This is a genomic window from Sphingobium sp. MP9-4, assembly GCF_005281675.1.
GTDB lineage: Bacteria > Pseudomonadota > Alphaproteobacteria > Sphingomonadales > Sphingomonadaceae > Sphingobium > Sphingobium yanoikuyae.
Genome location: NZ_LUFI01000093.1, coordinates 56,516 through 113,730, shown reverse-complemented (window position 1 = coordinate 113,730; position 57,215 = coordinate 56,516). Strand labels below are relative to the sequence as shown.

Sequence of the window (57,215 nt, the reverse complement as noted above, 5' to 3'; positions counted from 1 at the left end):
CTCGGCCAGGGGCGATCCAGTCTGCCGCCGAAGCCTTGTGCGAGAAGCGTAAAATAAGTCCACCAAGCAAACGGGCAGTCCGCACGAGACTCAATCTGCCCATGGAAGTGACCGATATCGCGTCCTACACCGGCATGAATACCGACTACGCCATCGATATGTCGCCACTCGATGTGGCGGTCGATGGCCCCGATAACATCCCCTATCACGCTGTCCTCACCGCGTTCATCGACGTCAGCCGTGGTATCGCTCTTGCCCATGTGGTGACTGCAGATCGGCCAACTGCCGACGACATCCTCCAGTTGGTCACCGAGGCAGCTGAGAAGACGAGTTCCGCATCACCCGCACGCGCATCTTTGGTAACCTATCGCAGCGCTCCCATCGATGACCCACGCACGAAAGCCCAGTTACGCTCACTCGGCATCGCCCAGTCAGACGTTCAGGTAGATTCTCGTCGGCCAGGATTGGCCCTCACTGCTATGTTCGGCACCAAGCTCGGCCGCGTGCCTCTCAATCCCCGCCGCAATCCTTCCATCCCATTCGCGATTCGCGAAACTCTGCCTCTGCCTGTCGTGCGTCCAGCCGTTGCTCTGCTTCTGGAGCGCTATCACGCTGGCCTGCAGATCAATCGCGAGGCCGAGCCCGCCGTACCAGCCGCGGCAGCGATCCAAGCGATTACCAAGGGGCCAGTGAAATCAACGCCAATTGAATTCGCCTATGCCCGACCTCTGTCCCCGACCAGGTAGCACTTTAGCGGCAGGTGAGATTGTCGCAGCGCGCTGACTGAATGGGATCCCAACGATCATTCCCCCTTCCGCCTGATTGATCTTCGAACATCCACCTTGCGTTAACTTTTGCGCGTCACATGCAAGCACATGTTCTTGCAGTATAAATTTCCGATCGAGCCAAGCAGGGCGCAACATGCGCGCTTGGCCTCGATCCTGCAGCTGCAGCGAAATTTATACAACGACGCACTACAGAACCGGCGCACAGCCTTCCAGCGCGGCGTTCATCTCACATACGAAGACGATACGAAGTCTCTCCCTGCCTATCGAATGGCCAACCGCCAGCATACTGCTCTGCCTTGGGGTATTAACAACTGGACCTTGCGCTGCGTCGATACCGCGATGGCGAAGTATCGCGACCGCCTGAGAGCTAACCCCAACGCCGGGTTCCCACGCTTTCGCTCCGAAGATCGCTGGCGCAGTTTTGGCGTCCATGGCGTCCGAGGATGTGTTATTGCCGACGGCTACCTAACGGTCGATGGCATCGTCGGGAAATTGCGCATGCGCATGCATCGCCCTTTGCCGGCTGACGCTCGCCTCACCAGACTCACCTTCACCCGCAGAGCCCGCCAATGGCATGTTGCCATCCTGGTTGATTGCAAAGTCGGCGATCAAGAGCATAAGAAACCCGGTAGCGCATGCGGCCTCGGTCTCGGCATAGAGCAACTAGCATCGCTGTCAGATGGCTCTCTCTTCGACGACACACCCCGTAAGACCACTCAGAGTTCCGCGTTGCGTCGGGCCTACCGGGCACTGGCAAGATGCCAGAAAGACTCCCGCCGACGTAAAAAGCTGCGCGAACGCCAAGACCGCGCCAGTCAACGCGTGATAAACCTCCGTTCCACGCGGCTGCATCAGATCTCGGCGGCGATCACTAATCGATTTGAGACGATCGTGGTCGAAGATCTCGCGCTCAAACAATTTCCCCGACCAACACGCACACGACGCCCATCAGACGGCGCTGGCGCAATCGCGACACGAGAAAACGGTCAGGTGTTGGCCGAGCCAAGACCAAAGCGCCTTCTTGAGATGATCCGCTACAAAGCTGAAAAGGCTGGTGGCAAAGTCGTCGTTGTCGATCCGAGACACATTACGCAAACGTGCAATGCATGCGGATCACCAACCTCTGAAAGTAACGATGCTGACCGGCACATCTGTGCCTGCGGCGCCGATGTCCCACGAGGCACCAACAACGCAATCAACATCCTTGCGCGCGGTCTCTCCGCGCATGCGGCCGCTTTGGGTCGCAGGGTGGGCAAGGTTTTGTCCAACGCCAGCGTCTAGCTGCGCGTCCACCCGGAAATGCAGCGCGTTTGCATAGCAACTGCCTGTCCAAAGCCAGTTTGGTTTTTTTCAAACCCGCTTTAGCCATACATATTCGCACTGGAACCCTGATGATCACCTTACGCCCCTCCCGCGACTTCGGCAGCTTCCGTTTGGATCATTTCCAAAGCCTTCAGCATTTCGGGCCTGAGAGCTGCGGCGGACATCCGATGCAGTGGGGCGATATGATCATGTGGAACCACGAGACGATCTCTCCCCGCGCTGCCCTGCCGCAAACTCCGCATACCGATACCGAGATACTGACCTACGTCTCCAGTGGGTTCCTCTATCACGAAGATAGCTTGGGCAATGTCGGCATGCTCCAGTCGGGCAATTGCCAGATCATGTCCGCTGGAACCGGTGTCTCTATCCGGCGGGGCAATCCAGACGAAAGCGACCCCGTCGAATTCGTCCAGATCTGGCTTATGCCCCACCAGCCTAGTGGCGAGCCCTTTTCCGTCACGAAAGGGTTCGCTGATGATGGTGAACCGGGGCAGTTCATTACATTGGCCAGCGGGTTCGACAATGAAGGCAATTCACTGCCCATGCGAGCCAATGCCCGTCTATCGCGAATTGTGCTGGCCGACGGCGGCATTGCGGATTACCGCTTTGAGGCAGGCAATTTTGGCTATCTCGTGCCGCTCTCCGGAGCAGTCCAGGTCGGTGATGTTGTTGCCAACCGCAACGACGGCATTCTCATCAATAACGTTGAGAGACTAACTCTCACGGGAGTTGACGAAGCTGAAGCGCTGCTCATCGAAATCGGACAAGGATAGAACGGCCTATATTTTCGACCCTATGCTGAAGTAGGCCGGACAACCGCGGCGCTATCGTGCTCACGGAAACGGCGTTGCAATTGGAACGTGATCGCGGTCCAATTGCGCGTCAGGGAAAGAGGCATGAATGCGGATTCGGCTCGATAAGATCGTCATCAGCCACTTCAAACGGATTGAGGTGCTCACTATCGACCTGAAGCCGGTTACTGCTCTCGTTGGTGGCAACACCAGCGGCAAAAGCAGCGCGCTTCAAGCCGCGCAGCTCGGCGTCTCTATACTCCAAGCCGCCCTACGCAATGTGAAGGCCGACGGAACCCCGGACTTTGCCGGGACTGTGTCAAACGACAATGTCCTATTTCGTCCAACCGAACACCTGCTCGATCTGAGACGAGGCGACCCCGCCACTCAGAAACTCGGATATTCGATCACTTACAGCGGGGTGGACTTGGACACGAACGTCGCCAAGGAGCTGACGATCGAGGTCCGGCGCGGCAAGAACGCCAACATCGCTATCAACCGGATTGGCGACGACGACTTGGCCGCAGTGCTGGCCAATCCCGATCAACCGTTCTCGATCCTGACGCCTGGCCTCTCCGGCATACCGATGCGCGAAGAATGGCGGACCAAGGGCGCAATGGACGCCGCTGTGATGCACGGCGATGCGAACCTTTATCTGCGCACTGTGCTCGATCACCTGTTTACTCGTGATCTCGACGAGATGGCTATGGCCGCATGGAGCCATAACCGCGACATCGGCGTGCTGCCCGAAAGCAGGTGGAAGACCTTCTGCACCCTGCTCGACCGCTGCTATCCGGGCACCCGGGTCGTCGTGGCCCACGATCCAAAACGCGACCGCTATGTGCGAGTAGATGTCGAGGCGACCGATTCCTGTGTCACACTCGACATGGCGTCGACCGGCATGTTGCAGGTGATCCAGATCATCGCCTACGCATGCTTCTACGCTCCCCCGCTCCTCCTTCTCGACGAGCCAGATGCCCATCTGCACGCAGATAGCCAATCGAGGCTCTATGAGGCGCTGCGCGGCGTTGCCGCCGAGACGCAAACCCGCATTCTGTTCGCCAGCCACTCTCCGCAGTTGATCCAGCGGCTTATGTACGACTCGGACGCCGCCGTTGTATGGATGAGCGACGGTGCCAAGGTGCCTGTCGACGAAGCCCAAAGGCCGGCGATCCCCATCCTCATGACCTTGGGAGCGCTCTCCGCGGGCGCAGATGCCTTCGATCCCGCTCGCCCCGTAATCCTTATGACCGAGGATAAGAAGACAAAGCCCGTCACCGCGCTGGCACGTGCCAACGGGGCGCCGCAGAACCTCGCCGTGATCTCCTATAACGGGTGCGGGAACCTGCCCGCCGCCCGCCTGCTCGCCAGCATGATCACCGACATGCGGCCGGATGCTCGAATCATTCTGCACAGGGACCGCGACTTCAGGACGCAGGCCGAGATGGACTTTGAAATTGCGACCGCCGCAGCAGAGCGCCAGCGCAATGGTGTCACCCGTGTCACCGAGGTTTTCACCCCCTTCAATGATGTAGAGCACTCCTTTGCCCAAGCCCAGCACCTCAAGGCAAACTTCCCGCATATCGCGCCCGAGGTAGTCGACGCCGCGATCACTGATGTCACAGCCTTCAGGCGCGACCAGCTCGTCGCCGCGGCCCATACTGCGCGGGGCCAGATCAAGACGACGGTTTACGACAGCCAGCGCAAGCGAGGAAAACCTGAGTGGGCGTTGTGTGGCATGCCGGCAGACCCGCCTGCTAACGCCGGATTCGTACCCGCAAACGGGTTGATCCCCGTCGCCTTCGAGCATAGCCATGGCAAGTTGCTGATGGACGGATTACGCCCGCGCATACATCAGCAAGTTGGTGGTGCGACCCAAGACTGCGAGAACAGGATATATTCTGCTTCAAATCACCTTCTCGCACCTAACTGGATAAATGCGTTCACTGCGCCATAACTAGAAATACGCACCGTTAATATAAAACATATCCGAAATAACATTTGACTCTAACGTCCTTTTTTGGTAAAGTTATTCATCAGTTAGCGAAATACCTCGCAAGATGCCGGTTCGAGTCCGGTCGGATCCACCATTGGGGGTCTGTAGCTCAATTGGGAGAGCGGCGAATTGTTAGCAGGCGGGGTGCTCCCTTCGGGTCGAGCGCCCCGTTTTCGTTTGTAGCCTCGAGATCACGCTGAGGTCTTCGCCTGCCTTCCGGTACGGGCACGCAATATCTATATTGCAGCCATGAGCGACACCACCGACAAATTAGAGGGAACGAAACGCGACGCACACATAGTCAACTCGGCTATCAAGCGCTTCCTCGCCTATTACGTCGACCCCGCCCATCCTCTCGACTACGCAGTGCTGGTCAGTGGTCCATGGGGCTCGGGCAAGACCCACCTTATCAAAAACTTCCTCACAGGCACAAGCGCGAAGCCTCTCTACGTCAGCCTCTATGGCATGACGTCAGTCACGCAGATCGAGGACGAGTTCTACCGCCAACTCCATCCCGTCCTCTCACATCCCGGCATGAAGCTGGCGGGCGCCGTCTCCAAGGGGTTGCTGAAGGCTGCCTTCAAGATTGACCTGAACAGCGACGGCAAGGACGACGGCACCATCAGCCCTTCGTTACCTGAACTTGACCTGCGCACCGGCCTCGACGATCCGCGCGGCCGCCTGCTGGTATTCGACGACCTGGAGCGCTGCCGCATCCCCGTGAGCGAAGTGCTTGGCTTCGTTAATGCCTATGTTGAGCACGAGAAGCTCAAGGCGATCATCGTCGCGAACGAGACGAAGGTGATGGAGGGCGACGAGACCTACCTAGAAATCAAAGAGAAGCTGATCGGGCAGACTCTGGAAGTTCTGCCAGAGACGCAAGCAGCGTTCGCTTCCTTTCTGACTCTGATTAGCGACCAGCGAACCCGCGACTTTCTCGAAGAGCATGCTGACGTCGTTCTCGCCGTACATGCCGAAGGCGGTCGCGGCAATTTGCGTACGCTGAAACACGCCATGTGGGACTTCGAAAAGCTGTCCCGGCACTTCGAGAAACGGCACTGGGATAAGTCGCCCAGCATGACAAAGGCGCTCAGGGGCGTGCTGGCCACCTCAATGGAGAGGCGTGCCGGAAAAATGGTCGAAGCCGACTTGGAGCGCCTCGTCGGCAACACCTTCTCCCGGATCTTCCACAAAGAGGCTAGCGCAAAGACGACTGCGGCTGATGAGATCGATGACCGCTACAAGCAGATAGACTTCGACGACATCGTTATATCGGTCGGCGTCCTCGCGGGCATGCTCTTCCGCGGCGATGTAGATGGCGACGCGATCCGCGCCAGCCTCGATGCGAGCAGCGACTTTCTCCAGCCAGAAGAACAGCCGCTCTGGCATCGCGCGCACCATACCTTCTACGGTGACGACGACGAGGCCGACATCGTAGCCGCCCAGGTGGAACATGCATTCGCCTCCGGATCCGTCAAGGCCCGGGGCCAGCTGATGCACCTTTTCGGTATCCGGCTCTGGTTCTCCACCCTCGGCCTGATCGACCGCAACCGACAGCAGGTTGTCGACGAGGGACTAGCTTACATAGCGAAACTGGAAGACGCGGGCGAGATCGCCGAGATCGATCGGAGCTCATTCGACCGCGACAACTCATTTTTCCAGACCCGCGTGATTGACGAGACGACACCGGAATACCGCACACTGGCCGACGCCTATTCAGAGGCGTCAAACCGCGTGCTCCGTTCCAAATACCTCACAATAGCGCACGAGCTGATACGCCGGCTTCCTTGCGAGCCTGACGAGGTCCTGCTCGACATGGTCGTCAACAACGTTCGCTCGGCCCCCTATTTTGATCAGCCGATTCTCGCCGCCCTACCTCCAGAATATTTCGTCAAATGCGTCCTTGGATGGCCGCCGAAGATTCAGTCGCAAGCACTCAATATCCTGCACGGACGACACGAACTGCGTCATGGCGACATGCTCACCAGTGAGCGCGCATGGGTGACGAGAGTTGACGATCTTCTGACTGCAGCCCTTCCGGCGCAACGCCCCATGAGCCGCGAGCGGTTGCGCGCCGCGATCGCGCGCAAACTGACGCCACTCCGCCCGACGTCAGATACATCAGCTGTGGGGCCATAGGAAGGAGAACAAAAACCCCGCATTGGCCCAAATAAAATGACATACTAGATCGCCAACGGCTCTATGGGCCAATCTAACTCGCTGTCGCTGATCAAAATTCTGGCCGCATCACCACATCACGGAACAGGGCAGTGATCGCGCTCGCCCGCTCTTCACGCATACGTTGAGACTTCTCGACCGTCGGCTCCGCCCGCTGCCACTGGCTTTCGTTCCAGCGCATCGCCTCCACGAGCAGCGCCCGCTCGAGAACCTCTTGCTCAATCCCCTCGCTGATCGAGTTGCTGAAAGGAGCCCCCTCCTCCGTAAATCGCGGCTTGAACTGATATGGCCCCAGCGTATCGCCCAAGTAACGGACCAGCTGCGTACCGTGACGCCATTTCCCACCTGCATGAATGTCAAACGACACTCGGCGGTTGAAGACCCGAAAGCGCTTCTGCAACTGCTTGCTCTGCCGCGTCCCGCCTGGAGGCGCGATAAAGTCGATCGACTCCACGCGATCGAAATGCACCTGCGTGTGCTGCACGAGATGGCGCATGAGGTCGTCATCCATATTGCGGGTAGCGCGCATAAGCCCGTCTTCCGGAATCAGCGGATCGCCCACCCCCAATCCAAGGATCATCCTAGAGCTGGTATCGACAATGAACGTAGCCGTAGCCAATTCCACCCGGCCGCTGATCTGAACCATCACATCGACTGCGGTCTGGTCCACCAGGATCTGAAGACCAGCAGCCCCAGCCGCCGGCTCTGCGACACCTTCCCGGCGGAGTACCTTTATGCGTCGCTGGATCGAGGATGCGGACGGAGGCGCCTCGCCCGCGTCCGCGCAGGATTCAAATATCCAGCGTATGATCGACGCGGGCGAAGCCGCGGGCTCATGCTGCAGTTTCCAGCGCAGCGCACGCTCGGCAACGGGTGCGAAGCCTTTCTGTGCTGGTGCCGCGACAGCCTTCACCCGGAAGCTCGGTGACAGACCTCGTGTTGGGCCCAGATCCTTCAGCTTCTTCAGCAGTCGGTAAAAATTGCGCTGCTCCATATCGAGCGCGCTGCACGCGTCGCCCACGGGCATGGGGTCATCGTCGCGAAGATAGAGGTCCATCGTCCTCAGTCTGGCAATCACCGCCTCCCGCTTAGAATCATCCAGAGACAGGAACAGGGCGTACTCTGATTCGCCAGAAAAGCCTGAAGCGGCATGCCGTTTGACCAACTCCTCGTCAGTTTCGAGGGCCGACCGGTCCGAACCAACGTCGCGCGTGCCGTTTTTCTTACTGTTCATCCATGACTTATTAGAACAGTAAGGCACTCATCGTCAAGTGAGTTGGTCACGATACTGTGCAGTTGAAACCACATTCCTGTTGCCATCACGGTCATTTTAGCGTTCCTAAATGCACAGTATCGTGACCAACATGGAGACAGTGCGATGACGACCAAACCGCGAAGTGCAGATCGAAACAACCTCGTTTCAATCGTTTATACAGAGTATCTGATCGAGATCATCCGACATTTTGAACGACAGCAGCGCGTTAAGACGTGGAGTCGCTCTCGCTCCAAGTGGCCCAACAGCAACCGTCGCGGCTGGACGTTCTGGAATGACTGACGCATATGAAGAACTGGCTGAGATCGACGTTCGCGCCGCTATCAACCTCATGCTGCGCAACCCGTCATACGAACCCTCCGCTGGCCGGTTGCGCGCCGAAACCTTGCTCAGGAAGCACAACAGCCTGGTCAACACCATGGCTCGCATCGTGGTCGCCAACGACAATGGATCGCTCCGAACAGTCTCTGGCGGAACGCACCATGCGAGCGGCTGGTACCCTTCCGTGAAGGTCGGCCGCACACAGCATTATGAGAGCCTGCATCAGCTTGCACTGATCGAGCGGTGCGAGACGGACCCCAATGTCGTCCACTACCAATCAGAGGCTCGCCGCTTCGAATTCATCCTGCGGAGGAAGGAGCGGTACACCAGTGACGTCGACATATTGGACGCCGATGGTCGCCTGGCGGTCGTCGAAGTCAAAGGCGACGATGCGGACCTCCGAGATCCAGAATATCGGCTGAAACTCGCCGGCGTCGCCGAGATTTGCCGCCGGGTGGGCCATGAGTTCCGTATCACCTTCGGTTCCGAAATTTTCGAGAATAGCCGCCACCGCTTCAACGTACGCCTCGCCAGCTCAATGCGCCGCACGGCCATCTCATCGTCGCAGAAGCGGCTCGTCGAAAGCCTCCGCAGCAAAGGCGATGACATGCGGTTGGGCGAATTCGCTGAGCTGATGGCGCCCGGAAATTTTGTCCAAGGGCGGGCAATCACTTTCGCCATGCTGGTGAGGCGCATCGTGTCGCTCGATCTCACGCAGCCTCTCATCGATGAGATGCCTGTCAGCTTCATCTGATCATAGATCAAATACCCTAGGAAGGATTCAACCATGACCTAGAGTGAAATCATAACTGCCTGACGAACCCGCAGGCACCCATCACAACAGAAGCAATGCCATTCGCAGCGTAGAAATATCTACTGCTGATGGATGTTGCGCGCCCTCAGAATACCCAAATCTCGGGAGAGATACGTGAATTACTTCCCCTATAAGCTCAAACGCAATCAGCTATACAGTATCGAAGGTCAACCCTGTGTTTTTACATCACATGGATATGGCACACGCCTGAACTTCGAACATGCTGCCACAGGCAAGCCCGTCGAATATCTCGATGACGCCGGCGTCGTCCGTCCAATGGACCAGGATCGCTTCCGGACGCTGCTTCAGAACGGTCAATTCTTCCAGATGGCAGAGCGTGGGCAGTCCCCGGCCAAGAACAAGATCGCTGAATCACATCTCACGCCCGCCGAATGTGAGGAACTCGATCCCGAAAGCGCACTTCGGCTGGCAACGTTACGGCTGCTCGACCGGAACGGCGTAATGACCGGCGTGAAGGCAATCTCTGCGGGATTTGCCGAGCACTGGACACCCGAGCTGCACGCCAAATATGGCGAGGCACCCAATCCGCACACCGTGAAACGCTGGATGCGGGAGCGCGGTAAAGTTGGCGATCGCGATGCTCGTGAGGCCACAAGCGCCCAGGGGCACCATTGCTATGATGAAGATGGCATCCGCATGGAAATCCGCCAGCGCCTGGCTTTGACCTACTATGTGTCGAAGAAGAGCGTCACCGATATCAATGTGCTGACCAACGCCGAGATTAGCCGCGTTAACGATGGCACTTCGCTCGAATACGAGATGCCTACGGAGCCGCTCCTCCCGGTGAGCATGAGCACCACATATCGCGATATCAAAAAGCTGGAGTGCGAACAGACGGTTGCGGCCCGCCACGGCAAACAGGCGGCCTACTCTCGGTGGCGTGGCGCAGGGAAAGGCCATGAGGCGGAGCGTCCTCTGGAATTCGGGCTTATGGATCACACACCCATACCCGCTCTCCTCGTCATCGACGTGGAACGCGCCATCATCCTGGGCCGCCCCACTTTCTCCGCACTTGTTGATGGGTTCAGCAGGGTCGTGCTCTCGCACATGCTGTCCTTCAATGCTCCATCATACGCCACCGTGTCGGAGTTGCTTCGCCGGTCTGTTCTGCCCAAGATCGTGCCGCCGATCATCAAGAACAAGCACCCTGAAGCCCAGGACGTCTGCGGCCTATGCAGCACATATCACGTGGATGGCGGTATGGAATTCCGCAGCCACGATATGGAGAGCATGAGCAAGGCGACCGGTGCAACGATCCGCATCAGTGGTCGGAAAAAGCCGCGCGAACGAGCCCTTGTTGAGCGCATCTTCCTCACCATCCACAATTACGTGTCATCGAAGGTGGCCGGCGCCCATCTGCCGATCGCCCTCTCCCGCGAGTATGATTACGACCCCGCCGTGGATGCCGTGCTGACGCTCGACGAACTCGAGGCACTCATCATGTTCGCCATCGCGGTCTATCACACGACCCCGCATGGCGGCCTGAACGAGAAACAGCCTCTGCTCTGTTGGAAACAGGGCACCGCCCAGTACGGGATCGTTCTACCGCGTGACCCTCGCATCTTCGAGAAGGCCCTCCTCCCCAAGATCAATTCGCACCGGCTGACCCACGCTGGCATCGAGTGGAATGGCCTGCGCTTCGGCGATTATAAAGCCGTGCCTGACCTGCTCGCCGATCTTGTCCCTTTGGAAGGCAAGCGTCAGCGCCTGAAGAATGCCACTGCAACGGTGTCGTTCCGCTATGACCCGTACGATCTGCGCAAGATTTGGGTGATCAACCGCAAAACCAATCAGGACGTCGAGCTGTACTGCCAGACGGCCGGCTATACCGACGAGCCGATCAGCCTGTGGATGCACGAGCAGATCCGTGAGAAGGCCAAGGCGGAAGCCGCCGACTTCAACTCACGGGAATGGCGTGACGCCTGCCGCGCCGAGCTTCTCGACGCCATCGACCAGCTGACGCCCGAAGCCAAGGAGCGTGAACGCAAGCTTCTGGCCAAGCTGTACGAAAACAAGCGCATCCGCAGCATCACCGGTGAACTCGCCAGCCTGCAGCGCGAGCGCCCCGAACCGGTCGATATCCCGATCATCTATGCAGACGTGATCGAGCACGAGATGCACGATGCCGACACCCTGTCTCGTCGCCCCGCTCCACAGAAAGCTGCCCCTACCGCATCTAAACGGCGGAGCAACCGGCAGAAGGCGAAAGCTGCCAATGCCCGAGAGGCGACGCCAGAGGACATGCCAGAGCGCGACCGGCGTGCTCCTGCGCCGCCACCCACCCCGGACGCGTCGACCACCGACCCCGAACCACGCCGTGAACGCAAAAAGCGCTCGAACGACAGCAGCTACTTCTAACCCCTACCCGAAAGGCAACACATGACTACCACCACATCAAACCCGCCCATTGTACGGCCGAATGAAGCCGCTGCCCGGTCTCAGCGCGTGGCAGATGCCCGCAGCGCGTTCCGCCAGATCAAGATTGTTCATCCTCGCCAAGAGGCCATCATTGCGGGGCTGGATGAGGTCCGGCGCTCTGGCATCGCCACCCGTGGCGAGCGGCAATATGGCATCACCCTCCTGGCTGAAAGCGGTTCCGGCAAAACGACAGCAGCCGAACATTTCCGGGACGGCATCGAACGCCTGGGCGAACTTCCAGAAGGCAGCCGGCCCGTCCTGATCGTTAAGCTCATGAGCACTGGCACCGCCAGGTCGCTATTCTCTTCCATCCTGCAGGCCCTGGACGACCCCTTTTATGACCGCGGCACCGAACCCAACCTGCACAAGCGCGCCGTGCAAGCCATCAAACGGGATAACGTGCAGTTGCTCGTCATCGATGAAATCCAACATCTGTCGCGCCGGTCATCGGCCGCAAACCATGTCACGGATAGCCTGAAGACGTTCCTTGATTCTGGCCTTGTTCCTATCGCCTTTTTCGGCACCCACGACGCGGACAAGCTGTTCCAGTCCAGCCACGAGTTGAACGGCCGGCTCTTCCCTCCCCTCACGCTTCCTCCCCTTGATTGGTGGGCGGATGACGATCGAGACCTATTCCTGGACTTCGTCGAAGACCTCGATGCCGCCATGGTCGACAAGCAGATCATGAAGGTCGCCAGCGGCCTGGTCGAAGAGGACATCGCTCGCCCCCTTTGCCTCGCAAGCAGCGGAATCATCGGCCGCACCTGCCGCATCGTGGAAACGGCGGCGATAAATGTCGTGCGTGGAGGTCGGCATGCGATTACCCGCAACGATCTCGCCATGGCAGTGAACAGCTGGGCCATTGCCCATAGCTTCATCGACTATAATCCGTTCGTGGAGATCGAAGCTTGAGCCAAGTGAAATACCCGCTCGCGCCAATCGCTGGCGAAAGTCTCATGGGCCTTGTCGCCCGTGTGACTGCCGAGAACGGGTATCCACGGACAGGAACGCTGTTGTCTGAGGCTGGCTGGGTTTACGACAACAAGCCGACGGCGGCCACAACCAACGCCGAACAGCTACCGGCGCTGGCTGACATTCTGGTGGTGCCGTACCCCCAATTACTGCACCATGCCCACGGTCCAGAAGAAGGCAGCGCGATCATACATTGGTTTGGTGGACGCGCGTGGCAGAGCGAACTGAGAACCACCATCCGCCGATATGCACCGGCCAGCCTTGCCCTATCGGCTCATCATCGTGCGATTTGGCAGTTGGCCTCCGTCCCATTCTGCCCGGAAACCTTTCAGGTCTTGCGCAGTGAGTGTCACGAATGCGGCGTTACCCAGCGGTGGCGCTACGCCAACGGCATTGCCACCTGCGACCAAGATGTCTGCAGCGCGGATCTCCGAGAGGGACAAGCCGAGTTCATCCCTCACGAGATGCGCGGCAATTTGGGCATCTATGCTGGCCTCTTCAGCCATGATCCCGATGTACGGGCCGCTTCACGATCACAGCTTCCAGACCCGATTGCGAGTTTGGAGCCGCACGACATTGCCGACTTGGCCTTGAAGCTCTCCCCCTGGCTAAACGACCAACTGCGCGGAAAATGGCTGACCAATCCTGACCTTACAATGGCGGTCGTCAGCGCGCTTCATGACGCTGTAACGCTGCTGCGCCAATGGCCCATCGTTCCAGCCCAGCTACTTCCAACTCCAGGCGAAGGGGACAACTGGTCGAACAAGCTGGGGCACGCCGTCAAGCAAGCCCGGATCGGCCGCTCCTCGCCCCGAGTCAAAGCCCTGTTCGCGATGTTTCTACATGGCCTGCAGCAAGAGCAACCCGATCTCAGTCAAAGCCCTGATCTGTCCGACCTCCCGTCGGCCGACGAGGGGAATGACATAATTGGACTGATCTCCGCCAAATCAGCCGTGCGCGTGCTGCGCGAGACGGATACCATCATCGCAAAGCTGCGAGCCGCCGGCGTCTTCAAGCTAACCGACGTGCGAGTTCATGGCGTAGTTAGACCATTCCATGATCCCGAAGAAATCGAGGAACTGGCGCGCACCAAGCCTGACCGTCTGCCTTTGACCGCTGTGTCGCAGTCAACTCAGTTGCCCCGCTATGCCATAGCGCAGCTGATGCAATCTGGATTGGTCGCTCCCCTGACCCACCCTTATTGGGAGGCGCGATATGGCGTCCGCAATACCACCACGCAGGCCTGGGCGGCATTCGAGGCAAAGATCCAAGCCAAAGCCGATCCCGCTGTCGTTGACGGCGTTCCGCTACAAATCGCAGCTAGGGCTATTGGCGGTCGCGCCAAGCCATGGGCCGACATCTTCACCTGGCTCCTGGGGCCGGATGGTCGATTCGGTTTGCCCCCCAAGGCGACGGACCTGTCCCACCAGATACTAATCCCGGCCGAACTCATCGACACTTTGCGGATGTTGGAAAACCCGTTGTCCGGTGCCCATGTCGAGGATGAGCTATCAGGCGCCGATGCCAGCGAGATACTCAACCTGGCCACCAATCAGTTTCTCAAATTCGTCGCCACCGGCCGCATACGTCGCCACGGTAAAGCATATCTCGCAGCGGATGTTCTTCAGGCTGCAGCAGAGATCATAGGATCGGTCGAGATCGGCTACAGGATGGGATTGCCTCCCCAGTCAGCACAAAAATGGGCGCGGAAGGTCGGTTTGCCGACGATACATGATGCGGGCTACTGCCGCATGAGCTTCGCCAAGATCATGAAACAAGGCGCTTGGTCAGCCTAGACGACGCCCGCGTCGCGTGAGCGCTCCTCGATCCGGGCCAACATAGCACGCTTGCGCGCTGTTCGGCGCGATCCGCTATTGCGCATGGCATCGGTACGCTCTGGGGTATCGATGATACCCAAGGCAGCCTTGCGCTCTCGGATTCCCGCTAAAAGGTCAGAGAGGGTGATAATCATGCCGCTCCATCCCTTCCGTGGATCCCGGTCCATTTTAGAAATGTTCAGCCCGCCTGCGACGTTCCTGCGTCGGTGCCGATAATATCCCATGCAGGGTGCATGTGACAGCTGCGTCCACCGCCCAGGTGCGATGCCTGACCGCCGCAAATCCGAACCCGCGGTCCTGTTGCAAACCAGTGCAAAAGCTCAACGAGGGTCTCGCCGGGAAATCCGACGATTACTATCGTATAGTCGATAGCGATTGAGGAAAGCATGCCCGGGAATATTCCCCCCGACAAGAAAGCCGCGTTCGAACGTCTGGCAAACCATCTGGATGAGGAATATCCCTATCCCGGGTGTCGCGACGATCTCAGGGATGTGGCCAGCGGCAGCTCCGCCATAATTGAACGCGCATACTGGCGCGATCCCGTGCAAGTCATGACCGGCCTCGCATGGATGCTCGTCGGCCTGATGATCGGAGTGCTGCTGTGAGGGCCGATCGCATTGAGCGCGAATGGTTTTGCAAGCGCTGCGGCAATTCCGTCCACAAGCTGCAAGGATCATGGGCCCACATACGCAATCAACATAGCCCAAAGTCGTGCGGTCGAAAGCTGACCGACAACGACGTCTATCGGTTGCCGCTGAGCCGAACGAGGGAACGCACCCGTACACGGAATAAACAACAGGAAGCGCAAGATCGCCTGCTCATCGCTAAGCGGCGCTGGGATGAAGCCCGCTGTGAATGGGAGGCAGCCCAAGACGAACTCTATCTTGCCTCGGAAGCGCTGAAGTCCATCAAGAATAGTCCCCCATTGGACTAGCCTGGTCATCCCATCGGTTCAATCCAACGCCGCCGATAACTGCGGCGCATAAGCCGCTTTCCGGAGGATTCGAAGCGGCCTGTTCCATATCCAATGCAACCTGTGCTGAAGGGGGTCTGGAATTTGCCCAATCGGTCTGAGACAATTACTCCCGGTCTTGCAGGGAAGCATTACAATGGACTTCAGAGTAATTGAGGAATGGCTGTCTGATGCGCCTGAACGGCACGCGATGCCGAAGGAACAACAGAATGCCACGACGGCTGCCATAGGCGCTGCGGCGAAGACAGCCGCGGCTTCCGGCGTTGAAGCGTTCGATTTGGCGCGGCTGGAGATGGCCACCGGCCCTCAGGCGGAAGAGTATCGCCCTTTCCGGACTTTGACGCTTGCTGAGTTGGTCCGCGCCGCCGCTGAAATTCGGACCGTTCAGGACAAGCTTCGCTACCGCGACGATACGATCGCTGTTGATCCAGCCCTTGAACGCGCGGTCCTGACCCTTGGCGATGCCGGGATGCCTCTCAACGAGCACCGGTTTGCGGCGACCGAACGCGCCTTTGTCCGTGCGGAAATCTACGAGGCGGCGAATGGGGCCCTCTCGCCAAATGAAAAAGCCCGGATGATCCTCTACGACGTCGCCACTCAGGAAGAGGCGCGTGGCCTCGAACTGATCGGCCGAGGCGGAGTCCTAAGCGTCAGCCGAGGCATGGCGATCGCCAAGCCCGCTCAGGAGCTCGTATCCAGCATGGGCATCCGAACACTGGAAAAGGACGGCCTGGGTCAAAAGGACATCACGATGGCAGCCGTCGGCCGTTATGAGCGAGTGTCAGAATTCCATCGAGCCGGGATCGATTTAGGGGCTACTTTAGCGCGAGCCGGTGGCCCTGGCGCCGCAGCATTAGATGCGCGGTTGGAACGCCTTGCTTCTCAAGCGCCAGAGCCGGTGCCCAATGGCCTCGATCGGGAATCTGAAATCACCGGGGGCGATGCGGAGGGAACCTACCTATCTGAGGCAGTTACTCGCGGGATCGCTTCGCAGGCGAGCGACATCAAGTTCGAATTAGCCATCAAGCCGAAAGGCCGCACAGATCCAGATGCAAGCGAACAGCACAGCTTTGCTATGCCTCGCGGTCGAGGCCGCGATTAAAGGCGCAATGGCGCGCGACCAGATGATCATTGAGGCCCCGCGCGCCGACGTCGTCATGCTTGGAAACACACTTCGCTAATGTTCGCGTAATGAAATGAGGATTCGAAATGCCCGATGAAACCATGATCTTCGGCGTCAGCGAAGAGGGCCCGAATGGCGATGCACTGGGCTTCATCGATCTAACCAAGCTGCATGTCGGAAATAAGGCTCATGACGCCTACCGCGCAGCCGTTCTCGAAGCCGCGCAACAGCGACGGGAGAAGGGATTTGGCTGCGCCTATCTTCCACATGAGGGCATGCTGCTACTCATGCATGAGGTTCCAGGTGAGGCGAAGGTGCCTGACGCCGCCATGCCATTCACGATCCACGGCTTCGCGTCTCTCCTTTCCGACGACTGACAGGAATAGGCACGTCCTCAGCGTAACCTGTCGCCGCACCGGGATGAGGGACCGCCCCCCCTTTCGGCTAGTCCAAGCCCATCCATCAACTTCGTTAGCCGAAGAACAGGCTCTTGCTATGTTCTCTTTTTGTTCGCATATTGCCGGACATGACACAGCCCGATTCTCTCTGGCTCGCGCAGAGCCTTCTGAACGCCCCTGGGTGGGCACGAGTGGCACTGACGGCGCCGAACGAACGGTTGCGGGAGCAAGCCGCTGTAGAACTGGCCCAAACAATTATCGTGGCCATGGAACGTCAGCCGCCTCACTTTGATCGCAGGCAGATGACCCTTCCCCTCTGACGTGGGGGCGAACGTCCCCCTGCGGAACCTCGGCGATTATGCCCACCGAAACGTCAATCTTTTCATCATCTGCAGATGCGGCCACTCAGGAGTAATCGATGCTGACAAACTCAACCGCTGGTTCCTCGCGCATTGCTGGAACACCGCTATGGAAACCGTCGGATCGCACCTGCGCTGCACGCTCTGTCGGGGACAGCCTGAACGATTTGCTCCAACGCCTCGACAACCGGACCGGCCTAACTGGATGAACAGTGAAGCAAGCTGGAAACGGCTGGTTCGGCGCCTGCGCGATTAGTGGCGAAATTCGCAAGTGCCTGGCAGCAGATCAAGCTGCAGGGGATTCTGTTTTGTCGTCCAATGCGTTGTCATGCGCACTATGTAGCGCTGTGTATGACGCGTCTCGCTCACTGGGATTTACCCGTCCTTCAAAACAGGCGATTTCCCGGTGTGTTTCGCCGAACACGTCCTGAAAATCTGCCACAACCTTTATCGTGATCGCGATAAAGGTAGCCTTCTCGAGCAGGGCCGCAACGCCATCCTGAGAACGCAATCCAAGCGGAGATGATGTCCAGGAATCCGCCGAAGGTATGTCCTGCCGCCAGTGAGATCTTTCCAGGTCTGGTTCATCGCCAAGCATCATGCCGCGCTGAGTGTTATCGCCATAAACAGCGACAATATGTGCGTTGTATAGCCAGCGTAACCGGCGCGCAGGCGATGCGCCAGAATTCTGGAAAGTTACCTTGGCAGTCAGATCGCCCAGCTCACTAAGCTTTGCCTCCACCGACTGAACCACGACATATGCGCGGGCCTGCGCCCGCCCATATTCCATAGCTATGCGGTTCGCATCGGTGGCTATCCCGATCGTGCGCTGCCCTTGTTTGAAGGCGCTGATCAATCCCAACAGCGCCGCGCTGCTAGCGCAAAGCGAGCCAACCGCGATCAGCAGACTCCATTGCGCTGTCAATGTCGCCTGCTCAGTAGCAACTGCTGAACGCAGAGCGATACAATCCGCCATCGGTCCTTTCTTTGGCAAATTTCGACAGATCTCCGACATATCGTCAGAAGCCGACGGGATATAATGACCCGCCAGAAAACCAATCCCGATGGCAAGCGTTAGCGCGAATGTCATAACCAGGATTGAAACAATCCATTCGCGTTGAAACGACTTAGTCTGTCTCATTCGGCATAATTTCCCTAGCGATGAGCGTGCGCAATAAGAGAGATATGGACATGCCGTCCGCTGAAATCGATCTCTAAAAGGTGCCGCCGATGGTCGCAGGGCTCCAACGGTTCAATTCCGGGCTTGATCAGAAGATCCGACTTCCTGCTGGATACCGTTGCCGTCGGATTTTCATGACGACAGAAATATGGGCGCGGCCAATCGACCGCGCCCATCACTTCTCACTTCAGCTTATGGTTCGCCGAAACGAAGGTGCCGTCCGGCTTCAACGCAACGTACAACAGCTTGCGAGCTTCCGGTTCAGCGTCGTTGCGGAAGATCACCACATCCTGACGGGCGCCCTGAACGGTACGCGACTTCGTTTCTACGAACTTCGCCTTTGACCAGCTCGCCGGCAATGTGCCCTTGGTGATGAGCTTGATGACATTGTCCTTCGCCACCTGCTGAACAGGACGATCCTGCTCTTCTTCATCATGATTGCCATGCGCCATCACCGGGGACACGGGAGCGAGAACAACGGCAGCTGCGATAATGAATTTACGCATCAGATTTTCCTTCTCTCATTATGAGTTGGGTCAGGGCTTGGCTGCGAAGGCGGAAAAGCCACCGGTCGCAGATGCAGTGATGGTGACAGGCTCGCTGGTCTTGTTCTTCCAGTACCAGCCATGCGTACCGTCGAAGGGGGCTGTGAAAGATCCGCTTTCACCGGCCGACGTGCCCTTCTCGTAGCTGGTGTATTCGCCTTCAGCCGCGTTGAATTCCTCGCCATGCAATTCGTAGCGGATCTTCGCGCCATCGGTTTTCCAAGCGTAGCGCATCGCGCTGCCGGCGGTCATTACTGCCTTAATCTCGCGCCCTTCGTTGGGCTTGAGCGTAATGACGACCTGGACCGGTTCACCCGGGGCAGCCACGGCCGGCTTGGACGCCATTGGCGTAGCCTGTGCGGACGACGCCACTGGCGCGGCATCATGCTCAGCCTGCTTCATCTCGCCCATCGGAGTGAGACCGAGAGCGCCGCCGACGCCTGTCGGATCGACGCCATATTCCGCAGGCAGCACGGTCGTCACCAGGATCACCGCAGCAGCGCCAAAGGCGATGAGTGTAGCCCGATTCAGTTGGCCAAGGGTGGGCAGTTCGCCCGGCATGGGCGAGTGGGGTCGGGTCATGAGGGATCTCCAAGGTACAGGCCGGCGAGTTGATAGCCGGTGAGAACGAAGCCGGCGGTCATCAGCACGACGTTCGCGGTGAAGGCATGTTTGGCGAAGCTGCGCGTGCGCCGCCAATATCCCATGATGATGAGGATGGCCGACAGAGCCAGGATCTGGCCCATCTCGACGCCGACGTTGAAAGCGATGAGATTGGTGATCAGGCCATCAGACGATAGCGCGAAGTCCTGCAGCTTCGTCGCCAGGCCGAAGCCATGAAAGAAGCCAAAGATCAGCACGGCCGCCTTCGTATTCGGCTGGAACCCGAACCAACGCTGAAACGCACCGAGATTGTCGAGCGCCTTGTAAACGACCGACAAGCCGATGATCGCATCGACAAGATAGGCGCTAACATTCGTTCCCAGCAGCACCCCTGCGATCAGGGTCGTGCTGTGACCGATAGCGAACAGCGTGACATAGGATGCCACTTCGCGCATCCGGTAGAGGAAGAAGATGACGCCGAACAGGAACAGCAAATGGTCGTATCCGGTGACCATGTGCTTGGCGCCTAGATAGAGAAACGCCCCTATCTGAGGGCCGGTCGTTTCTTCGATATAGCCTTTGTCGCCTTCCGCGACGCCGTGAGCCAAGGCCACATCGACGACGAAAAACGCCAAGGCTGTAAAGACCGCAGCATAACATGCCCACGGTCGAGCCAGTCTGAGTTTCATATAGATATCCGTATGGTCGCCAGCGCCTCGACGCCGGCAGATCAGCACCAAGTGCGAGACCAACGCCTCGCACTGCCATGCTTCAGGATATCGATGGCGGCTCGAGTAACGGAGCCATGATGAACGGCGCCATGAAAGGCTGGCGATGCGCGCCGCTATGGATAGCCTTCCCAGTCGGGACAGGTTTCAGCCCATGGTCATCTGGCACGCGATCACCGACTAGATGAACGTGACCGCCTCCTGTAGCGCTGCCCGGCTCCTCATGGTTTTCTGAAAAATGTTGATGCTCTGTAGTAGCCTCAACGGATGGTCGGTCGCTTTTGTGGAAATGCTGTGACACGGTCAGCAGCGAGCCGTGTGAGATCATCATAGCGATTACAAGCAGGACAGAGAGGAATGGATAAGTTCGCATTCGTCACTCCTTCCTTCTCTCATTCATCCAAACGGCCATTCAACGGGCGGCAAACCGCACACACGATAGATTATCGCGAATGATTCTCAACAAAATTGCGAGCGTCAGATGACCTATTCTCGTCACGAACCAAGTCGTCGGCTAGTTCTACAGGGCTAAGGCCCAACGGCTTGCCCGAGGTGCAGGTGCGCTCCGGCCGGTCTGTTTCGCTGATGCGCAGGACGCGATTGGTGATCGTAGCTGTGATGCCTTCCCCGACATAGGTCAGCCCTTGAGCCGGAGCAGTCAGGCGGATCGGCTGCGGTTGCGCGGGTCCACTCAGGATCATCACCAGTCCCTCATCGCGGTACGCCGCGTGGAGAAGGGAGCCATCATTGCACTGAAATTCATGATGAGCTTCGCGATCGCTGAGCAGCGCCTGGTCGTCGGCGCTGAGTTGGCCATTGCCATCGCCAGATGAGCAAGCCCCGGCCGCCAGCGCCGCCATCATTACGATAGCCAGCTGGCCTGAGCGGACAGAAAATCGAGAACGTTCGTCAAGGAACATGGCACTTTCCAATCCTCGAGGGTCTGGCGTTGAGCAAATCATAGATGAAGCAGGCGGCAGCTCCGCCGCCGCCTGCCTTTCGATTAAGCAGTTGCCGGTTCGGAATTACCCGACGACTCTTGCGCCTGTTTCTTCTTGAGGCGCCCCATGAATGCCGTGATCGCCGGCAACACGAGCAACGTCAGCGCCGTCGACGTGATGAGGCCACCAATGACCACCGTGGCAAGCGGTCGCTGCACTTCAGCCCCTGTCCCCGTAGCGAGGGCCATCGGCACGAAGCCGAGACTTGCCACGAGCGCAGTCATCAGCACCGGCCGCACGCGCTCCATCGCGCCGCCGATGATCGCCTGATCCTCCTCTGCCCCATCCTCTCGATATTTGCGGATGGCGCTCATCATGACGAGGCCATTCAACACCGCGACACCGGAGAGAGCAATGAAGCCCACCGCAGCCGTGATGGAGAACGGAATTCCGCGCAGCAGCAGAGCGAAAACACCGCCCGCGAGAGCCATGGGCACCGCACTAAACACGATCGCTGCTGGGATAGCGCCACCCAATGCCATGTAGAGAAGTGCGAAGATCGCGGCGAAGCAGATCGGCACCACGATCAGCAGACGCAGACGCGCCGACTGAAGGCTTTCGAACGTGCCGCCCCAATCGGTGTACATGCCAGCAGGCAGTTGGAGTTCGCCAACCTTCTGCTGCGCCTCTGTGACGAAGCCGCCCAGATCTCGGCCACGCACGTTGATTTGCACGATCACCATACGCTTGCCATTCTCGCGGCTGATCTGGTTCAGCCCTGATGTGAAGCTGAACCGTGCCACCTCGCGGAGCGGGATGGACCTTGCCACCTGACCTTCTGGGGTAGGCAACATCACCGGGATGGACCCCAGCGTTTCCAGATCATCGCGCTGCGCATCGGGTAGACGGACCACGACCGAGAAGCGACGGTCACCTTCGAACAGCAGCCCGGCTTCCCGGCCACCAAGAGCAGCCGCCACGGTATTGGCAACCTCTTCGACCGAAAGGCCGTAACGCGCGACCGCCAGTCGGTCGATCTGCACGTCAAACGTCGGCGCGCCGGATGTCTGCTCGGCACTGACATCGCCGGCACCGGGGATCTTCCGAACCACCGCAGCAATGCGCTGCGCCTGCTGGCTCATCTGATCGAGGTCATCGCCATAGAGCTTGATGGCCACGTCAGCCCGAACGCCCGCGATAAGCTCGTTGAAGCGCATCTGGATCGGCTGCTGGATCTCCGTCCGATTGCCGATCAGCGGCTTCATCCTCGCTTCGATCCGCTTGAGGATATCGTCCTTGCTCTTCACATCGGATGGCCACTCACTCTCGGGCTTGGGGATGACATAGGTGTCCGAGGCATTTGGCGGCATGGGATCGGTGCCCAGGTCCGCGTTACCGTTCTTGGAGAATACGAGAGCCACTTCCGGCAGCGTCTTTAGCGTATTCTCGATCCGCAGCTGCATCTCTGTCGACTGGTCGATCGAGGCCGACGGCACACGGAAGTTCGTGACCGTGATGTCCTTCTCGTCAAGCTGGGGCATGAATTCTTCGCCCAGCAGGCCGAAGCACAGGACGGCTGCCAGGAACATGCCACCGCCGGCCGCAATGAACGGCAAGGGACGCGCCACGGCTTTCTTCAGGAGCGGCTCGTACTTTTCCTTGAACCAACGGATCGGTTTCACTTCCGTCTCGCTCACCTTCCCCTTGATCACGATGGCGATCATCGCAGGGATAAAGGTAATCGAGAGGATGAAGGCCGAGGCCAGAGCAATCATGAGCGTGACCGCCATCGGCGAGAAGGTCTTGCCCTCGACACCCTGGAAGGTCAGTAACGGCACAAACACGAGGAAGATGATGAGCTGCCCGTAGACGGTCGGTCGAACCATCTCGACCGCAGCCTCCGTCGTCTCGCCCAGCCGCTCCGACAACGTCAGCAGACGCCCTTCATGCTCCTGCCGTTCAGCGAGCCGTCGCAGCGCATTCTCAACGATGATAACCGCGCCGTCGACGATCAGACCGAAGTCGAGCGCACCAAGGCTCATGAGGTTGCCGGATTCCCGAATGGCGTTCATGCCGCTGGCCGTCATCAACATGGTCACCGGAATGACCGCCGCCGTGATCAGCGCCGCGCGGATGTTGCCCAGCAGCAGGAAAAGCACCACGATGACGAGAAGCGCGCCTTCGGTCAGGTTCTTCTCGACCGTCGAAATGGTCGCATTCACCAGCTTCGAGCGGTTATAGACCGGCTCGGCAAAGACGTCTGGCGGCAGACCCTTGTTGATCTGCGTGAGCTTCTCCGCCGCGCTCATCGCCACGATGCGGCTGTTGTCGCCCACCAGCATCAGGACGGTCGAGATCACAGCTTCGGATCCCATGCGGCTGCCGGAGCCGGTGCGGACCGCGCCACCGATAACCACTTCACCGACATCACGCACGCGCACCGGCACGCCGGCACGGGTCGCAACGACCGCCTCCTCGATTTCCTCAATCGACTTCAGGCGCGCATCGGCGCGAACCAGGAAGCTCTCCCCGGCCCGCTTGATGTAGTTGGAGCCTGCCGACAGGTTCGCCCGCTGCAAAGCATCAGCCAGTTCCGTCACCGACAGGCCATAGGTGGCCAGCGCGTTGAGATTGGGCTGCACCAGATACTGCTTCACGAAGCCGCCGTTGGAATCGACGCCGGCCACGCCTTTGACATTGCGCATTTGCGGACGGATGATCCAGTCCTGCACGGTGCGCAGATAGGCCGCCTTCGCCAGTTCGGTGGTTAGTCGCTCGCCTTCAGGCGTGAGGTAGCTGCCGTCCGACTGCCAGCCAGGCTGGCCATTGACGATCTTGACGTTCTTCCCATCGGGATGACGAAATGCCACCGAGTAGAAGAAGATTTCGCCAAGGCCGGTGCTGAGCGGCGCCAGATTGGGCTGAACGCCGGAAGGCAGACTATCCTTTGCCTGCGCAAGACGTTCGGTGACCTGCTGACGAGCAAAGAAGATGTCCGTGCTGTCCGTGAAGATCGCCGTCACCTGGCTGAACCCGTTACGCGTGAGCGACCGGGTCATGGTGAGACCTGGAATGCCGGCAAGGGCCGTCTCGACCGGATAAGTCACCTGCTTTTCCATGTCGACCGGGCCGAGCGTGGGATTGAAGGTGTTGACCTGCACCTGACGGTTGGTGATGTCCGGCACGGCGTCGATCGGCAGCTTGGTGATCTGCCAGCCGCCAAATCCGACAATGGCGAGTGTCAGGAACAACACCGCCCATCTCATCCTGACGGATAGACTGAGGATGCGCGCAATCATTCTGCCGACTCCTTCTCAAGCTCAGCCTTGAGGAGGAAGGCGTTGGTCGTCGCGATCTGCTGCCCCGCCTTCAGGCCAACCGCAATCGCAACCATGCCGCCACTGCGACTGGCGACCTGAACGGTCTGTGCCTTGAAGCCCTTGGGTGTGCGGACAAAAACCACTGTCCGTTCGCCGACTGTCTGGACTGCATCCTGCGGCACCGTAACACCGCTGGCACCCTGGCCACCGCTGGCGAAGATACGTGCCTGCACAAGCTGTCCCGGAGCGATCGCGCTGCCACCACCGCTCGGGGTGATGACGACTGTGGCTTGCCGGGTCTGCGCGTCGACAACACCGGTCGCCGAGCGCACACGCCCTTCCACCTTCTGGCCGTCGGACGTCGTGAGTTCCACCCGATCGCCAGCCTTTACCCGGCCAGCGTCAGCCACAGGAACCGCGGCCTCGATCTGGATGCTGCGCGGATCTGCAACCCGGAACAGTTCTGTCTCCGCCTGGACGAACGAACCCAGACTTGCTGTTGCCGATGTGATCCGACCAGAGACCGAGCTCACGACAGATACGGACCGACCATCGCCAGCAACCCGTGCTGCACGCGCAGCCGCGTCCGCCTGGCGCGCTTCGGCCCGAGCTACCGCCAGATTGGCTTCGGCCGTTTCATAGTCCGCCCGCGCCGATACACCTTGCGCGAGCAGGCTCTTCTCGCGGGCTAATTGCCGCGCAGCGAGTGTCGCGCGCGCCGCCGCGGTCCCCCGATCAGCCGCGATTGCCGAGGCATCACGACTTTCCACCAGCGCGATCGCCTCACCGGCCTGAACCGTATCACCGATACGCTTGAAGATGCGCGTCACCGTGCCTGGCGCTCGCGCGGTTAGAACAGCCTCGGCATCAGGCGTAGCTTCAACCGTGGCGCTCGCCATGACGATCCCCGAGAGACTGGAGCCGGAGACAGCTTCAACCGAGATTGCCGAGGTCTTGATGCCGTCCGCAGTGATTTCCAAGGTATCGGCAGGCTGGGCCTCTGCTTCCGCAGCGCTTTCCTCAGCCACCGGTGCGCTGGGCGCTGTCATGCGTGCAACGCCGAAGCCGGCCAGTGCCGCCAGAATGAGGCCGACCGCAGCGCCGGCATAGAGTGTGTTGTCGGACTTCATTGGACGGGTTCTCCGGTGATGGTGCGGCCCTCAAGCCGTGCAAGGCTGGCGCGGGCATCGAACTGGGCAGCGCGGGCATCGAGCACCACGCCGCGAGCAGCTCCCAGGCCATGGCGGGCAGCTAGCAATTCGATCAGCGGGGACTTCCCCGCTTCATAGGCGATGCGTGCAAGCCGGTAACTTTCTTCGGCCGTGGACAGCGTTCTATCCGCAGCCGCTGCTCTGGCGTCTGCCGCTTCGTTTAGGGCAAGCGAAGCCTGGATTGCAGCCTCGGCCTCCAACCGGGTTGCCGCCTCCCGTGCCTGCGCGCCGCGCAGTTCGGCCTGCGCAGCGTCGATGTTGCCGCGGTTCCTGTCGAAGAGCGGGAATGGCACGCTCACAGCTGCCAGCAGAGCATTCGCGTTATCGACCTCAAGCCGTCTAACGCCGACGGACACCGTCACATCAGGAATGGCCTGCCGCTTGGCGGACGTCACCCGCCGCGCGGCGGCTTCTGCGTCAGCTTTCGCTGCCAGATACGGCGCCGTCTGCGTCGGGTCGATGGGCCCCTGCCCCTTCATCGGCGCCAACCGGTCCAACATGGGTTCGGCAAGCGTCGAATAAGACACCGACTGACCACTGAGCGCAGTCAGGCGGGAATAGGCGCCAACCCGCTCTGCTTTGGCCGTATCGACGACAGCCCTTAGCGAATTCACTTCGGTTTCAGCCTGAAGGCCGCGAAGCCGGGCTTCCTTGCCCGCTTCAACCAGAGCGCGGGCGGCCTTAAGATCCGCTTCTGCTTCTTCCAGTTCATCTTCAGCCAGCCCGATCCTGCGATCGGCGACTTCAGCGCCAGCATAGGCACGCGCCAGTTCATATGCATAGGACAGCCGGCCGTCACGCGTACGCGCCTGAGCAGCGACCACGCCTGCTTCGCCTGCCGCAATGCGAGCGGAGCGCTTTCCGAAAAGCTCAAGCGGCTGGTTTACCTGGAGCGTGTTTTCCGCACGACCGAAGCGGTTGTAAGGGCGTTGCCCCCCCACATTCTCCGTCATGACGCTCACGGTCGGATTGGGATATGCGCGTGCCTGCCGTGCCAATCCTTCGGCTCGATCTACTTCGGCTTCGAGCTCCAATTGACGTGGCGCTTCGCTGGTTTGCCGAAAAAGCTCGGCAAATGGTGGCGCGACTTGCGCGCTTGCAGCCGTGCCACCCGCCATAAGGCAGGTCGCAACGACCGCGCCGGATACCGCAATACGCGGCAGCCGGCCTCGAAAGGCTTGCATTGTGTAATTCCCTCGTAGGTCTGATCAAAAGATGCGCGCAGATGCGCGCCAGGGATCAGACCTCGGGTGGTCTCAAGAGAGAGGCTGGCCCCGTGGAACCCAACGCGGCAGCGTGGAACAGCTCCCAACGCCCAGCGACCGGCGCAACATCTGCAACTATGACGGGCTGCGACGGGAGATCTGTCGACTGATGCGCGGCATGTGCAGCAATGTGCATCATGTCTGCCAGGTCAGGCTGGTCCTTCGACTCATGCCGGTCATGGTGATGATCGTGATCGGCGACGCTGGACGCGACCTGCTGGGCCGCATGCGCCTGAGGTAGGGTGTCATGCCAAGTGGTCAGCAGGGTCACACCCAACAAAGCGAGCAGGCCGCACAGCGTCGACACGCGCCGACGCCATATAAGCGCCGTGCTGTTACGCCGGGATGAGTGCAATGCTCGCATGGCGCGCACGCTATCTTCGTCACATGCGCTCGGCAAGCCGGATCGACCGAAAGAACGAGTCATGATCTTGGCCAATGCTGATGAAGATCGTCGATCACATAGGCGTGGCCAGCGCTTTGGCCATGCTTGTCCCGAAGGTGGGGATGGTCTGCATCAAGATCGACGTGATCATGCGGAAGTTCGTCAGGATCCGCGCTCGGCCACAGCAAATAAGCAGCGATCACACCAAAATGCGCGATGATCGACATGGCAATGAACGTCATTACCTGATTTTCTCTCGCGCCAAGCTGGCCAGCAAGCGGATAGCAGATCAACCAGCTTCCGTGGCTCAGGGCGAACTGCGCCGCAAAGAGTGCAGGCCGATCTTCCGCATTGGCCGACCTTTTCAGTAGCCGCCCCGACGGGGTGACACTCATCGAATAGGCCATACCCAGGACAAACCAACCCGCGAGCAGTATGGACCAATAGTTGGAAGAACTGCCGAACCAGTGCGTGAGGGCACCCATGATCGCAAGCCCCCAAGCCAGCACTGCTGCGGCAGTGATCATGATCGAGCGGTCGGATATGCGGTCGAGAATACGGGGCAACCCCAGCGCAGCGAGGATAGAGCCTCCACCAAAGGCTGCCAGCGTGAAGGCAACGTCCCGCTGGCCAAGGCCAAGCTGGTCCCGCACAATGACAACAGTGTTGACGATCACCATCGAACTCGCCGCCGCCGAAGCAAAGGTCAAAGCGAGAAGGCCGCGCAGCCGTGGCGTCTTGAGGTAAATCCGCATGCCCCTGGTGGTCTTGGCATAAATGCCAGTGCGCACCTCCTTACGGTTGAGCGCTCGAGGCAAGGTGGTCGACAGGACCAGAATGGCCGAACCGACGAAACCGACCGCCGTGCCCGAGAATAACCAGTGGAAGTTGATGACAGTCAGCAAGGCAGCCGCGAGCATCGGGCTCGTCAGGCTTTCCATATCATAAGCCAGCCGCGACAGGGCGAGCGCCTTGGTATAGTCGCGCTCTTCCGGCAGGACATCGGGAATGGTCGCCTGAAAAGTGGGCGTGAACGCTGCCGATGCAGACTGAAGCACGAAGATCAGGACGTAGATCTGCCAGATCTCGCTGACGAACGGCAGGCAGATCGCGACGGCGGCGCGCAGCACATCCATCGTGACGAGAAAGGCGCGACGCGGCAGCCTGTCGGCAAAGGCGCCTACGACGGGAGCCACACCAATATAGGCGATCATCTTGATGGCCAGCGCGGTCCCCAGCACTGCGCCTGCCGATCCGCCGGCAATGTCATAGGCGAGCAGCCCCAGCGCGACCGTAGCCAGCCCGGTTCCGACCAAAGCCACCACCTGCGCCAGGAACAGGTGACGGTATGTCCGATTGCTCAACACCGAAAGCATTGCATGACCTCATCACGAATCATCCTCCCCGGGGGGATATGAATGAGGCTTGCAGTATCCCCCCGGGGAGGATACTGCAAGCCTCATTCTTGGAGTCGATTCTGCATGGCCGATCATCAGCACGAGACGCATCCTGCGATCATAAAGCGATTGAACCGTGCTGGCGGCCACCTGCGCAGCATCGTAACAATGATCGAAGAAGGACGTCCCTGCGTCGAGATCGCCCAGCAGTTGCAAGCGGTCGAAAGTGCGATCGTCAACGCCAAGAAGACCCTGATCAACGATCATATCGATCATTGTCTCAGCCATAGCCAAGACAGCGGCGGCGTCTCCAAGGCCGTTGAAGAATTCCGGGCAATCTCACGATATCTGTAACGCCATTTCTGTTATAGGCCTCCGAGCGCAACCCGAACTGAGCATGTGAGCCAAGGCGACATGACACAGCTGATCCGCTGCATAATGCTGACAGTTCTGGCGATCCTCGCTCAAGGAGCGGCTGGAGCCGCCCTGCCGCACGCGCCGCTTCAGGGACATCATTACGAATATACCCATACCGATCCAGTAGGTAAGGCGCACACTGAGCCGGCGGATCTGGTTGATGGGCAGACGGACGAACTTCCTGACGGTTCTCACCGTCACACCGGTCATCACACGCACGGATCAGCAGACGACGTCAGGATAGCTGGTGTAGGCGACCGGCACCGCCGTATTCTCAAGCGTCAGTTCCGTCGGTCTGATGACCAACAGCTGACGATCGTCCCCTCCCCTCCGCTGCTAGAGCCGCCCTCCGCCTGATGCCGCAGCGCCCTTTTCGCAGGGCGCCCGACCTTCCGATTGGTCTGACCTGCCAGTCTGACAGCGGCTGTGATGCTTTACGTCCGCCGCTGCCTTCGGCACGTTCGAAAGGCATCTTCTGTGGTAACACCGCATTCTGGCGGGCGTCCTTTGCGTCCGCACCCACCTGCTATCGTGCTCGGGCTCGATAGCGCGATCAATCTCAGCATCATCCGTGAACTCGGCCAAAAGGACGTGCCGGTCATCGGCGTCGGTACGGCCGCAACCTCAATGGCTGCAGCCTCACGACATTGCTCGCAAGCCATCATCCGTCCGGCCGGGCCAATCATGTCCTGGATGCCCGACATCGTACGTCGCACGGGCGCGATGGCACTATTTGCTGTGTCCGAAACCGATTTGCTGCAACTGGCGTCAGGACCAAAGTACATCGGCAAGTGCCAGGTTCTGACGCCCCGCTTGGAGCAATTGCAGCGGGCGCTCAGCAAGAGCGACACACTGAGCGCAGCCAGAAAGCTCGGGTTCGACGTGCCGCAGACATGGCAACCTCGAGCCGGCGAAGATTTCGCCGCGCGGATCGCTGAGCAGACCTTCCCCGCTATCGCCAAGTGGGACAACCCAAATGACATCCTCCCCCTTCTCGAAGAGGCTGGCCTCAAATGGGAGAAGGCAGAGTTCGTCAGCAATGCCGGCCAACTCGACCGCTTGCTTGATCGCTTCCAAACAATAGGCCGCTGGCCCCTGATCCAGTCCTATTGCGATGGCGTGGGGCTTGGCCAAATGCTCTACATGAGGCGTGATCGCGCGACCCTGCGCTTTCAGCATGTGCGCCTTCATGAATGGCCGCCAGAAGGCGGGGTGTCGACGCTCTGCTACAACGAGCCACTCCATCAGCATCAAGCCCAGATGAAATTGTCGGAGCGCCTGCTTCAGGAATTGGAGTGGGAGGGCCCCGCCATGGTCGAGTATCGCTATGACGCGGCACGGAAGCGCTATTGGCTCATGGAAGTAAACGGCCGCTATTGGGGCAGCCTCCCGCTCACTCGCCATTGTGACACCCTCTTCGCCTGGGAAGCCTATCGACGTTCGGTCCTGGGCCAGGTCGTTGACGCGCCGGTGGGCCGGCAAGACATAATTCAGGCACGCTATATGATTCCGGAAACCAAGCGGCTCATGCGCCTGCTCATCAGGCGCTCTCGCGTTAATGAGCGCGTCGCTGAATATAGCCGCCTGCAGGAGCTGCGATCCTACCTCGCGGACTTCGTGCGCCCGAACATGCGCTACTACGTCTTTGACAAGGACGATACCGGCCCATTCTATCAAGACATCCGCAACATGGTCGGGAAGATTTTCAAGGGGGGCCGTCATGACCCTCGTTGAAAAACAGAAGGTCAACGTGCGTCCTGATCGGCTTGAACAGCAACCGGTCAGCGGCCCGTTCAGAAACAGGCTGAAGGAACTCGACGCCCTGCGCGGGATCGCGGCGATCAGCGTGATGCTGTTCCACTACACCTCGATCTATCCCGACTTCTTTCCCGAGCGCCGCAGCATCGGCGTGAGGTTCGATGCCGGAGGCTATGGCGTCTTCCTGTTCTTCGGCATCTCCGGTTTCGTGATCAGTCGCACGCTGGAAAACACCGTGGGCATCGCCGACTTCACCATCAAGCGTGTTGCCCGGCTCTTCCCAGCCTATTGGGCGGCGGTGCTGATCACGACGCTGGTCGTGCAATGGAGCGGGACCGAACGGCTACAGGCGGAATTCGAAACGGTCATGATCAACCTAACCATGTTGCAAGGCTTCTTCTTCGTCCCGTCTGTAGATGGCGTGTACTGGACGCTGACCGTCGAGCTCGCCTTCTACATATGCGCGGCCCTCGCATGGATGGCGCGCAAGCGGGTGCGCATCGAGTACCTGCTTGCTGGTTGGATGGCAGTTGGCGCGATCGCCTCCGTCTCCGAGATAGCGCCGTATCGGGTACAGATGCTCCTGGTGAACCAATACAGCCCGTTCTTCGCCATTGGTGTGCTCACCTACAGAGCGTGGTCAGCACAACGGCGCTATCTCGACCAACTTCCCTATTTCGCGATGGCGCTGGCGATACTGGGCTTCAATGGCGGCGCCGCCTTCCTGATCGCCGGGGTCGGAATTCAGGTGATGCTCTGGCTGGCCATCAACGGCCGCCTGTCCGCGATCACTCATCCTATTCTGCTGTATCTCGGCGCTCTCAGCTACCCGCTGTATCTCATCCACCATCACGCCGGCTTCGTGCTGCTCCGGGCAATCGACCGCGCACAGATAGGCCCCTTCGCGGGGGTCATCGTCACGTCGGCAACGATGCTTGGTCTGGCAGCCCTCCTGCACCACAGCATCGAGGCACCTGCGGAGCGGGCCATCCGAACATGGTGGCTCAGGCGCCTTAGCCCCCAGCCAGTCTGATCGAGCTTCCTCTTCGGTCGCCATCCGCGCGGCCATCTGCACATCATGAAAGACCCAATATGCTCTTTGGCAACACCGTGGCCCTCGGCCCCATTTTCCCTGTCGATCTCGAGCGCCTGTTCCGCTGGATGGACAATGCCGACGACGCTCGCCTGAATGAACCCTACCGACCGCTTAACTGGCAGCATCAGGAAGCATTCTGGCTAAATGCCGATCAGGACGCCTCACGCGTCTTCTTCGCTATTCGCGTGCAGGACGCTCCGCACATTGTGGGATTCATCCAAATCCACAAAATCCACGCCATCCATCGATCGGCCCTTATCGGCATCCGCATCGGTGAGGTCGAAGACCGCGGCAAAGGCTTGGCAGCAGACGCGATGGCAGTCGCCATTGAATATTGCTGGCGTGATCTCAACCTGAGCAGGCTCGAACTGAACGTCTTCGCCCATAACGAACCCGCACGGCGGCTGTACCATCGGCTGGGTTTTGTCGAAGAGGGCACCTCACGCAACGCGCTCTTCATGGGCGGGAACTGGATCGATGTGGTGAACATGGCGCTGATGCGACCAGATCGCGTCGCCCCTGAGGGTTAGGCATTCATGCCCGGTTAGGGCGGATTTGTTAGGAACAGCAATCCCGCAAGAAATTGAGACCATGAAACCGACGATCTTACTGACCGCCTTGGCCCTATGCTTGTCCGCATGCGGTCCCGTCCATCCCAGATGGAAGAACGAAAGCTCCCATGACATCCGGGTGACCTATTTCAAAGGCACGGCGCACTACGGGGTACTCATCAAGCAGGGTCGGGAAAATGTGCCGGTCGCACCTTTCGACTTCCAATCGGTTGAACGGATCGAAATCGAAGATAGTGGCCAGATACAGCGGCTAACGAAAGCCGCTGTATCGCAGATGCACACCGAGTGCGGCCATGGCTATTCCTGCCGCATTCGATACGGAGACGATCACCAGTTGAAGGTCGCGCCTGGCTAACAGCTTCCGCTTGCCACCCATCGCACCGACGACATCAGCCGAAAGGCTGGTCAGTCGTCGGTGCGATCATTCGTCAGGCCCTTTGCGCGCAGCTTGGACAGGCGCTGCGGTAAATCCGCAGCAACCTTACGCGCCTCGCCCGGGCGCAGATTGCGCCAACGACGCACTTCCTCACGAGAACGGCCGCAACCGCGGCACCAGCCGGACGAGGCGTCGAAACCACAAAGGTCAATGCAAGGCGAGCGCACAAATCATTCCACTGAATTTGATTGAATACCATACCCCCCTACCCTATAGAGCATCATCCTACCAGCAGCAATTTGCTGCATGACACTGAGGCTACCGAGGGAAAAATGGCCCACATCAATGAAAACCGAGACGCGCTACTCGGGCGAATCAAGCGCATCGCGGGCCAGGTTGGCGCAGTAGAGCGCGCGCTTGGCGGCAATGCGAATTGCACCGAAGTCCTCCATCTGGTCGCAGCCGTTCGCGGCGCCGTGAATGGCCTTCTCGATGAGATCATCGTCGAACATCTGGAGGCCCATGTCGCACGCGACGGTCTGTCGCCCGAAGAACGCCAGCAAGGCGCAGAGGACCTCGTCACGATCATCCGGAGGTACAGCAAGTGAGTACCAAGACCGCCGTGCTGGCCGACACCGGCCACCTGACGCACGAACATATGTTCCTGGCCGCCAGCCATGACGACAATGCCCGCCGGACACTCTGGGTCGTGGTGCTCACCGCCCTCATGATGGTGGCAGAGATTGTCGCTGGTTACACTACTGGATCGATGGCCCTACTGGCTGACGGCTTCCATATGGCCACCCATGCCGGAGCGCTTGGTGTTGCAGCCGCGGCTTATGCCTACGCGAAACGCAATGCTCATAACGGCGACTTCAGCTTCGGCACCGGGAAAGTCGGGGATCTCGCCGGCTTCGCATCGGCCCTCGTCCTGGGCATCATCGCCCTCGCTATCGGCGTTGAGTCCGTCATGCGGCTGTTTGAGCCTATCAACGTCGCCTTCGCGGAAGCCACATGGATCGCAATCCTCGGACTGCTCGTGAACATAGCGTCGGCCTTCCTTCTATCTGGTGGTCATGGGCACGACCATGGTCATCACCATGATCACGGGCATCACCATGGTCACAGCCATGGTGGCGACAACAATCTGCGTTCTGCCTACATGCATGTTCTGGCCGATGCCCTGACATCGGTGTTGGCGATCGCCGCACTTCTGGCCGGTCGCTATCTGGGCTGGGTATGGATGGATCCCATCATGGGCATTGTCGGTGCCGTTGTGATTGCACGCTGGTCATGGTCACTGATGCGCGACACGGCCGCCATTCTCCTGGATCGCACCGATCGCCACGTGGCCGATGAAGTCCGCGAGTTGGTCGAGACGACTGGCGATGCCCGGATCACGGATCTGCACGTGTGGAAGATCGGCCCTGAAGCACACTCCGCGATCGTCGGCGTGTCTGCCCATCCGGGTGTAGATGCGACGGAAATCCGGCGGCGCCTGGTGCCCGTTCACGAGCTCCAGCACCTTACCGTCGAAGTCGCGACAGTGGCATAACCGACAGGAATATCGCGATTTATCCCACATTTTCTCGAATCGTGGAAATGTGGGATAAATTTTTAGGAACACGCGATCGGAATATCCATAACCACGGGCCCAGACAGAAAGCCTTCACAAGAGTCGCGGTTCACTCTGACTGTTCCAAATGGCTTGGGTCGGCAGGAGAGGAAGAGATAAAAAGAACGTAGGAACTTTGTGCGCGCTCCACGGCGACAAAGGAAATTCATCCATTGGACGCCTCGCCACAATAGATCTGTCCATGGTTCAAAATGCTGAAACATCCCTTCGCTCTTGTGAAATCAACCGGCAAGGTCGTTCACATCGATGACGCTTCTAAAACCCAAGCGCCATTTATCTGCGCCGGCTGCCAATCCGAAATGCGCCACGTTGCAGAAACCGTCCCGCATACCCGTAAGGGTAGCGACAAAATCATAACTCGGCGCGGTCACTTTGCACATGTTTCGCATGACGAATGCACATCCGGCCTCGAAACAAGCCTTCACCTGTGGTCGAAGATGGTAATCGAAGAGGCCCGTACTGTCGGACTTCCTCTGCACCATGTCGAATATCTGGACATAGCACGCGACTTTGAGACGGAGTGGAAATACCATGCCGTTACGTTGGAAGAGTGGCAGGACGGCATCAGGCCTGACATCGTATTATATCATCCCGATGGACGCCTGAATGTCGAGATCAAGGTTTACCACGCGGTTGACGAAGCCAAGGCAGAGCTTCTCCGCCAGCGTATCCAGTCATGCATCGAGATCGACGTCGCTGACTATGATTTCGAGACAACTTCGGGCCAAGATCTGCGACAGGCGATCCTTTCCGATGCCCCCCGCGTCTGGATCGCGCATCAGTTGGAGCCCGAACGCATTGCCCTTCTCAAGGAAGAAAGAAGGCAAATCATCACCAACGAAGGCAATCGACTGCGCGACCTGATAGAAAACATTCCCCATCGGATAAAAAGTGAGACCCGCAAGCAGCACGAAGCTGAAATTACGTACTACGGAACTGGAGCTTTTGTCGGCAGAACGATACCCGGTGAGCACTGGTTCTCTGCGCCTGCCCGAAATTGGCAGCACGTAACCCTTCGCGATTTTCTCCGGTCCAAACCGGATGAAAATGGCGATATCCTATACGACAGACCACCCAACATTTACCTCTCCCGTACCCGGGCAGACCAACCACAAAATTCAGTTCCTCCCGTACGCCACCCATTTTTGAATGCTGAGCTTCCAAGCCCATATGAAGTTGACCCGGATGTGCTTGAAGCTGCCGGCATCAGCCGTAAAGAATATGGGACACCTAATCAGGCAGTCGCAACCTACATGCGAATGCTATGCGACGAGCCAGATATAGAAGACGCACATCCGATCGCCAGGCGCATAATTTGCCACGGATCCAAACCAAATACCTTTCGTATCAATCCAGAAAGAGCGGCCTACATTAAGCGTCGAAAAAAGCTTCAACGAGAATACATAGCCGCAGGACGTCGCCGCAAGCTATCTGGATTCGAATTTCGCGATTGGTATGTCGAGCCGCTCTCGCACAACGGCATAACCCCGCGACAAATCTGTATTGAAGGCGGAGTGGCCTACGCCCGTCTCGTCGCAGAGATGCTGGCCATAGTGAACATGCTGGACGGTGGATGGCCCGTCCGACACCTACTAGGCATCGAGGAAGAGTGGCTTCGAAGAAGGCAAGCACGGCAATACAACAAGCCCGATGCAGAGGGCGGCGGCCCGCACCCGTTTCTCGAAAACACTCATCGTCGATGCGCGTCTTACACCATGATGCGCAAAGGTCTATCCTACATCGAAATTCTCGTCGCAATGTGCGATCGCGTTTTTGACACGACAGAGGCAGCCGGAGCTTTCCTCTCCACCCCAAACCATCGAATCGCAAACACCACACCAATGCATTTCGTGCGAGACATTCCCACTCTTCAACGATGCATTGACCTAATGCCTGCAGATCCCAAGCTCACCGATCTTAACGGGAAAACCTACAAAAGGATCTGGTAGCTGACATACGGCATCTGAAATGATTGACCTGTCACGCTGCTCTTTGATCGAACACAGAGAAAAGGCCAGGCTCCCGAGACACCTTGATCTCGTCATCCCAAGCGAACGTCTTCACTGACCGTCGCAACGCTCCATCCTTGCCAGTGATAATCACATCCTGCGCCTTGCGTAGTTCGACCAGCGCTGCATCCACGATCTCACCGATTACCGGCGCCTCGTTGCAATGGGATGCGAACAGTTCTTTCTTGGTCAGCGGCCCCTTCCCGGCTGCCGCCCGTGCGTGAAGCATCCTGGCGAGTTGGTCGACAACGGCGTTCTCCGACCTGGTTCGCGCGTTGTCGTTGAAGCCAAAGTCCAACATATCCTTCCGCACATCCTCGCTTGGATTAAAACCAAGCGAGTTAAAGCCCGCTCGACCGAAATGCTCGAATGTGTTTTCCATTCCCCAGTGGATCTTGCCCATTTCCTCTCGAGCCGAATGGTGCTTCGACAGGTGCAGGAGCCAATAATCCCGATTGGACCCACCTTCGGGGTGGATGAAAAACGGCGTGTAATAATCGGCGCCAGTGTTCCGCTGGATATGCTCGTAGAGCGTGTTTTGGATGAAGCGCTTCCAACCCCGCATCTGCTTCATTTGCAGCATGTCCTGGACATCACTGCGACCGAGATCGACCGCCGCCAAGCCCGCGGTGTCGATCATCCTGTCATTCAGCAGGTTCACCAGATGGTCTACCATGAAGGTCAGCACCACTTCCGGGTTTTGAAGGGCTGCCATGATCTTGCGGATTGTGGCGAATGTGACTGAACTCCATCCGTATTGATCCAGGAAGAACAAGGAGCGATGCGCCCGCCCTCTTGCCTGGATGCGTGCGATCACATCTCCAGAGACCTCTTCAAACTTCGAAGTGAGGATATGGATGTCCCGCCCGATCCGAGAGCCGTGACCCTCGCTTTCCAGAAGATCCCGTAGAAAATCGATATGGTTGCGGTTCGCATCGACGAAGACAAAGTCGACATTGATCGCAATGCCTAGTGTCCGTGCCGCTGCGACCTCAGCCCGAACCCGGTCGACTGCAGCCAACATTCGAAGTGGAGACCCGTCAACCTGACCGCCATCAAGCGTATAGCGACCGCCACCACAGAACCCGTCAACGATTGTGAGGTTGAGAGCACGGGTGCGATGACTCTTAGTCAGTGTGCGAATGTACGCCCCAACATAGGCATCGAATATCTCATGCTTTGCCGCACTGTGGCGACCGAGTTCGGGCAGACTACCGCCCACGATCCAATCGTAACCCAGATTACCTGCCATGGATTGATGCCTCGCTGGCCCTGCCGCCATAGACAAGTTATGAGTAATACTTACAGCAACTGTCCATCCCCTTCTCATTCATTTTGCTCATATTTTCCAGTTTTGGCACCGAAACTCGTTGCCCCACGATTCGCGATATGCCAAGATTCATGGTACGTTCTAGGGGCGCGTTATTATGGCCGACGGCAGTGCAATCGAGTGGACAGATGCGACGTGGAATCCGGTGACGGGTTGTACGAAGATTACTGCCGGCTGCGACAATTGCTATGCCGCCCGCTTCTCTGAGCGGTGGCGCGGCATCCCAGGTCATCCTTTCGAACATGGCTTCGACCTCACCCTTCGGCCTGAACGGCTAGCGCAACCGCTCGCTTGGAAGCGGTCCCGGATGATCTTCGTCAATTCGATGAGCGACCTATTCCACAAGGAGGTGCCCCGCACCTTCATCGATCAGGTCTTCGACACGATGGAGAAGGCGGATTGGCACGTCTTCCAAGTGTTGACGAAACGCAGTTCGCTGATGCGCAGCTATCTCAAGCGGCGCTACCGTGATGCCACACCACCGGCTCACATTTGGCTCGGTGTGTCGGTCGAAGACAGCAAATCCAGCGCTCGTATTACGCATCTGCGAGATGCACCTGCTGGCGTCCGCTTCCTTTCCGTAGAACCGCTGATCGGTTCAGTCGGAAAAGTTGATCTCACGGGCATTCACTGGGTTATTGCGGGCGGCGAAAGTGGGCCGGGCGCGCGGCCGATGGCAATCGAATGGGCGCGTGAAATTCGCGACCTATGCGCCGAACAAGGCGTCGCGTTCTTCTTCAAACAATGGGGCGGCATCCGGCCAAAGACCGGCGGCCGTGATCTCGACGGGCGCGAATGGAACGAGCTGCCGGTTCCCGTCGCCTCGCGCGCCGCTTAACGAGGGGCATATCCCCACCAGACAAGATCAACGGTGCCGCTGAGGCCTAACCGAGACAAACCCGACATGGCCGATGTGGAAAGAGCTGAACATACCTTTGGTGGCGGGTGGACCGAGATCAAGCTCAATGCTGTTTCCGATTACCTCAACTTTTACACGCGAGCGCTGCAAGCGAGTCCGTCGCCGACCAATCCCTTCGAAACGTGGTACATTGATGCATTCGCCGGGACAGGTGACCGCACCATCGAAAGCAAGTCGGCCGGGCTTTTTAGCCAAGAGCCAGGAGTCATGGAACGCGTCCGCCTGGAGGGCTCTGCACGTCGTGCGATAGCCATTGATCCGCCCTTCCGCCACTTCGTATTCATCGAGAAGGATCCACAGCGCTTCGCCGCACTAGAGCGGGTGAAATCCGACTTTCCAAACCACGACATCCGATGCGTCCCTGGGGATGCCAACGATGAACTGCGCAAGGTGTTCTCCAATGGCCCTTGGACGCAGCCGGGCCGGAGCGGACTTCAGCGCGCCGTCGTATTCCTCGACCCCTATGGCATGTCTGTTCGATGGGATACTTTGAGATATCTTGCAAACACCCAACGAGCAGACGTCTGGTATCTCTTTCCACTGCACGCCGCCCTTCGCCAGTTGAGCCACGACCATGCGGCTCTCGACGCTGGAAAAAGGGCATCGCTGAATGAGGTTTTCGGCACCCCCGATTGGGAGCAGCACTTCTACAAGTACACCCCCAAGCCTTCAGACCTCTTCGACTTTGCGGCCACATCAACGCCCAACCGAAGTGCCGACCCTGACAAGGTAGAAAAATTCGCGGCCGAACGCCTACGGACCATCTTCAGTTTCGTGTCTGAGCCGATCCCGATCTTGACCCGGCATAAACTGCGCCAGTTTTCATTATTCCTGCTCAGCGGAAACCCCAACGAACGGGCGGTGTCGCTGATCAAGAGGGGCGTCGCTGCTCAGATTAAAAAGTTTGGCGGACGAACCTTACCTTCGTCCCGGTGACGACAAGCACCATCCCACATCAGTCCAGCTATTATTTCGATATCGCCTGCCTAAAGGCACTGAGTGAAGTCCGGCTGGATCAAGATCAACACCTGGACAGAAATCTCAAAAGACGATGTTGAAATGGAATTATGATGAGAAATGAGATTGCCACCTGGCGCGAGATCAGCCAATCGTCACGCGCTCTCGCGAAGCGTTTCGATCGAGACAAATTCCTGAAGACAGTCTTCAAAGGCTGCATCAAAGTAGGGAAGAGCAAGAGCAACCCAATCCGTGGAAACTTCGTAGCAGCCGGCCTGCGCGAAGCGGTCGGTCATATTATCCACAAACTGTCACCTGACGAAGATGTCCGTGCATGCGTCTGGTTCGTGCAAGCACCAGACACCGATACGGTGACGAGGAGGCAACGGGCGAATTACATCATCAAGGCCGGCCTTTCAGACCAATTCGTAAAGGACATACTGAAGTTCGAGGTGAAGCCCCATGCCGACGAATTGATTGACATGGTGAATGCGCTAAACCGCTCTACACATGTCCGCCCAAACACCATCCTAGCCGACGGCTCAAAAATCAGGCGGATTTTCAGCGAAGTTCTCGACGGAATCAACGCCCTACTGGACGCGGCTGAAGAGAGCCGCGACCTTATCGAAGAGGCGATCGCGGGAGCGATGCAGACCGCCGTGTTCGAAAAGATGATTGGGGAAGCAATCCAGGAGCTCGATGAGCTGTCTACCCACACAGCGATCGACCATCACTGGGTCGACGAAATCGTGGTCACCGACATGGATGCCAACACGATCTACTACGAGGTGACCGGATCCGTTGTGGTCGAACTGCAATATGGCTCAGGATCTGATGTTGCGAATGATATCGGCTCCCGCGACACTGACGAATATCCCTATGAGGCGGAAATCGAACTTCCCATCAGCGACCCGCTGACGGTGACCGCGTCAGACGTGCGAGTAAAAGTCGACACAAGCAGCTTCTACAAATAACGCTTAGCATCAAAGGGCGACTATCACTGCCACGATATCCGCGCACTCCCGACGGACATAACCAGCCAAACTCTGATTATGTCCGTCGGGAAAGCCTGCGCTTTTAGAGCCAGCGCACCCGGCCGGTCGACAGTTCGTACACGGCGCCCACGACCTTCAACTCGCCACGTTCCTGCGGCTCGATAAGCATCGGCTCTGAGAACTTCTGCAGACGTTCAACCATGCGCCGGACGTTTTCCTCGACAGCAGTGTCGACCAGCTTGTCTTCGCCGACATTGCGCTGAGCAGCCAGAACAGCCGGCACGATCGGCTCGATCATACGGGCGATGCTACCCGGAAAGCGTGTGTCCTTCGTCACGACGTCGGCTGCAGCCGCAACAGCGCCGCACTTCTCATGCCCCAACACGACGATGAGCGGCACCTTCAGCACGGCCACCGAATATTCGATGGAGCCCATGCCGGCGGTGTCCACGTTGTTACCGGCAGTCCGGACAATGAACAGTTCGCCGAGGCCGGCACCGAACAGCTGTTCTGGACCAACGCGAGAGTCCGAACAGCCCACCAGCGTCGCGAACGGCTGCTGACCTTCTGCGAGCGCCAGTCGCCGCTCGCGTGACAAGTCGGCCGGCACCGGCGCATCAGCCACGAATGCCTCATTGCCGTCGACCAAGCGCTGCAGGGCCTCGTCCGGTGTCGGTTGCGTGCTAATTACGCTTGCAGTTGCCACTTCTTACTCCTTCACATGAATGGGCGCGCGAGGCAGATAAGAACCGTCTGTCGCCGGCGCCCAACTCGATCGTAACGATTGATTTCCGTCCCTTTACGGCCTGTTGGAGGGTGTAACGGCTGCGTCTGTCCTTTGATCCCCTACCCTACCACTGCGTTCCCGCCACAGGAGGAAGCGGCCCCGGGCTCTTCCTCCCCAGAGACTCCAAAAGGTCGATTTCGATCGTCCTACACATCGTTGATAGCGGCACGTCATGGACGGTGTTGGCAAACGGGTCCGTCAGATCCTGCCCGATCCGCAACGCAGCCAGGAAGATCATCCCGATCAAGGTCGATCCTATCGGTGTGTAGAGATCCAGCGTCTCTACCAACGAGATCGGTAACAGCACGCAGAACAGCCGCGTGAAGAAGTTCGGCATGAACTCGAAGCCGCTGGGCAGCGGCGTGTTCTTGATCCGCTCCATGCCACCCTGGGCATTGGCGATGTCGATCATCACTCGTTCGAACAGGGACTGCTGGATGGTGTCGATCTTCCCATCAGCCCGCGCTCCAGACACGATGCGAGACATGTCCTCGAGCAACGCATTGGGGCGGTTCGTACGCTCGGCAGCCACTTCGGCGGCCTCCTTGCCCGCCAGCCGCTCAATATCCTCTGTCGGATCCTGCCCCCGCAGCCGGCACCGCATCGCGTGCGCGAAAGAGATCTGCCGCAGCACAATAGCTTCCGCTTCCGGGCCAGCCGGCAATACATTGCGACACAAACGGGCGATGCTGCGCGATGCGTTGATCAAAGCGCCCCATAAGGTGCGCGCCTCCCACCAGCGGGCGTAAGCGGCGTTCGTCCGGAACCCGAGAAACAAGGCGATGGCCGTGCCGAACAGCGCGACCGGCAGCGCGGGCTCCTTGATCGGCATGAACCGATGGAAAATGGTGACCGCCACATCCCAAGCGAACAGGATGGTCAGCGGCTTCCAGATTTCGAGTATGATCTGCTGCAGGCGGGGACGCGCTCCGACGATCATCGCGGTGCTCCATTGTCTATGATGTGAGAAGTGTAGCGCCCAATTCTTAAAATCAGGGGGCCACCAAGGATTCAGGCTGACGAGCGCCTGTTCGGTTCAGGATGTCGAAATTGCCCTCGGCAAAAAAGCCGATATGCACCGGCTCGGGCGATAGGTTGTTCCAAGACCATTCGTACAAGCTGCCATGCTGGGGGCGTAATTCCCCGCGCTGAGCGCCCGATGCAATTGTGTCGGCAAGAATTGAACCTTGGTGCCCATCTTCCAGGCGAAGGCGATAGCGGACCTTTGCGCCGCGACTTTCGCTTACGAACCGTACGGTTCCCTCCCCGGCCACATAGGCTGCTACCCGCTGCGTTTCCCCCGGCTGGATCGTGAAGTGCATACGCTTCGTGGCGGGTGGATCATTAAGTGGTGCGTGCAGTCCGCCGGACATCGCCCACACTCCCACCACAGCGAGAGCGACGCATATCAATATGCCTGTCCCGACAAAGATGGCGTCGAATTTTCCGATCCTCACGTCGCGTCTCGATGGCGACCCGCATCCTGTTCAAGCACGGACCGGATCCCGATATGCCAGAAGCCGCAGCGCGTTGATGACCACCAGCAAGGTGGATCCCTCGTGAAGGGCGACAGCCGGTCCGATGCCAAGACCCAGGATGGTCGCCGGTACGAGGAAGGCGACGACACCCAGGCTGACGAACACATTCTGCCTGATAACCCAGCGCGTGCTCCGGCTGAGGCCCACCGCAAACGGCAGGTGCGACAGATTGTCGGCCATGAGCGCCACATCGGCTGTCTCCAAAGCAACATCTGAGCCGGCCGCGCCCATGGCGATACCCACGGTTGCGGTCGCCATCGCTGGCGCGTCGTTCACGCCGTCACCGACCATGGCGACCTTGGTTTCGGCACGCAGCTTCTTGATGGCCTCGACCTTGTCTTCAGGCATGAGATCGCCCCAGGCTTCATCGATCCCGACCTGCTTGCCTATGGCATCAGCCACACGCTGGTGATCGCCCGAGATCATGATCATCCGCTTGATACCGATCTCGCGCAGGCGTTCCAGCGCCGCGCGGGCTGCTTCGCGCGGCGTATCCAGAAGACCGATAGCCCCCATATCCCGCGAGCCGCTGCGCACGACCATGCTGGTCTGTCCTGCCTCCCGCAGCGTCTTGATCGCAGCATCCATCTCGGTGGACAGCGGGGCGATGCCGTCGCTGCGGAACATCTCGGCCTTGCCAATGAGAACTTCGTCCTCACCGACAAGAGCCGAGATGCCGCGACCCGTGAGGCTTTTCAGATTTTCAGCCTCCGGAACTGGATGGTCGCCAATATGCTCGCGCCCATCTCGCGCAATTGCCTGGGCCAAGGGATGGTCGCTGAGGCTTTCTACAGCCACCGCCAGCGCCATCAGTTCTTCCCTGGTGACGCCAGGCGCCGGGATGATCTGCTGGATGCGCGGCTCGCCCATCGTCAGCGTGCCGGTCTTGTCGAACGCGATGGCATCGAGCGATCCCAGCAATTCGAGCGGCGCACCGCCCTTTACCAGGACGCCGCCCCGCGCGGCACGGGCGACACCCGACAGCACGGCGCTCGGCGTCGCGATGGCCAGCGCGCAGGGGCTGGCGGCCACAAGGACGGCCATCGCCCTATAGAAACTGTCGCGGAATGGCTCATCGACGACGACCCATGCGAATAGAAGCAGGAATGCCAAGACAAGAACGGCAGGCACGAAGAAGCGCTCGAAGCGATCAGTGAACCGCTGGGTCGGCGACTTCTGCGTCTCCGCCTCGCTGACCATCTTCACGACCTTGGCGAGCGTGCTCTCGTTCGATAGGCGCGTGACTTCGATCTCGATGAGGCCGCTGCCGTTGATCGTGCCGGCGAAGACCCTGCTGGCTGCAGCGACGCGATCAGGATTGGCCCGAGCAGAGTCCGCGCTTTCGACCGGCTCCTTGTCGACCGGGATGCTTTCGCCAGTGACAGGCGCTTGATTGACCGCAGAATTGCCCTTGATGACGAAGCCATCGGCGGCGATGCGCTCGTCCGGCTTGATGATGACGACATCACCAAGGACCAGTTCCTCGACCGGCACGACACTGGAGCCACCATCCATGCGCCGAACGGTGGCCGTTCGCGGCGCCAACTCGGCCAGAGCTTCGATCGCACGCTTGGCGCGGCCCATGGCGTAATGCTCGAGTGCATGCCCCAAACTGAAGAGAAACAGCAACAAGGCACCTTCGGCCCAAGCGCCTAGCGCCGCCGCACCAGCGGCTGCCACCAGCATCAGTGTATCGATCTCGAAGCGCTTCTGGCGCAGATTTTCGATAGCCTCACGCACGGTGTAGAAGCCGCCGAACACATAAGCCGCGATGAAGAGAGCGAACGGCACCCAGGCGGGGGCCGTCACGAACGTCTCGATGAGGTAGCCCACCCCCAGCGCGCCGCCGCAGGCAAGAGCGAAGATCAGCTCGGTGTTGGGCCCAAGCAGTCCGCCATGCCCATGATCGTGGTCGTGCTTCTCGACAGCCGGGTGATCGTGATCCTTGTCGTGGTCGTGCGCCACGGGCTTCTTTCCGGAAGCCGCGAGTGCCTTGGGTGTTACACCGGCATCGCGAAGCCCCGTGAGAATGCCATCCTCCGACGTGATCGTGCGATCAAACTCAACCCGCACCGTCCCGGGAAGAATGGCCTCGGCTTCGAGCACGCCTGGCAGCGCGCGAAGCGTTTCGCCAATAGACCTGGCACGCCTTTGATGGCCAATGCCGTCGACCTCCCACACCGCATGGCCGATGCGCTCTGCGATCTGCGTCCCCGCCGCCTTCGCCAGCTCCCGGATACGAGGAAGAGAGATCGCGTCCGGATCATAGTGGATGCACAGCTGCGGCAGTGTGCCGGCTGGTTCCTTCGTGACATGCACTTCAGAAACACCGGGACGGCTTTCGATCAAGGATATCAGGCGCGAAACGCAGCCATCAGCCGTGTCGGTGACTTCGGGGAGCAGCAGGGGGACATCAAGGCGGAGTTTTTGAATCATGACCATCATCCTGGTTGGGACACGCTATCTTCGGTAAAAACAGTTGCCATCAGGGTGGATGCAGGCGTCCCTGCTTGCTGATCGTCCGGGTTCTCCTGCAGATCAGCGGTTTTTGATCGGCGCGTACTAGCTTCAACGTGTCGACGCCGGTCAGGCTGACATTGAGCTTATCGCCGACATAGGTCAGGCCCGTGTCGGGCGCAGTCAGACGGATCGGCTTCTGGTTCGGCAGGATCGCCAGATCGAGGGTCAGCCCATCGACCAGGAAATCGCCGTCCAGCTGCGTTCCATCCTCACATGCGTAGAGATGCTCCCCAACGAGCGTGGGAATGGAATTGCGATCATGACGGCTTTCATCGCCGCCACCATTCTGCTGACATCCCATCAGGCTGAGCATCAGGCCTCCTACGGTCAGGGAGAGACGGCTCAAACGATATTGTTTCAGGCGCATGTTGTTTCCCGGATCAGGAGGAAGAAACTGTCGTCATGGGCGGCGAGGGATGCCGCCCATGACGCGGGCCGTTCTCGCACACAGGGGGTAGGTGCGGCGGCCAAGCTGGTTGTCAGTCGAAGAGATCGCGCAGGAAGCCCTTGCGACGACCATGGTGGCCGCCCCGAGATCCGTGGCTGTCGCCACGATCGCTTCCATGCTTTGAGCCGAACACACCAAGCGTGCCTTCACGCCGTTCGGTCGGCTGAGTTTCGCTGATGCTGCGTTCGATGATCTTGTCGAGTTCACCGCGGTCGAGCCAGACGCCACGACATTGAGGGCAATAGTCGATCTCGATGCCCTGCCGCTCGCTCATGAGCAGGTCGACCTTGCAGACCGGACAGGGAAGTCCTTGCGGAGAAGTACGAGTTGTCATTTCAGGCCTCCTTGATTTCTGGGCGGCCCTTGGCCTCCCGAATTTCGCTACGAGCATCCTTCAGGATCTCGACCCCGCCCTTGATGGCGATCAGCGCAGTGGCGACGCCGACGAGAAGATCCGGCCAGTTTGTGCCGAGCCACCAAACCAGCACGCCGGCGATCAAAATGCCGCCATTCGAAATGAAGTCGTTGAAGCTAAAGGTTGTAGCTGCGCGCATGTTGACGTCGGGCTGCTCAAGCCGTTGCAGCAGCCTTAGGCAGATGAAGTTTACGATGGCTGCCACAGCCGACATCGCCATCATGGCCGTGCCAATGGGCTCGCTGCCGTAGACATATCGACGACCGACGTCGATGAGGATGCCGACTGCGAAGACCAGCAGCATGGAGCCTGAGAACATTGCCGCTCGGCTCTTCCACGTGACGCCTCGGCTCAGGGCTACAAGGCTCAGCGCATAAACGAGCGCATCCGACAGATTGTCGACGCCATTGGCGATGAGAGCGCTGGAATCTCCAGTAAAGCCAACGATGAAGAAGGCTGCAGATATGAGGACGTTGAGGATCAGCACGATCCAGAGCGTGTTACGCTCCAAGCGCTGATTGACGCCGCTCGTTGCTTCATCCATCGCTCTTCCCCCTGCCCTTGATCACGCTGAGCGAGCGCCGCTTGTGGCGATTGGCTGGAGAGACTGCGCGGATCGTGCGCTTCACCGCCGCCATGAAACTCGCATCCTGCGTTCTCATTTGACGGCGAAGGCCTGTGGCTAGCGGGCGTGCCAACAATCCAAGGATGCCCTTGCATTCGAAGCTGTGCCGGACATGCAGACCGGTTTCATCCTCATAAATTTCATACCCCTCTTCGATGCTGAAAAGCGGCAATGTGGCTGCTCTCCAGCGGATGATATCGGGCTTATCATTGGCTACAATTCTGGCTTCCAGCGATGCCTGCTTGCCCATCAGCGTCCAGGTCATGTCGATCTTGTTCCCAAGTTCGACGACCCCCGCGCCAAAGCGATAGTGGGGATGCCATGCTTCATAGCGATTGAGGTCGGCCAACAGCGTCCACGCCCGCAAACGCGAGATCTGAGGACTGAATATGGTTTCCTCTCTCATCGGTCTGATCCTTTCCTTCGATCAGGAAGAGGCGGGAGGGCAGTTGCTGCCCTCCCGTCACATCAGTGCTGCGGTTGAACAGACGGGGAGACCTCGATCTCTGGATCATCCTCCTCGACCATCGTCGTGCGGCCGTATCGCGCATAGAGCGTCGGCAGGACGAACAGGGTCAGGAGCGTCGCGGAGATCAGGCCGCCGATTACGACCGTCGCCAGCGGCTTCTGGACTTCGGCGCCAGCACCACTGCCCAGGGCCATCGGCACGAAGCCAAGGCTCGCAACCAGCGCCGTCATGACCACCGGCCTCAGACGCTGAAGCGCGCCCACCCGAGCGGCTTCGGCGCGCTCCATGCCGGTTCGCATGAGATCCTGAATGGAGGACACCATGACGAGGCCGTTCAAGACCGCGATGCCGGACAGCGCAATGAACCCGACCGCTGCGGAGATGGAGAAGTCCATGCCCCGCAAGAAGAGGGCCAGCACGCCACCCACCAGAGCGAGCGGAACGCCGGTGAACACGATCGCTGCATCACGGACCGACCCCAACGCTCCATAGAGGAGCAGCAGGATCAGGACAAAGCAGGCCGGGATCACCAGTTGCAGGCGTTCCTGAGCCGATGCCAGATTCTCGAACTGGCCACCCCATTCGAGATAGCTGCCTGGAGGAAGACGCACTTCCTTACCAATGGCAGCCTGCGCATCTGCGACCACGCCGCCAACGTCACGGCCACGCACGTTCGCCTGGACAACGACACGACGCTTGCCGTTTTCACGGCTGATCTGGTTTGGACCGTCGACGACGCGGATATCCGCAACGCTGGCCAGCGGAACAAACTGGCCGCTCGGGGTCGGCACCTGGACCTGACTGAGCAGCGAGATGTCACCACGCTGATCTTCGGAAAGACGGATCACCACCGGGAAACGGCGGTCGCCTTCGAAGATCATGCCCGACTGCTGGCCGCCCAGCGTTGCGTTCACGATGTCCTGCACGTCCTGAGCGGTAACGCCGAGGCGGGCCATGGCGTCGCGATTCACCCGAATGTCGAGCATCGGAAGGCCCGTGGTCTGCTCGACTTTCACGTCGGCAGCCCCCTGCGTGCGGCGCAGGACGCTGGCGATCTTCTCCGCCGTCGCGTTCATCGAGTTGAAGTCGTCCCCGAAGACCTTGACCGCAATATCACCGCGCACGCCGGCGATGAGCTCGTTGAAGCGCATCTGGATCGGCTGGGTGATCTCGTAGGCGTTGCCCGGGAATTTGGCGAGTTCCCCCTCGATCCGAGAGATGAGTTCCTCCTTCTTCAGGCTGGGGTCCGGCCATTCCTTCCGGTCCTTGAGGATGACGAACATATCAGTGGCGTTGGGCGGCATCGGGTCGGATGCCAGTTCGGCCGTACCGGTCTTGGAGAAGACGAACTTCACCTCCGGCTGCTTCGACATCATCTGCTCGATCGGCACCTGCATCGCCTGGCTCTGCTGCACCGACGTCGCCGGAATACGCAGGGCTTGGATCAACAGGTCGCCCTCATCGAGCTGCGGCAGGAAAACCTGTCCCAGCGACATGAAGGCCAGGATCGCGAGAACGAAACCACCGACACCAGCGCCGACAGTGACTACAGGCCGCTTCATCGCCCGGTCGAGACCGGGTTCGTAGCGGGCCTTGAGCCAGCTCATGATCCGTCCTTCCTTCTCTTCGATCCGCTTGGATAGCCACAGGGCGATCGCGGCGGGAACAAAGGTCAGGGAGAGGATGAAGGCGCAGACCAGCGCGATGATGACGGTAAGCGCCATCGGCACGAAGGTCTTGCCCTCGACACCGGTCAGGGTGAGGAGCGGCACATAAACGAGGATGATGATCGCCTGGCCATAGACCGACGGCTTGATCATCTCCCGGGCAGCAGAAGCGACCGTATCCAGCCGTTCCTTCACGGTGAGCAGACGCCCTTCGTGATGCTGATGCTCAGCCATGCGTCGCAGGGCATTTTCGACGATGATGACGGCGCCATCGACAATGAGGCCAAAGTCGAGCGCGCCAAGGCTCATGAGGTTCGCTGACACCCCGGCACGCAACATGCCAAAGCCGGTCAGCATCATGGTCACCGGGATGATGACGGCGGCGATCAGCGCGGCACGGAAGTTGCCGAGCAGCAGAAACAGCACCACGATGACAAGGACCGCGCCTTCGCCCAGATTCTTGGCGACCGTCTTGATGGTCGAGTTCACCAGCGCCGTACGGTTCAGCACAGGCTGGACGATTACGTCTGGCGGCAGTGAGGCGTTGATCTCCTCCAGCCGGTTGGCGACTGCGGTCGCGACGGTGCGGCTATTCTCGCCGATCCGCATGATGGCGGTGCCGACGACGACCTCAGTTCCGTTTTCGGACGCCGACCCCATGCGAATCGCCTGACCGGTACGAACAGATGCAACCTGACCAAGGGTGATGGGTACACCTTCCCGGGTGGCCACCACGATCTTGGAAAGTTCGTCGGCGTTACGGACAAGAGCGTCCGCACGGACTGCCAGACCTTCGCCATTGCGATTGACGAAGCCGCCACCGACGCTGGTGTTGTTGCGTTCAAGCGCCGTGCTGAGCTGCGTCAGCGTGATCCCCATCGAAGCCAGGCGCTGGACGTCGGGCACGACGAGGAACTGCTTGGCATAGCCGCCAATCGAATCGACGCCGGCCAAGCCCTGCGTGTTCTTCAGCAGCGGCGAAACGATCCAGTCCTGCGCGGTACGCAGGTAGGTCGCCTTGTCGGTGTCGTTCGTCAGCCGTTCGCCTTCCGGCGTGATGTAGCTGCCATCGGGCTGCATGCCGGGTTCACCCGGCTGGTGCTTGTCGTCCTTGCGATGCTCCAGACGGACGGTCCACATATAGACCTCGCCCAGACCGGTGGCGATCGGGCCCATTTCGGGCGTTACGCCATCGGGCAAGTTCTCGGACACGCCTGTCAGGCGCTCGCCGACCTGCTGGCGGGCGAAAAAGATATCCGTCTGATCGGAGAAGACCGCCGTCACCTGCGCGAAACCATTGCGGCTAAGCGAACGGCTATATTCGAGGCCCGGAATGCCGGCGAGCGCAGTCTCGATCGGGAACGCCACCTGCTTTTCGACCAGTTCGGGCGAAAGCGCGGGCGCACGGACGTTGATCTGCACCTGATTGTTGGTGATGTCCGGCACTGCGTCGATAGGCAGGCGAGACAGGGCGGCGGCGCCGATCACGGCGGCAATGGCGGTCAGCAGCAGGACGAGCCAGCGCTTGTGAACCGCCCATGTTACGATTGGGGCGATCATCGGCTCAGTCCTCCGCGGCTTCGCTCTTGCCGAGTTCGGCCTTGAGCGTGAAGCTATTGACGGTGGCGATCTCCTCGGTGCCCTTCAGGCCCGACTTGATGATCACGCTGTCGCCGGCACTGTCGCCCAATTGGACGGCGGTTGCCTGGAACCCGGTCTTGGTCCGCACAAAGACGACCGACCTGCCCTCCTCTGTCTGCACCGCAGTCAGCGGCACACGGATCGCGCCATCGCCGCCGCTGCCGGTGAGCGCGACCGATGCCGTAACCGGCTCGCCGACGCGCCAGAGGCCATCACGATTGTCGAGAGTCGCGATGACGGGAACCAGTCGCGTATTGGCATCGAGCGCCGGCGACACGAACGTCACCTTCGCGGTCGCCTGTCGACCAGCTGCCTTGATATTCACCGTTGCGCCCGGACGCACCCGGCCCGCATCCTGCGGCTGCAGGTTGAGCGAAAGCGACACGCTCGAAAGGTTGGCGACGCGGAACAATTCAGCATCCGCCGCGACCGTCTGCCCCAGCACCACGCTGCGGCCGATAACCTGACCCGACATAGGCGCCACGATGCCGATGCGATTGAGGCCGCCGCCACCCGTGCCCGCAGCAGAAACCTGCTGCTGCGCCAGACGAAGGGCGATGCGGGCTTCGGTCGCTGCGGTGCGTGCAGCGATGAGATCCTGCTCAGGCGAGACGCGCTGCGAAAACAGACGCTGTTCGCGGGCGAGATTGCTGTTCGCCAGAGACAGCCGTGCGCGAGCAGCTTCGGTCTCGGCGTTGAGCGAGGCGGCCTCGCGGCTCTCGATCACGGCAAGCGTCTGGCCGCGACCGATCGACTGCCCAAGGTTACGGGTCAGCGAAACCACGCGGCCACCGATCGCGGCCGATACCACCTGCGTGCCCTGAGGGTCGCCATCGATGGTAGCGGGGAGCTCGATCGTGCCCGAGCCGCCCATCATCGGGCGCGCCGTCTGAATGCCAGCCGATGCGATCTGATCGGCCGAGAGCGTGATCTTGCCCTCTTCGGCTTTCTCCCCTGCCTTTGCTTCAGCAGCGGGTGCCGCGTCGTTGGACGGATTCTCCTCGGCACCGCTTCCGCAAGCGGCGAGCGCCAGCATCAGGGACAGGGGCAAGGCGGCGTAGATGATCTTCTTAGATGTCATGGATCAGTTCCCCTGTTCCGGCGCGGGCGCTGTCAGGCGCTCCAGCTGCGCGCGGGCATTCTGGTAAGAGGCGAGCGCGTCGATGGCCGCGAGGCGCGTCTGGGCGAGCGTACGTTCGGCATCGAGCAGATCGAGCTGGCCGAACTTGCCTTCGCGATAGCCGATGCGCGCAATACGAGCCGCTTCCTGAGCTGCCTCAAGGGCAGGACCAGTAGCCGTCTGTGCAGTGACTGCGGCATTCGATGCCGATGTCTGCGCGTCGGTGATGGCCTGCTCGACGTCGAGTGCCGTCATACGCTTCTGGGCTTCCACCTGATTGCGCTGCGCGCGAGCCTGCGCGACAGCCGCCTTGCCCGAATTGAAGATCGGGATAGGCATCGTGACCGTGAAGATCAGGGCCGTATCGTTGGTGGCTGACAGCCTGCGTAAACCGGGGCCAGCTTCGAGATTGGGGACTCGTTGAGAATTGGCGAGTCGGACATTGGCATCAGCTACGGCAAGGTCCGCGTCTGCGGCAGCCAGGGCCAGCGTACCTACCGCGCTCGGTGGGACTTCGGGACCGTAGCCACGTGGCAAGCGCTCCAACCAAGCCGTATCGAGCGGTCCGCCCATCGGTTGCCCAATCCGACGCTCGAGATTAGCGCGGCTGGCCTGTGCCAGCCGGATAGTCCGAACCAGTTCGGCATCGGCGTTGATCTTCGCAACGTTAGCGCGCTGCTCCTCGATCGGAGAGGCCCGTCCGGCCTTTACCCGTACACTCGCAGCGTTCGCGGCGTCGCCGGCTATCCGCGCCTGATCGCGTGCCGTTTGGACACGCCGTTCGGCAGCAGCCGCTTCGATATACAGCTGCGTGATCTGCAGCCTGATGTCTGCCTGCGTGATCGCCGAGACTAGCAGCGCCTTGTCGGTCTGGGCATTAGCGACCGCGATGCGTGCGGACCGCTTGCCACCCAGTTCGATGGGAACAGCCATGCTGACCGTCGACTCGGCGCTACCAACGCCGCGATACGGTCCGCTTCCTGCGATATTCTCCACCTGCGTCTGCACGGTGGGATTGGGACGAAGACCAGCGACGGTACGTGCGGCGCGGGCCGCTTCGACATTGGCTTGCGCGGCTTCGGCCGCCGGGGCGCTGCCACCAGCGGCGGCGACTGCCTGATCAAGCGTATAGGGTGACGCCCCCGCTACCGCAGCGGGCATCTCCTGTGCCTGCGCCACAGCGACGCAGGACACGGCAGCCAATAAGGCTGCAATGGATCGGAACATGAATAGGAATCCTGAACACGAGTCATGGACGACCGGCGGCCTGAATTCAGGCGCAACGGTCCATTATGGCTCTGTCAGGCTATGGGTGGGCGCAGGTCGGGGCCGATGGCCCAGCGCTTGGACGGAATCGGCGCAGGGATGAACACAGGCGCGTCCACCGCCAACGGAAGCATATCTTCGCTTGCAGAGACCGGAACGAAAGCCGGAGCACCCTGGCAACCGCCATGATGATGCGGGATCGCCTTGTCGGCATCACCCTGCGTCTGGTCCGCGTCCCCTTCGCTATGCACGTAACCCGTGCACTCGATTGTGGGGGCACGGGCGTTAGGAACTTCCTGGGCATGCACCAGCGTCGTCGTCAGCATGGACAACGAAAGCAGGCAGAGCAGGAAACGTCCTAAGCGGCGCATGACAGGCTACATAGTAGGCTTTTCGCAGAATGTCATCTGCAAAAGTAAAATCGCGGCATATTGGACTGTTTCCGAATGTTACATCAGATCATTGTGCCATGATAGCGCACTGATACACCATATCATCACGGATTAACTTTACCTAAACTATGATGCGATCAAATATACATTATGGCACAGACAAGAATAATTCGAATAAATCTGCATACCGACCCAGACACAAGGCGCAATTTGCAAAATAGCCACCCCCCGTCTTATGGGCATTACAGATCCTTTGGAATCAGGCTGCACTTTAGACAGAAGCTTTCTGATGCCGCTTATCCGCGGACCATCCGGGGAACCAAAGCTTCCTCTCAATCCGTGAGTGCCGCCCGATAATTGCTCATGCATTCTTCTACGATGCGATCTTGATTTCCGACGAAGATCACGGCTGGAAATCCATGCAGTATCCCTTCAGAGGCATTGCCAACCGTTGGCCGGCAAAAGCCTCCAGACTGCGACTGCCGTTATAATCACGCCGAGCGACAGAACGCCGCCAACGACAAGAAGAGCAGCGCGGTGCCACTTGATGCGGGCGTGGAGGTCATCGAACACATCAGAGAATTGATCGGCGATCATGGCAAAGTCGTCGCTGAGGCGGGTGCTTTGCCGCTTCACCTCTGTCGCGATAACATTGAGCGTCTTCCACTGGTTCAGCCCGGCAATCCCCAACATCACCGCGAAGACGATTGCTCCTATAAGCACGCCAAGGTTCGTCCAGAACTCGAGGCCGCACGATGCCGGCACCTTCTTGAGTTGGGAAACCACGACGATCGTTGCGACAGGAATGCCAAGGAGCTGGCCTTGGATATCTACGATGGTCTTGTGGATCTTGCCCACGAAATCCAGTCGCGCCGTTTCAACCTCATTGCGGATCTTCGAGTACGAGAAGCTCGAGGTGAAGAGTCGGTATCCCTTCTCCACCTCATTCGCGAGGCGATCTAGATTCCGGATTAGGAAACCGAACCGATCCTTGTCGCGTAGCGAACGCACCATTTCGATGAGGGTGGTCTGAAGAATCGTCCGCTTCTCATCCAAATGCAATTCGTCCGCGAACAGCTTCGTCAGCCGCGCAGCCTGACCCACCACGTCGCCGCGAAGGTCCATTGAACCAAACTGGATCGGCACGACGACCTTCTCTTTGCCGATGAAAATCAGCTGACGCATCGTTTCATCAACCAGCGACGCGCTATCGCGAAGTATCTTGAGCACGTCCAAGACTGCACGATACGCAAGCAGTTTTGGCGGGACAGGGTTATCACCCGACGCGTAATGCTCTTTCTTGATGTAATACCGCTGAGGCTCCGCGAGCACGGCGCCAGGCGCCTTGAACAGATCATCCAAAGTGGAAACCAACAGGCCCATCTTCGCCACATTGGGCCGACCAATCGTTACCGGCACTTCTGCCCCGACGGCCAGATCATAGCCGTCCTCGACCGAAATCTGGGCATCGTTGTAATGCGTATCGATCTCCATGATGGCGGTTAAAACTGCCACCATATGGTCGCTCTTGATCGTCAGAACGTCGCCGTTCTCATCATCGAACCGCGTAGCGCGGTATATCTCGACAAGATCGGCAAACGTAACATCAATCACTGATCATCCCTTCGGCGCGCATCTGATTGATCAGCTCGTCTGGCACATCCATCAACGTAAGGGATTTCTTGTCCTTGTCGAACACGACTTTGCTCTGGTCGATTGCTTCACGCGTGAATTCGACCGACCACATCTTCGTTTTGGCGGTCACTTTCACGAGGGCTTTCAATGCGCTGGCGTTCGGAACATAGCCTTCATTCAGCTGGCGATCGGTATTGGCCAGAAATTTCGATAGCCTGCCGGGTTCCTTCGGCATCAGGCGATTTGCCATAGCTTCGAAATCCACCGGCTCCTTTGCCTTATTCGCCTTGCCAAGATAATCTAAGGCATCGGACAGGAACGCCGTCGCCTCGGTGTCGACCATCTTTTCAGTAAGCGTAAATTCCTTCAGTGCATCCACGAGGCTCTGAGTGTCCTTACGCTCCAGAACCGCCGAATCGCAGCCAAGGAAATCACGAAAATAATCGGATATCGAACCCTTGCCTTTCAAGAAGCTCAGGTAGCGGTCCTGCTTGTCCGCCCAAGCGGTAAGATTAATGCGGCCGGCGAAGCGGAAACCATCGAGATCGAGGTGCTCGACGTCCTCCATTCCATGATTTTTGGTCAGGGCCGCGCTCAGCTTGTCGGTGACCACCGTGACGAGCATGAAATCTGAACCATCCCGTCGGAAGTGAGCAAAAAACACATGCCCGCCGACTGAAGCAGATTTCTTTCCCGCTTCCCGCGCCAGATTGTCCATCATCTTGCCGGTAAGACCGAGGAAGTCCTTCTCCTTGGCCTCAACATAGGCACGGATTTGCCCCTCGGTGGGAGAACCGTCTGCCGTTGTGAACCGACCGTGAGACTTGGAAGTCCGGCTGTTGTAAAGTTCATAGACCGTGGAGATGACACGAAGCGTCGTGTCGGTCACGTCAAGCAACTTCTTGGAGAGCGCGACAGAATAGCCAGCATCGCTACGATTCAGGTCATGAATCGCAAGCGCAATTATCTCGGTCACCAATAATCCCCCCAACGTCCAAAACCGTGACGGACATGACCAATCCCTGGGACGTCCGACTGTGACGCAAAACTTTGAAGCACGAGCGAGCGATAAGCAAGGTGTCGCAGATTTAGCGCAAATATCATGCTCAGGGCTTCGGCTAGGAATCTTCTCGACGCGATGAAAGGTTCATCTGAATCGCCGATAAATAGGGATCGGAGCAGAAGTTGACATTACTCCCCCTCCAGAGGAGCAGAAGTTGAAAATCAGCCGTGATCCTCTGATGACAAAAGCACCGGAAACTCTAGGGGGTCAGGAGCAGACTTCCTGACAACCGACATCAGGCGCGACGTGCCACTTTGGCGAGGCGCAGCGGCGGAGTCGCGACGCTCAGGTCCACGCCCGATTCAACCGACATGCGATCGCGCCCCTTGCGCTTGGCATCATAGAGCGCGCGGTCCGCCCGATCGAAAAGATGCGGCAACTCCTCCGTGCCCGTGATGCTGGT

54 protein-coding genes (2 of these 54 running past the window's edge) are annotated in these 57,215 nt (G+C 59.2%); 26 read left to right on the top strand and 28 right to left on the bottom strand.

Annotation, left to right across the window (positions count from 1 at the left end):
- The 5 genes from A0U87_RS24690 to A0U87_RS24670 all read left to right on the top strand — a co-directional run.
- On the top strand, positions 1-746 hold the 3' portion of the coding sequence (locus A0U87_RS24690; RefSeq protein ID WP_009821123.1) for a hypothetical protein. It extends 298 nt beyond the left edge of the window; the window shows 746 of its 1,044 coding nt (coding positions 299-1,044); its start codon lies beyond the left edge, outside the window; the stop codon is at positions 744-746.
- Between the two features lie 129 nt (positions 747-875).
- Entirely contained in the window at positions 876-2,069 is a 1,194-nt protein-coding gene (locus A0U87_RS24685) for an RNA-guided endonuclease TnpB family protein (RefSeq protein WP_137406096.1), read from the top strand.
- A gap of 110 nt (positions 2,070-2,179) precedes the next feature.
- Positions 2,180-2,884, top strand: a complete 705-nt coding sequence (locus tag A0U87_RS24680) for a pirin family protein (RefSeq protein WP_137406095.1) — start codon at positions 2,180-2,182, stop codon at positions 2,882-2,884.
- 127 nt (positions 2,885-3,011) lie between these two features.
- The gene (locus A0U87_RS24675; RefSeq protein ID WP_125999557.1) at positions 3,012-4,859 is read left to right on the top strand and encodes an AAA family ATPase; all 1,848 of its coding nucleotides are present in this window, start codon (positions 3,012-3,014) and stop codon (positions 4,857-4,859) included.
- 288 nt (positions 4,860-5,147) lie between these two features.
- Positions 5,148-7,037 carry a P-loop NTPase fold protein gene (locus A0U87_RS24670; protein WP_125999558.1) on the top strand — a complete coding sequence of 630 codons (1,890 nt, stop codon included), beginning with the start codon at positions 5,148-5,150 and terminating at the stop codon, positions 7,035-7,037.
- A 91-nt stretch (positions 7,038-7,128) separates the two neighbouring features.
- Here A0U87_RS24670 and A0U87_RS24665 read toward each other — a convergent pair whose 3' ends face one another.
- Positions 7,129-8,310, bottom strand: a complete 1,182-nt coding sequence (locus A0U87_RS24665; RefSeq protein WP_125999559.1) for a hypothetical protein — start codon at positions 8,308-8,310, stop codon at positions 7,129-7,131.
- 313 nt (positions 8,311-8,623) lie between these two features.
- Between A0U87_RS24665 and A0U87_RS24660 the strand changes: the two genes are divergently transcribed.
- From A0U87_RS24660 to A0U87_RS24645, 4 genes are all read left to right on the top strand, one after another.
- On the top strand, positions 8,624-9,424 hold the full coding sequence (locus A0U87_RS24660; protein WP_037479997.1) for a hypothetical protein: 801 nt from the start codon (positions 8,624-8,626) through the stop codon (positions 9,422-9,424).
- A 174-nt stretch (positions 9,425-9,598) separates the two neighbouring features.
- The gene (locus tag A0U87_RS24655) at positions 9,599-11,863 is read left to right on the top strand and encodes a Mu transposase C-terminal domain-containing protein (protein ID WP_125999560.1); all 2,265 of its coding nucleotides are present in this window, start codon (positions 9,599-9,601) and stop codon (positions 11,861-11,863) included.
- Positions 11,864-11,884: 21 nt separating this feature from the next.
- On the top strand, positions 11,885-12,835 hold the full coding sequence (locus A0U87_RS24650) for an ATP-binding protein (RefSeq protein WP_125999561.1): 951 nt from the start codon (positions 11,885-11,887) through the stop codon (positions 12,833-12,835).
- A 5-nt stretch (positions 12,836-12,840) separates the two neighbouring features.
- Complete coding sequence (locus A0U87_RS24645; protein WP_228220568.1) at positions 12,841-14,691, top strand: TniQ family protein; 1,851 nt, start codon at positions 12,841-12,843, stop codon at positions 14,689-14,691.
- Here A0U87_RS24645 and A0U87_RS24640 read toward each other — a convergent pair.
- Positions 14,688-14,867, bottom strand: coding sequence for a hypothetical protein (locus A0U87_RS24640; protein WP_009821120.1), 180 nt, complete (start codon positions 14,865-14,867; stop codon positions 14,688-14,690). The genes A0U87_RS24645 and A0U87_RS24640 overlap by 4 nt on opposite strands.
- Positions 14,868-15,119: 252 nt before the next feature.
- Between A0U87_RS24640 and A0U87_RS24635 the strand changes: the two genes are divergently transcribed.
- From A0U87_RS24635 to A0U87_RS27145, 4 genes are all read left to right on the top strand, one after another.
- The gene (locus tag A0U87_RS24635; RefSeq protein WP_004210831.1) at positions 15,120-15,338 is read left to right on the top strand and encodes a hypothetical protein; all 219 of its coding nucleotides are present in this window, start codon (positions 15,120-15,122) and stop codon (positions 15,336-15,338) included.
- A 504-nt stretch (positions 15,339-15,842) separates the two neighbouring features.
- A complete protein-coding gene (locus A0U87_RS24630; RefSeq protein ID WP_009821118.1) occupies positions 15,843-16,808 on the top strand; it encodes a hypothetical protein in 966 nt (321 codons plus the stop codon).
- 107 nt (positions 16,809-16,915) lie between these two features.
- Complete coding sequence (locus tag A0U87_RS24625; RefSeq protein WP_009821116.1) at positions 16,916-17,206, top strand: hypothetical protein; 291 nt, start codon at positions 16,916-16,918, stop codon at positions 17,204-17,206.
- Positions 17,207-17,355: 149 nt separating this feature from the next.
- Complete coding sequence (locus A0U87_RS27145) at positions 17,356-17,547, top strand: DUF6771 family protein (RefSeq protein WP_009821115.1); 192 nt, start codon at positions 17,356-17,358, stop codon at positions 17,545-17,547.
- Between the two features lie 325 nt (positions 17,548-17,872).
- On the opposite strand, the gene A0U87_RS24615 is transcribed toward A0U87_RS27145, so the two are convergent.
- The 8 genes from A0U87_RS24615 to A0U87_RS24580 form a co-directional block, all read right to left on the bottom strand.
- Complete coding sequence (locus A0U87_RS24615; protein WP_009821114.1) at positions 17,873-18,727, bottom strand: hypothetical protein; 855 nt, start codon at positions 18,725-18,727, stop codon at positions 17,873-17,875.
- Positions 18,728-18,948: 221 nt separating this feature from the next.
- Positions 18,949-19,272, bottom strand: a complete 324-nt coding sequence (locus A0U87_RS24610) for a DUF6488 family protein (RefSeq protein WP_228223159.1) — start codon at positions 19,270-19,272, stop codon at positions 18,949-18,951.
- A 30-nt stretch (positions 19,273-19,302) separates the two neighbouring features.
- Positions 19,303-19,893, bottom strand: a complete 591-nt coding sequence (locus tag A0U87_RS24605) for a hypothetical protein (protein WP_037542107.1) — start codon at positions 19,891-19,893, stop codon at positions 19,303-19,305.
- Complete coding sequence (locus A0U87_RS24600) at positions 19,890-20,603, bottom strand: HupE/UreJ family protein (RefSeq protein WP_050763009.1); 714 nt, start codon at positions 20,601-20,603, stop codon at positions 19,890-19,892. The genes A0U87_RS24605 and A0U87_RS24600 overlap by 4 nt, the downstream gene beginning before the upstream one ends.
- Positions 20,604-21,085: 482 nt before the next feature.
- Positions 21,086-21,562, bottom strand: a complete 477-nt coding sequence (locus tag A0U87_RS24595; protein WP_037542106.1) for a hypothetical protein — start codon at positions 21,560-21,562, stop codon at positions 21,086-21,088.
- An 83-nt stretch (positions 21,563-21,645) separates the two neighbouring features.
- Positions 21,646-24,882: a CusA/CzcA family heavy metal efflux RND transporter gene (locus A0U87_RS24590; protein ID WP_137406094.1), complete on the bottom strand. Its 3,237-nt coding sequence runs from the start codon at positions 24,880-24,882 to the stop codon at positions 21,646-21,648.
- Positions 24,879-26,033, bottom strand: coding sequence for an efflux RND transporter periplasmic adaptor subunit (locus tag A0U87_RS24585; protein WP_009821108.1), 1,155 nt, complete (start codon positions 26,031-26,033; stop codon positions 24,879-24,881). Before A0U87_RS24585 ends, A0U87_RS24590 begins: the two co-directional genes overlap by 4 nt.
- Positions 26,030-27,298 (bottom strand): TolC family protein, encoded by a 1,269-nt coding sequence (locus tag A0U87_RS24580; protein WP_009821107.1) that lies wholly within the window; start codon positions 27,296-27,298, stop codon positions 26,030-26,032. Before A0U87_RS24580 ends, A0U87_RS24585 begins: the two co-directional genes overlap by 4 nt.
- Positions 27,299-27,410: 112 nt before the next feature.
- On the opposite strand from A0U87_RS24580, the gene A0U87_RS24575 reads away from it, so the two are divergent.
- Complete coding sequence (locus A0U87_RS24575; protein WP_125999564.1) at positions 27,411-27,620, top strand: hypothetical protein; 210 nt, start codon at positions 27,411-27,413, stop codon at positions 27,618-27,620.
- Between the two features lie 182 nt (positions 27,621-27,802).
- Here the strand turns inward: A0U87_RS24575 and A0U87_RS24570 are convergent, their stop codons facing one another.
- The gene (locus tag A0U87_RS24570; RefSeq protein ID WP_004210815.1) at positions 27,803-29,140 is read right to left on the bottom strand and encodes an MFS transporter; all 1,338 of its coding nucleotides are present in this window, start codon (positions 29,138-29,140) and stop codon (positions 27,803-27,805) included.
- A gap of 105 nt (positions 29,141-29,245) precedes the next feature.
- Here A0U87_RS24570 and A0U87_RS24565 point away from each other — a divergent pair, with 105 nt between their 5' ends.
- From A0U87_RS24565 to A0U87_RS24540, 6 genes are all read left to right on the top strand, one after another.
- On the top strand, positions 29,246-29,515 hold the full coding sequence (locus A0U87_RS24565; RefSeq protein WP_009821105.1) for a metal-sensing transcriptional repressor: 270 nt from the start codon (positions 29,246-29,248) through the stop codon (positions 29,513-29,515).
- A gap of 60 nt (positions 29,516-29,575) precedes the next feature.
- Positions 29,576-29,935, top strand: coding sequence for a hypothetical protein (locus A0U87_RS24560; protein ID WP_125999565.1), 360 nt, complete (start codon positions 29,576-29,578; stop codon positions 29,933-29,935).
- 120 nt (positions 29,936-30,055) lie between these two features.
- Positions 30,056-31,312 carry a carboxylate--amine ligase gene (locus tag A0U87_RS24555; RefSeq protein ID WP_240700633.1) on the top strand — a complete coding sequence of 419 codons (1,257 nt, stop codon included), beginning with the start codon at positions 30,056-30,058 and terminating at the stop codon, positions 31,310-31,312.
- Positions 31,299-32,369 carry an acyltransferase gene (locus A0U87_RS24550; protein ID WP_009821102.1) on the top strand — a complete coding sequence of 357 codons (1,071 nt, stop codon included), beginning with the start codon at positions 31,299-31,301 and terminating at the stop codon, positions 32,367-32,369. Before A0U87_RS24555 ends, A0U87_RS24550 begins: the two co-directional genes overlap by 14 nt.
- A 59-nt stretch (positions 32,370-32,428) precedes the next feature.
- Positions 32,429-32,962 (top strand): GNAT family protein, encoded by a 534-nt coding sequence (locus A0U87_RS24545; RefSeq protein WP_009821101.1) that lies wholly within the window; start codon positions 32,429-32,431, stop codon positions 32,960-32,962.
- Between the two features lie 61 nt (positions 32,963-33,023).
- On the top strand, positions 33,024-33,359 hold the full coding sequence (locus tag A0U87_RS24540; protein ID WP_004210810.1) for a hypothetical protein: 336 nt from the start codon (positions 33,024-33,026) through the stop codon (positions 33,357-33,359).
- Positions 33,360-33,409: 50 nt separating this feature from the next.
- On the opposite strand, the gene A0U87_RS24535 is transcribed toward A0U87_RS24540, so the two are convergent.
- A complete protein-coding gene (locus A0U87_RS24535) occupies positions 33,410-33,607 on the bottom strand; it encodes a DUF1289 domain-containing protein (RefSeq protein WP_037480019.1) in 198 nt (65 codons plus the stop codon).
- A gap of 105 nt (positions 33,608-33,712) precedes the next feature.
- On the opposite strand from A0U87_RS24535, the gene A0U87_RS24530 reads away from it, so the two are divergent.
- From A0U87_RS24530 to A0U87_RS24520, 3 genes are all read left to right on the top strand, one after another.
- The gene (locus A0U87_RS24530; RefSeq protein WP_004210808.1) at positions 33,713-33,988 is read left to right on the top strand and encodes a metal/formaldehyde-sensitive transcriptional repressor; all 276 of its coding nucleotides are present in this window, start codon (positions 33,713-33,715) and stop codon (positions 33,986-33,988) included.
- A gap of 50 nt (positions 33,989-34,038) precedes the next feature.
- Positions 34,039-34,935, top strand: coding sequence for a CDF family Co(II)/Ni(II) efflux transporter DmeF (gene dmeF / locus A0U87_RS24525; RefSeq protein WP_052027850.1), 897 nt, complete (start codon positions 34,039-34,041; stop codon positions 34,933-34,935).
- 272 nt (positions 34,936-35,207) lie between these two features.
- Positions 35,208-36,965, top strand: coding sequence for a hypothetical protein (locus A0U87_RS24520; protein ID WP_125998924.1), 1,758 nt, complete (start codon positions 35,208-35,210; stop codon positions 36,963-36,965).
- Positions 36,966-36,996: 31 nt separating this feature from the next.
- On the opposite strand, the gene A0U87_RS24515 is transcribed toward A0U87_RS24520, so the two are convergent.
- Positions 36,997-38,277, bottom strand: coding sequence for a three-Cys-motif partner protein TcmP (locus A0U87_RS24515; RefSeq protein WP_037480023.1), 1,281 nt, complete (start codon positions 38,275-38,277; stop codon positions 36,997-36,999).
- Positions 38,278-38,452: 175 nt separating this feature from the next.
- On the opposite strand from A0U87_RS24515, the gene A0U87_RS24510 reads away from it, so the two are divergent.
- The 3 genes from A0U87_RS24510 (at position 38,453) to A0U87_RS24500 (ending at position 41,205) form a co-directional block, all read left to right on the top strand.
- A complete protein-coding gene (locus A0U87_RS24510; protein ID WP_017503063.1) occupies positions 38,453-39,193 on the top strand; it encodes a phage Gp37/Gp68 family protein in 741 nt (246 codons plus the stop codon).
- Positions 39,194-39,259: 66 nt separating this feature from the next.
- Positions 39,260-40,210: a three-Cys-motif partner protein TcmP gene (gene tcmP / locus A0U87_RS24505; protein WP_037480024.1), complete on the top strand. Its 951-nt coding sequence runs from the start codon at positions 39,260-39,262 to the stop codon at positions 40,208-40,210.
- Between the two features lie 134 nt (positions 40,211-40,344).
- Positions 40,345-41,205, top strand: coding sequence for a hypothetical protein (locus tag A0U87_RS24500; RefSeq protein ID WP_125998965.1), 861 nt, complete (start codon positions 40,345-40,347; stop codon positions 41,203-41,205).
- A gap of 103 nt (positions 41,206-41,308) precedes the next feature.
- Here A0U87_RS24500 and A0U87_RS24495 read toward each other — a convergent pair whose 3' ends face one another.
- The 15 genes from A0U87_RS24495 to A0U87_RS24425 form a co-directional block, all read right to left on the bottom strand.
- Positions 41,309-41,932 carry a carbonic anhydrase gene (locus A0U87_RS24495; RefSeq protein WP_004210803.1) on the bottom strand — a complete coding sequence of 208 codons (624 nt, stop codon included), beginning with the start codon at positions 41,930-41,932 and terminating at the stop codon, positions 41,309-41,311.
- 145 nt (positions 41,933-42,077) lie between these two features.
- Positions 42,078-42,953, bottom strand: coding sequence for a bestrophin family ion channel (locus tag A0U87_RS24490; RefSeq protein ID WP_037510716.1), 876 nt, complete (start codon positions 42,951-42,953; stop codon positions 42,078-42,080).
- Between the two features lie 52 nt (positions 42,954-43,005).
- The gene (locus A0U87_RS24485; RefSeq protein ID WP_228223024.1) at positions 43,006-43,386 is read right to left on the bottom strand and encodes a hypothetical protein; all 381 of its coding nucleotides are present in this window, start codon (positions 43,384-43,386) and stop codon (positions 43,006-43,008) included.
- Between the two features lie 114 nt (positions 43,387-43,500).
- Positions 43,501-45,987 (bottom strand): heavy metal translocating P-type ATPase, encoded by a 2,487-nt coding sequence (locus tag A0U87_RS24480; RefSeq protein WP_169859983.1) that lies wholly within the window; start codon positions 45,985-45,987, stop codon positions 43,501-43,503.
- Positions 45,988-46,036: 49 nt separating this feature from the next.
- Positions 46,037-46,438 (bottom strand): hypothetical protein, encoded by a 402-nt coding sequence (locus A0U87_RS24475; RefSeq protein ID WP_232015803.1) that lies wholly within the window; start codon positions 46,436-46,438, stop codon positions 46,037-46,039.
- A gap of 112 nt (positions 46,439-46,550) precedes the next feature.
- The gene (locus A0U87_RS24470) at positions 46,551-46,853 is read right to left on the bottom strand and encodes a zf-TFIIB domain-containing protein (protein WP_076605610.1); all 303 of its coding nucleotides are present in this window, start codon (positions 46,851-46,853) and stop codon (positions 46,551-46,553) included.
- 1 nt (position 46,854) lies between these two features.
- Positions 46,855-47,478, bottom strand: a complete 624-nt coding sequence (locus tag A0U87_RS24465) for a cation transporter (protein WP_010338228.1) — start codon at positions 47,476-47,478, stop codon at positions 46,855-46,857.
- Positions 47,471-47,965: an SRPBCC family protein gene (locus tag A0U87_RS24460; protein ID WP_004210793.1), complete on the bottom strand. Its 495-nt coding sequence runs from the start codon at positions 47,963-47,965 to the stop codon at positions 47,471-47,473. The genes A0U87_RS24465 and A0U87_RS24460 overlap by 8 nt, the downstream gene beginning before the upstream one ends.
- A 62-nt stretch (positions 47,966-48,027) precedes the next feature.
- On the bottom strand, positions 48,028-51,255 hold the full coding sequence (locus A0U87_RS24455; protein ID WP_010338226.1) for a CusA/CzcA family heavy metal efflux RND transporter: 3,228 nt from the start codon (positions 51,253-51,255) through the stop codon (positions 48,028-48,030).
- Between the two features lie 4 nt (positions 51,256-51,259).
- Positions 51,260-52,417 carry an efflux RND transporter periplasmic adaptor subunit gene (locus A0U87_RS24450; protein ID WP_010338225.1) on the bottom strand — a complete coding sequence of 386 codons (1,158 nt, stop codon included), beginning with the start codon at positions 52,415-52,417 and terminating at the stop codon, positions 51,260-51,262.
- Positions 52,418-52,420: 3 nt separating this feature from the next.
- Positions 52,421-53,683 (bottom strand): TolC family protein, encoded by a 1,263-nt coding sequence (locus A0U87_RS24445; RefSeq protein WP_010338224.1) that lies wholly within the window; start codon positions 53,681-53,683, stop codon positions 52,421-52,423.
- Positions 53,684-53,757: 74 nt separating this feature from the next.
- On the bottom strand, positions 53,758-54,093 hold the full coding sequence (locus tag A0U87_RS24440; RefSeq protein ID WP_010338223.1) for a hypothetical protein: 336 nt from the start codon (positions 54,091-54,093) through the stop codon (positions 53,758-53,760).
- 453 nt (positions 54,094-54,546) lie between these two features.
- Positions 54,547-55,728 carry a hypothetical protein gene (locus A0U87_RS24435; protein WP_004210787.1) on the bottom strand — a complete coding sequence of 394 codons (1,182 nt, stop codon included), beginning with the start codon at positions 55,726-55,728 and terminating at the stop codon, positions 54,547-54,549.
- Positions 55,721-56,725: a nucleoid-associated protein gene (locus tag A0U87_RS24430; RefSeq protein WP_004210786.1), complete on the bottom strand. Its 1,005-nt coding sequence runs from the start codon at positions 56,723-56,725 to the stop codon at positions 55,721-55,723. Before A0U87_RS24430 ends, A0U87_RS24435 begins: the two co-directional genes overlap by 8 nt.
- Before the next feature lie 322 nt (positions 56,726-57,047).
- On the bottom strand, positions 57,048-57,215 hold the end of the coding sequence (locus A0U87_RS24425; protein WP_234415641.1) for a GGDEF domain-containing protein. It continues 1,029 nt past the right edge of the window; only the last 168 of its 1,197 coding nucleotides appear in the window; its start codon lies off the right edge, out of view; the stop codon is at positions 57,048-57,050.

What these genes read in the sequence shown, in the direction of transcription:
- A0U87_RS24650 (WP_125999561.1), top strand. Translation starts at nt 11,885, where the DNA reads ATGACTACCACCACATCAAACCCGCCCATTGTACGGCCGAATGAAGCC.
- A0U87_RS24680 (WP_137406095.1), top strand. Translation starts at nt 2,180, where the DNA reads ATGATCACCTTACGCCCCTCCCGCGACTTCGGCAGCTTCCGTTTGGAT.
- A0U87_RS24670 (WP_125999558.1), top strand. Translation starts at nt 5,148, where the DNA reads ATGAGCGACACCACCGACAAATTAGAGGGAACGAAACGCGACGCACAC.
- A0U87_RS24460 (WP_004210793.1), bottom strand. Translation starts at nt 47,965, where the DNA reads ATGAGAGAGGAAACCATATTCAGTCCTCAGATCTCGCGTTTGCGGGCG.
- A0U87_RS24510 (WP_017503063.1), top strand. Translation starts at nt 38,453, where the DNA reads ATGGCCGACGGCAGTGCAATCGAGTGGACAGATGCGACGTGGAATCCG.
- A0U87_RS24600 (WP_050763009.1), bottom strand. Translation starts at nt 20,603, where the DNA reads ATGAAACTCAGACTGGCTCGACCGTGGGCATGTTATGCTGCGGTCTTT.
- A0U87_RS24685 (WP_137406096.1), top strand. Translation starts at nt 876, where the DNA reads ATGTTCTTGCAGTATAAATTTCCGATCGAGCCAAGCAGGGCGCAACAT.
- A0U87_RS24490 (WP_037510716.1), bottom strand. Translation starts at nt 42,953, where the DNA reads ATGATCGTCGGAGCGCGTCCCCGCCTGCAGCAGATCATACTCGAAATC.
- A0U87_RS24445 (WP_010338224.1), bottom strand. Translation starts at nt 53,683, where the DNA reads ATGTTCCGATCCATTGCAGCCTTATTGGCTGCCGTGTCCTGCGTCGCT.
- A0U87_RS24590 (WP_137406094.1), bottom strand. Translation starts at nt 24,882, where the DNA reads ATGATTGCGCGCATCCTCAGTCTATCCGTCAGGATGAGATGGGCGGTG.
- A0U87_RS24520 (WP_125998924.1), top strand. Translation starts at nt 35,208, where the DNA reads ATGCTGAAACATCCCTTCGCTCTTGTGAAATCAACCGGCAAGGTCGTT.
- A0U87_RS24550 (WP_009821102.1), top strand. Translation starts at nt 31,299, where the DNA reads ATGACCCTCGTTGAAAAACAGAAGGTCAACGTGCGTCCTGATCGGCTT.
- tcmP (WP_037480024.1), top strand. Translation starts at nt 39,260, where the DNA reads ATGGCCGATGTGGAAAGAGCTGAACATACCTTTGGTGGCGGGTGGACC.
- A0U87_RS24455 (WP_010338226.1), bottom strand. Translation starts at nt 51,255, where the DNA reads ATGATCGCCCCAATCGTAACATGGGCGGTTCACAAGCGCTGGCTCGTC.
- A0U87_RS24610 (WP_228223159.1), bottom strand. Translation starts at nt 19,272, where the DNA reads ATGCGTAAATTCATTATCGCAGCTGCCGTTGTTCTCGCTCCCGTGTCC.
- A0U87_RS24675 (WP_125999557.1), top strand. Translation starts at nt 3,012, where the DNA reads ATGCGGATTCGGCTCGATAAGATCGTCATCAGCCACTTCAAACGGATT.
- A0U87_RS24570 (WP_004210815.1), bottom strand. Translation starts at nt 29,140, where the DNA reads ATGCTTTCGGTGTTGAGCAATCGGACATACCGTCACCTGTTCCTGGCG.
- A0U87_RS24515 (WP_037480023.1), bottom strand. Translation starts at nt 38,277, where the DNA reads ATGGCAGGTAATCTGGGTTACGATTGGATCGTGGGCGGTAGTCTGCCC.
- A0U87_RS24560 (WP_125999565.1), top strand. Translation starts at nt 29,576, where the DNA reads ATGACACAGCTGATCCGCTGCATAATGCTGACAGTTCTGGCGATCCTC.
- A0U87_RS24440 (WP_010338223.1), bottom strand. Translation starts at nt 54,093, where the DNA reads ATGCGCCGCTTAGGACGTTTCCTGCTCTGCCTGCTTTCGTTGTCCATG.
- A0U87_RS24665 (WP_125999559.1), bottom strand. Translation starts at nt 8,310, where the DNA reads ATGAACAGTAAGAAAAACGGCACGCGCGACGTTGGTTCGGACCGGTCG.
- A0U87_RS24545 (WP_009821101.1), top strand. Translation starts at nt 32,429, where the DNA reads ATGCTCTTTGGCAACACCGTGGCCCTCGGCCCCATTTTCCCTGTCGAT.
- A0U87_RS24485 (WP_228223024.1), bottom strand. Translation starts at nt 43,386, where the DNA reads ATGTCCGGCGGACTGCACGCACCACTTAATGATCCACCCGCCACGAAG.
- A0U87_RS24640 (WP_009821120.1), bottom strand. Translation starts at nt 14,867, where the DNA reads ATGATTATCACCCTCTCTGACCTTTTAGCGGGAATCCGAGAGCGCAAG.
- A0U87_RS24635 (WP_004210831.1), top strand. Translation starts at nt 15,120, where the DNA reads ATGCCCGGGAATATTCCCCCCGACAAGAAAGCCGCGTTCGAACGTCTG.
- A0U87_RS24660 (WP_037479997.1), top strand. Translation starts at nt 8,624, where the DNA reads ATGACTGACGCATATGAAGAACTGGCTGAGATCGACGTTCGCGCCGCT.
- A0U87_RS24605 (WP_037542107.1), bottom strand. Translation starts at nt 19,893, where the DNA reads ATGACCCGACCCCACTCGCCCATGCCGGGCGAACTGCCCACCCTTGGC.
- A0U87_RS24475 (WP_232015803.1), bottom strand. Translation starts at nt 46,438, where the DNA reads ATGCGCCTGAAACAATATCGTTTGAGCCGTCTCTCCCTGACCGTAGGA.
- A0U87_RS24540 (WP_004210810.1), top strand. Translation starts at nt 33,024, where the DNA reads ATGAAACCGACGATCTTACTGACCGCCTTGGCCCTATGCTTGTCCGCA.
- A0U87_RS24580 (WP_009821107.1), bottom strand. Translation starts at nt 27,298, where the DNA reads ATGCAAGCCTTTCGAGGCCGGCTGCCGCGTATTGCGGTATCCGGCGCG.
- A0U87_RS24470 (WP_076605610.1), bottom strand. Translation starts at nt 46,853, where the DNA reads ATGACAACTCGTACTTCTCCGCAAGGACTTCCCTGTCCGGTCTGCAAG.
- A0U87_RS24615 (WP_009821114.1), bottom strand. Translation starts at nt 18,727, where the DNA reads ATGAGACAGACTAAGTCGTTTCAACGCGAATGGATTGTTTCAATCCTG.
- A0U87_RS24565 (WP_009821105.1), top strand. Translation starts at nt 29,246, where the DNA reads ATGGCCGATCATCAGCACGAGACGCATCCTGCGATCATAAAGCGATTG.
- A0U87_RS24585 (WP_009821108.1), bottom strand. Translation starts at nt 26,033, where the DNA reads ATGAAGTCCGACAACACACTCTATGCCGGCGCTGCGGTCGGCCTCATT.
- A0U87_RS24480 (WP_169859983.1), bottom strand. Translation starts at nt 45,987, where the DNA reads ATGATTCAAAAACTCCGCCTTGATGTCCCCCTGCTGCTCCCCGAAGTC.
- A0U87_RS24530 (WP_004210808.1), top strand. Translation starts at nt 33,713, where the DNA reads ATGGCCCACATCAATGAAAACCGAGACGCGCTACTCGGGCGAATCAAG.
- dmeF (WP_052027850.1), top strand. Translation starts at nt 34,039, where the DNA reads ATGTTCCTGGCCGCCAGCCATGACGACAATGCCCGCCGGACACTCTGG.
- A0U87_RS24465 (WP_010338228.1), bottom strand. Translation starts at nt 47,478, where the DNA reads ATGGATGAAGCAACGAGCGGCGTCAATCAGCGCTTGGAGCGTAACACG.
- A0U87_RS24500 (WP_125998965.1), top strand. Translation starts at nt 40,345, where the DNA reads ATGAGAAATGAGATTGCCACCTGGCGCGAGATCAGCCAATCGTCACGC.
- A0U87_RS24595 (WP_037542106.1), bottom strand. Translation starts at nt 21,562, where the DNA reads ATGTTCCTTGACGAACGTTCTCGATTTTCTGTCCGCTCAGGCCAGCTG.
- A0U87_RS24450 (WP_010338225.1), bottom strand. Translation starts at nt 52,417, where the DNA reads ATGACATCTAAGAAGATCATCTACGCCGCCTTGCCCCTGTCCCTGATG.
- A0U87_RS24625 (WP_009821116.1), top strand. Translation starts at nt 16,916, where the DNA reads ATGCCCGATGAAACCATGATCTTCGGCGTCAGCGAAGAGGGCCCGAAT.
- A0U87_RS27145 (WP_009821115.1), top strand. Translation starts at nt 17,356, where the DNA reads ATGACACAGCCCGATTCTCTCTGGCTCGCGCAGAGCCTTCTGAACGCC.
- A0U87_RS24630 (WP_009821118.1), top strand. Translation starts at nt 15,843, where the DNA reads ATGGACTTCAGAGTAATTGAGGAATGGCTGTCTGATGCGCCTGAACGG.